Consider the following 57,671-nt stretch of genomic DNA (forward strand, 5'->3'; position numbering starts at 1 on the left):
GGGGGGCGGCCCCCCGCTTCTCTTTCCCAGGTTCTGACAATTTCCGCAATTTCTGGTGATTCGCTGTATACTTGGCGATCGCGTAAAAATTGGTAAATTGCCACTATCCCCTGTCCGGAAACCACCCTTTCTACAGACACCCGTTGAATATCATGTTTATCCAGTAGATATTTCAACAGCTGAAATTCTAGCTCATTGCGGGGGGCAAAATCCCCGTGTCCACCTTCTGAGGGAAACACCTGATAATAGTTCCCCTGTTTAATCAGAAACCCTTGTCCTAAACCAGTACCAGCACCAATAACAGCAATGGGTGCTTCTTGTTTGTGTTTCCCAACTTGCAAGGTTAGCAGGTCTTTTTTACTTAATCCGAAAATACCGTAACCCACAGCGGCAAAATCGTTAATTAAGCACATAGAATCAATGCCTAATTCTTGTTTTAACCGGGGGGTATCGAGAAACCAAGTTAAGTTAGTCAGCTTGGCTGTATTATCTACCACTGGTCCGGCGATCGCAAAACAAGCTTTTTGGGGTGTGGGGGTATGAAGCTCAAGGAGGAACTGCTGGACTAAGGGGACTAAATCGGGAAAATCTCCACTAGGGTAAGTTTTCTGTGCAATGGTATGTAAATTTACAGCCTCCACCAACCGCAAAATAGTTTTAGTGCCGCCAATATCTCCTGCTAGTAACAAAGTCATAGAATTGAGGATGGGAATTAATTAATTTGTCTGTGCAGTCAAAAATCCTCATTCAGGATTTGAGCAAATCGAACCACTTCCGATACTTTTTTGCTAACATTCATTAACAAATACACTCTTTAAGAGAGGGCGTATCAACTAATGCACGAAGGAAAATCCTCTATATCCATCAAGTGGGAAGTATCTCCTTTTAGTTCTAGCAACCATTCAGGTCCCTGGCGCAGGATTTTCACTAAGGAACATAAAGAAGCCGTGACTTCTGTTTTAGCAATGTCCCCTACTAACCCCATTGCAGCACCCTGTACAGATGCACTATGTCCTACCAGCAAGATATTTTCAGGATAGCATTCACTAGCCAACAATTGGGCAGTTTTTCCACAACGCTCTTGTACTTGTACCTCAGTTTCTGGATATTCAGCGCTGACAACTGGTGTATAATCAGAATCTATTCTGGGGAATAGTGCCTTTAACTCAGAAATTGAGTGTATTTCCGGTGCTTCTGTCATCCAGTGGGGATTTAACCACTCACTCAAACCTGTTTCTAGTTTAATCCCTAAATTTAAAACTTCTGCCACGGCGTTGGCTGTTTGTACAGTGCGCATAAATGGGGAAGCGAAAATATGAGTAATGGTTTCTGTTTGCAGACGTTGAGCTAACTGCTGAGTTTGTACTATACCATCTTCAGACAAAGGCGGGTCATAACGTCTGACTGCTGTGAGAAACCACTCAGGGTGAACGAAATCCAGACGGTTAGCGTGTCTGGCTATCCAAACTATTTGATTCATAAAACCATTTCATCGCCAGTTTCCTAGATCACCTAGCCCGTGAATTGTACCATGAAGCGGCGGTCAATCCAGTCTTTCCCACACCAGAAAACCCAGTGAGGGGATGAAGTCAAAGCGCCTCTAGTGGCGATCGCTCGTTTGTCCCCAGTCCCGATTAAACTTAAATATTCTGGCTGTGGTCTATAGACTTTCAAAGATTTACCTGATAATATTCTTTGTAAATTCTCAAACAATGGTTTACCCTGGCGTACCGCAAATACTCCAGCTTTAGGACAGGGATGATTTACCATCGTCGCAATATCCCCCGCAGCAAATACCTCTGGGTGAGTTTGACTTTGTAAGGTATCTCCTACTAAAATAAATCCTTGCTCATCTGTACCTAGTCCTGTCGTTCTTATCCATGGGGGTGCGGATGCTTGGGTTACCCAAAATACTTTTTGCGACTCTACCAATAACCCCGATACACATTTTACCTGCAACATTTCTGGTGTTTCCCCATTGCTGTGTTGGGGTGCAATTTCCGCCACGGTTTCCCCTAGATGTAAATTTATCCCCCGTTGAGTGACAATCTGCTGCAATTGACCTTGCACTGATTGGGGATAATTGGGTAACAGTTGCTCCTGACGCCCAAATAAATGAATTGTCAAACCCTGATTTTGTGATCTAATTCTCTGGAGGTGAGTTTGCATGGATAGTACTAACTCTACACCCCCCGCACCACAACCGACAACAGCTATACTTACGGGTTGCTCAGGGTTTTTAGCTACACGTTCTAATAGTCCATACCAATGTTCTAACAATTTTGGTACTGGTTTAGCAGCAATAGCATATTCTGCAGCACCTGGTACAGATATTGTAGCTGGGGTGCTGCCAATGTCAATAGATAGGATATCAAAGTTCACCGGTAGACCTGTAGCACAAATAACTGTGTGGTTTTTCAAGTCTAGTCCCACCGCTCTATCAATATATAACTGTGCGTGAGCAAGGTTAGTCAATTTTTCTAAGTTGATGTGACACTGTTTATAGGTATAAAATCCTGCAATATGACCAGGTAACATACCGGAGTAAGGTGTATTTACATCTGGGGTAATTAATGTTAACTTAACTCCTGGTAAAGGATGTTGGGCAACCTTTTTCAAAACGATAGCATGGCTGTGACCACCACCAATTAATACTAAGTGTTTCTTGGGCATTTTTCCCTACTCCAATCTTGAGACTTTACTCCCGGTTGGGGATATTGCGATCGCCTCTGATCACCTCTGATCACCTGGACAATATCCCCGACTTCCATAGTGGGTCAACCGTTAACAATCATAGTTGACGGTTGACTGGGAAGAGGTGTGACCATCAACAGCCATTAACCGGGGAATTTATTCCCCGTCTAATAGCAAAAGTCCACTAAAAGTGGACTGGTAGGTTACATATAATACTCTAAGCGATGATTGTTCACCTTATTTATCATGTTATATTTAACACCCATTCGGATTTATCCGACTTTAGCTTATGGCTAACGCCACGCTATCGCTATCAGACAGGGGTTTATAACCCCTGGCTCCCGGTTGTCGTAGCTCTTAAACCCTGACCCGTCACCCGTCAACGGTCATCTATATTAAGGTGCTAAACTGAGTTAAATCCCTGGTAGCATTAGAGGCGATCGCACCTTCAGTCCCGATTAATTGCGTTGCTGCTGGGTTGGTATCCATACCGTAAAAATTGAACCAATGGCTACAGTAGATTCCACTTCAATTCGACCGCGATGGAGTTCTACCAGTTGTTTAGTTAAGGCTAAACCGAGTCCTGTACCTTCGTAGCGCCGGCGATAGGGTGTATCTAATTGCTGAAATTTTTCAAACATCACTGGTAATTGTTCTTCAGGAATACCAATTCCAGTGTCTTCAATTTGAAAGACAGCCATATCATCTTCTACCCAGATCCGCAAGGTAACACTGCCACCTCCTGGGGTAAACTTAATCGCATTGGTTAATAAATTCCAGAGAATTTGTTCTACTCGCTGTACATCAGCAGTAAACAGATCCCGTTGGGGGTCGATTTGTAAATCCAGTTGAAGATTAACCTGTTGGTTATCAGCTTTTTCTAATAGTGACTCTAGGGAATTTTTGGCGGTATGGGTTAGGGAAAATTCCGTAATATTTAATACAGTTTTTCCCGCTTCAATTTGGGATAAATCCAGGATGTCATTAATTAGCTCTAATAAATGTTCTCCACTGTCATGGATGGTTTGCAGGTAATCTCGTTGACGTTGACTCAGTTCTCCGAGAGGCCAACGTAACAAAGTGGAAGACATCCCAATCACATAGGTTAAAGGCGTGAGTAATTCGTGACTGATGGTAGCCAGAAATTCGCTTCTGAGGCGACTAGCAGCTTCTGCAGCTAGTAAAGCCTCCCGTAGGGCTTTTGTCCGCTCAATTACTCGTTGTTCTAAACTTTGTTTTTCTTGGGTAAGGGTGCGGGTAGCTTTTTGTAAAGATTGCATCAACTCAGCTTGATGAATAGCAATGGCTAATTGTTCCGCTATGGAAGTGAGTAAACTTTGATCACTTTCGCTCCACTCCCGTGGGGTATGACATTGATGAGCAATCAATAGACCCCACAGATTTTGCTCAAATATAATTGGTGCTACCAACTTAGCCCTAACTTGGCATTTTCGTAATAAATTCAATAAACATTCTTCTGTGACATAAGTTTTTTCCACGTCGTCAATTACTAAGGTAAATCCTTGGCGATACTTTGCTAAACAGGTGGAGTTCTTAGACCAGCAGTCGTTTTCTTGATAAGACAACACCGATGAAATCGCACCTTCAGCCCTCTCCTCATAGACAATACAACCCCCCATCTCTCCTGGGGGTAGGTTTTCATCTATGGTTATGCCATGTAAGCTATCAGTTTTGACACTCAAACCCTGAAATTTATATATTACTAATCGATCCAGTGCCAGAAATTCCCGTACCATACCGATCGCCGTGGCCATAATCACTGGTAAATCTAAGCTTTTGCGAATCTGGGTGGTCACCTGATTTAACAGTCGCTCTTGCAAAATCTGTTTTTTTAAGGCATCTTCCACAGGCTGACAAGTATAAACTTGAGGAATGGCTACGCATCCCGGGCTATCAGCAGGGGTTAAAGGATCTATAATCTTCTGGGATGACCCTGTGCCGATATACTCTAATAACAACAGTGTAAATTTAGTTTGGGTCTGAGCATCATTAGGTCTGACAAGCTCTCGATAGCGTTCCAGATTTTGGTGTGTGTCAGAATTTCCCTCAAACAAGTCTCGTACCTGGGAGACAAATAAAGCGATCGCCTCAGAATTAAATGTCAAACTGCTATTGTATGCGGCGCAATTCCCCCCATCCCCCGGTGCTAAAGTTCCCACCAAAAGGGCGCTAAACTCCTGAGAAATCAACAGCGTAAACCTTTGATTGCGCCACTCTTGGGGTAAAGAAATCCTGACTAATACAGACTCAGTAAGTACCAGTGCAGCACTTCCGACGACTTGAGCCATCTGCTGTAACAATTCCCCCAGCTGATTATATACAACTAAAGGCAAGTTTCGAGAAAAACTCAAATCAGGAGAACTAAGCATTTTTAATGGTCTGGTAATAATTTACGTGGCGGAAGACAGTGTAAAATCTCTTGTAGAGTGCGTCAGATATGAAAAATCTGTTTATTGATGGCATTCATGCACTTCTTGGCATCCTATTAATATGTCATGTAATAACTTGCACGGGCGAAAACAGTGTTATATTCAACAGTTTAAGGGGGTAATACAAGATTATGCATCGTATCAGCGCCACACCGGGGGGATGGAATCAGTCCGCAGGGTTAGTTTTGATCGAACAATCTCCCGCTCCTTTTGTATTCATTACCGCCGCTGATACCGACATTCAAACCCTAGCAGTAGCAGTGACTCAATTACCACCAAACTTCCCAGCCATCAGGGTTGCTAGTCTGTTGCAGTTACAGCAAGAAATAACTATAGATTCCTATGCTGAGGAAGTTTTAGAATCTGCCCAAGTGATTATTTTGCGTCTGTTAGGAGGACGTTCTTATTGGGCATATGGTTTAGGAGTGGTGCAAGAAATTGTACAACGTCAAGGTACAACTCTGATTGTAATGCCTGGTGACGACGGTCTAGACCCAGAATTAATTTCCCAATCTACTTTGCCTTTAAGTGTTATTAATCAAGTATTACAATATTTCCGAGAAGGCGGAGTAGAAAATATTGTTAACGCTCTAAAATTTATCTGTGATACCTGTCTTCATACTTCTTTCCAAGCCTCACCACCAAAAGGAGTTCCCCGTGTTGGGTTATATAACTGGGGAATGGCGACTAGGAAATCAGCAATACCTAAAGTGGGCATTCTTTTCTACCGCGCTCATTATCTATCTGGTAATACTAAAGTAATTGATGCCTTGTGTACAGCCCTGGCAAAACGTAATTTACAACCTGTACCAGTGTTTGTTTCCTCATTGCGTGATCCTGATGTTCAAGGAGAATTAAGTGAGTTTTTCCAGCCTAAAGATACAGACCAAATAGGAGTACTACTAAATACTACGAGCTTTTCTCTGGCGCGGTTGGAAGCAGAAGCACCCCAGCTAGACCTTTGGCAAAAATTGAATGTCCCAGTCTTACAAGTTATCCTCAGTGGTGGTGGAGTGGAGCAGTGGGAATCACAATTACAAGGACTTTCCCCCCGGGATATAGCCATGAATGTGGCGCTACCAGAGGTAGATGGGCGGATTATTACCCGCGCGGTTTCTTTTAAAACCGTACAAAAGCGCCATCCTGACTTAGAAACAGATGTGATGGTTTATGAACCAGTGAGCGATCGCATTGAGTTTGTGTCCCAACTAGCAGCCAACTGGGTAAACCTGCGCTCCCAGCCTCCCCAAAAGCGCCGTATTGCCCTGATTTTGGCAAATTACCCCAATCGCAACGGCAGATTAGCTAATGGCGTAGGATTGGACACACCAGCCAGTTGTGTAGAAATAATTAAGGCTTTACAAAATGGGGGTTATGTGGTAGAGAATCCCCCCAGAAATGGAGATGAATTAATCGACATTCTGACTAGTGGGGTAACTAATGACCCAGAAGGTAGAGATTTTCGCCCTGTGCTGCAAAGTGTTGACCGTGACGATTATCAAAAGTATTTTGCTAGTTTACCCACAACTGTACAGCAAGAAATTACTCAAACATGGGGATGTCCTGACTCTTTCCCCATTCCAGGAATCCAACTGGGTAACATATTTGTAGGGATTCAACCACCACGGGGTTATGATATTGACCCCAGTTTGAATTATCATGCACCGGATTTAGTACCCACTCATGCTTATTTAGCCTTTTATTATTGGGTGAGGGAAATTTTCAGCGCGGATGCAGTGGTTCATGTGGGGAAACATGGCAATTTAGAATGGTTACCCGGTAAAAGTGTCGCCTTATCCAGTCATTGTTATCCCGAAGTAGCTTTCGGACCACTTCCCCATTTTTACCCCTTCATTGTCAATGACCCAGGGGAGGGTTCTCAAGCTAAACGTCGGGCCCAAGCGGTGATTTTAGACCACCTCACTCCCCCCATGACCAGAGCAGAACTTTATGGCGCACTACAACAGTTAGAAAACTTGGTAGATGAATATTATGAGGCGGAAAGTTTAGATCCTGGGCGCTTACCGTCAATTCGCGATCGCATTCGGGAATTAGTTATCCAAGAAAATCTCCACCAAGAGCTAGGTATTGCCATAGAAAGCGATATTTTAAAGTTTGAATCAGTAATTTTAAACTTCATCGGTGGCTATCTGTGTGAACTCAAAGAAGCGCAAATTCGCGACGGTTTACATATTTTCGGTCAATGTCCCCAAGGGCGACAACTGCGAGATTTAATAGTGGCGATCGCCCGTATCCCTAACCGTTACTCCCTAGGTATCACCCGTCACCTAGCCACAGAGTGGGGACTAGAGTTTGACCCCCTAACCACGGATTTTCACACTCAGTTATCAGAAATTGATCAGCAAATTTTACACAACATCACCCCAAAAACCTGTCGCACCGTCGGCGACGCAGTAGAAGTTCTGGAAATACACGCCGCCCAATTAGTAGAACAACTCCTGAATACTCTCCCCCGCTCATCCCCCCATCTTGACTGGATTAAAACTAAACTCATCCCCGCCTTAGAACAAACCAAAGACGAAATCACCAACTTACTCCAGGGACTCAATGGTAAGTATATCCCCAGCGCCCCCTCAGGCGCACCCACCCGGGGAAGACCAGAAGTTTTACCCACCGGGAGAAACTTTTATTCTGTGGATATTCGCGCCATTCCCACAGAAAGCGCTTGGGATGTGGGGAGAAAAGCCGCTGAAAATCTGATTGAATGTTACACCCAAGAAAACGGCGAGTATCCCCAAACCTTGGGTTTATCCTTGTGGGGTACTGCAACCATGCGCACCGGGGGCGATGATATCGCCGAAGCCCTAGCTTTAATGGGAGTGCGTCCTGTTTGGGACAGTGCGGCGCGGCGTGTAGTAGACTTTGAAATCTTACCCTTGAGCATTTTGGGTCGTCCCCGTGTTGATGTTACCTTGCGGATTTCGGGATTTTTTCGGGATGCTTTCCCCAATTTAATTGACTTATTCGAGCAAGCTGTAATCGCAGTGGCCGCACTCAATGAACCCCAAGACTTTAACCCCCTGGCGGCACGAGTCAGCCAAGATACTCAGTTTTGGATGCAACAAGGCTTAACAGTGGAATCAGCGAGAGTGCGATCGCAATACCGGGTTTTTGGTTCTCAACCCGGTGCCTATGGTGCCGGTCTCCAAGGGCTGATGACATCACAAAACTGGATAGATGAGCAAGACTTAGCCCGTGCTTATATAAACTGGAGTTGCTACGCTTACACCAGTGGTAGTTCCCCCGATAGTCAAGGGGAATTAGTGGGTATTTCGGCACCAGAAGCCTTTGAGCAACGCCTAACACAAATGCAAATTGTTTTACACAATCAAGATAACCGGGAACACGACTTACTCGACTCTGATGATTATTACCAATTTCAAGGCGGTTTAACAGCAGCCGTGCGATCGCTACAAGGAAACAACCCGCAAACCTACTTTGGTGATCATTCTCATCCCGCTCAACCAAAAGTGCGCACCCTCAAAGCCGAAATTGCCCGGGTGTATCGTTCCCGTGTAGTTAACCCCAAATGGATTTCCGGAATGATGCGCCATGGTTACAAAGGTGCCTTTGAAATGGCGGCGACGGTAGATTATTTATTTGCCTATGATGCCACAGCCCAATGTGTCGAAGACCATATGTATGAGGGTGTGACACAAGCATATTTACTAGACCCTATAGTTTGTGAATTTATCCAGGATAAAAATCCTTGGGCAATGCGTGATATTGCCGATAAATTATTAGAAGCGCACCAGCGAGGTTTATGGCAGGATGTAAACAGCAAGACATTAGATAAGTTGCGAAATCTCGTACATCAAGCAGAAGCAACCATCGAAGAAAAATAAATCAGGAGATATCACATGGACAATCTTGCATATTTATATTTAGCCAATACCTATGAAAACAGTGCATCCAGTGAATTAGCATCCTTGAGTGTCTTATTCAAGAAAGCATCTGCCCCCGACTGGAAACGCCTTTCTGGTGGAGCCTGGAAGCACTTGTTACCCTTAGCTGTGGCTATATCTATTCTTAGTTCTATCAGCAGTGCTTTCGCACTACAACGAGGTGATCAAGGTCCTTCGGTAGCCAACCTCCAAAGACAATTGCAACAAGCTGGCTTTTACCGAGAGCAGATCACACAAGTCTATGATTTTTCCACAGAAGATGCTGTACGGCGTTTTCAATCATCTCAAGGTTTAGTAGTTGATGGGGTTCTGGGAGTAGAGACACGGCAAAAATTAGAAACCTCGCTGAGAAAACCAGTAAATCCCCAACCCTCCACACCAACTATTACCAGCACCGTAGTACCCACCATCAACAGTCATGTAGAATCTATTCCCCCGCTGACCACTGCTAGTACACCGTTTGAGACAGTAAAAACCTCAACACCGCAACCACAAAAAGTTACAACTGCGAAAACTCCCACTCAACGCCGTCATCCCCAGTTGCTCCACAGAGGTGATCAAGGCGAAGATGTCAGGGTTTTACAAGAAAGGCTGCGAGTTGCAGGTTTCTATTCTGGTAAAGCCACCGGGGTCTTTGGTCCGGTTACTGAAGAAGCTGTCAAACAATTCCAAACAGCTTCTAAATTAGATGCTGATGGCATTGTTGGCCCGTCCACAATCAAAAAATTGCCCCCTGTGGGCGTTGGTGGCGCAACAACAACCCCTCCCACACCCAGACAAACAGCTAATCCAGACAATCTCAGAATGGGTAATCGGGGTCAAGCCGTCAGACTGCTTCAAGAACATTTGATCGCGGCCGGATATCTAACCGCAACACCAACCGGGTATTTTGGTTCCCAGACTGATGATGCTGTGCGTAGGTTTCAAGCCGCTAATCACTTAGCTGTCAGTGGAATTGCTGGACCGACTACTAGAGCTAAGTTATATAGCTTAATTAACACCGGCCGCCAGGGTGATTTCAGTGTCTTGGAAATTCAAAGGCGACTACAAGCACAGGGTTTCTATCGAGGTGATCTCAACGGCGTTATGTCCGATGAGACTAAACGCGCTCTTCAGCAAGCAAAAACATTTTACGGCATCAATGTAAGTAATCTCACTAGCGGAAAACTTTAGGCTCTATGGCTACAAAGGCATCAGAGACCGTTGGCACTGAGGACAGACTGCATGAATTGTCATTTGACAGTCTAGCAGGTGGAATCCCTCTTTTTGAGCCGTTTTTGCACCTATTTTTAAAATCGAGTCGTTTTTAAACTCGATAGTCGCGTTACATTTAACACAAATTAAATGGTGGTGATGATGGGGGGAGGGTTGGTTAATTTCATAATGCTTATGTCCTTCTCCCAGTTCTAGTTCCCGCAAAATCCCCATCCGTGCCATCAATTTCAACGTCCGATAGACTGTTGAAAGGCTGATTCCCTGACCCTCAGTCTCCAGTCGATGATAAAGATCCTCAGCGCTGAGATGTTCACCTTGGGGAAGTTCTTGGAAAATGTGTAAAATCGTCTCCCGTTGGGGTGTTAAACGCCAACCTCTATCATTTAGTTCTGCCTTGAGCGAAGAAGATGTGTAAACAGTCATATTAATTCTTTTCTCAACAAAGCCTATTAGTTGAGAATATAACAAATTCTGGGATTAAGCAATAAATATTTCTTCTTGCTAAATATTATAGTATTTCCCATGCTCGTGAGGTACAATTTTTTTAGTTTGAGGGAACACCGGAACACCGGAACAGGGAATTGGTGTATACTTCATGAGCCTGAAAAAGGCTATATCAATAAATTAGTGAAAAAAAACCCTGGTAAATCTATGGAACCTCCGCCACCCTAAGCCATGACTAGGAGAAAGCCAATGGTAGATTTGTTTGGTTGTGGAACCTAGGCGGTTCCAGATTTGAACCTAACTTAAGGACTCTAAATAATCCCGGATAAAGTTGCGTCGTTTCGGTTGGCGCAGCTTTTGCAAAGCTTTGGATTCTATTTGACGTACTCTTTCTCTAGATAAGTCCAGAGCGCGGCCAATTTCGGCTAGGGAGTAAGGATGACCATCCGCTAAACCAAACCGCATCAGTATTACATCACGTTCACGGCTAGTTAAATCTGCTAACAGAGTATGCAAGTCTCTTTGTAAAGATTCTCGCACTAACATTTCTTCGGGGGTAATCCCGTCGGTTTCCAATAATTCCCCTAATTCGGTGTCTTTATCTTTGCCTACCTTCGTCTCCATGGACACGGAACGTGGTACTTTAAGTAACACTTCCCTGACTTGGTTTGGTGTCATTTCTAACTCAATGGCTAGGTCTTCTAAGGTGGCTGTACGACCTTTTTCTTGAGAAATTTTCCGTTGTGCTTTTTTGATTTTGTTCAGCTTTTCTGTAATATGAACAGGTAAGCGAATTGTGCGGCTATAAGTGGCGATCGCCCGTGTAATTCCCTGACGAATCCACCAATAAGCATATGTACTAAAGCGATATCCCTTAGTGGGGTCAAATTTCTCGACCGCTCTTTCTAAGCCTAAAGTTCCCTCTTGGACTAAATCCAATAATTCTAAGCCCCGATTTTGATACTTTTTCGCCACGGACACTACCAAGCGCAAATTAGCCTTGATCATGTGTTCCTTAGCTTGGAGTCCTTGGGATTTGATTTGTTCTAGCTCTTCTACTGTTAACTCAGCAATTTCTGCCCAGCGGCGTTTGCCATTTGCTAAAGTAGGTTTGAGATCCAATAGATTCATCCCCGCACTACTAGCCCACCTTTCCAAAGATGGGCGGTGTCCTAGTTCAGATGTCAGACGCTCCTGAACCTCAATTAACTTGAGAAATGGCACAATCACTTGATCCCCTTGCTGTGCCGCATTAGTTAGTACAGTCCGCATCCGCAAGTAGCGTTGAACTTTTTGGGCTTCTGAAACTTCTTGATCCCGCCCCAGAAGCTGTACTCGCCCAATTTCCTGAAGATATAAACGTACTAGGTCTGTACTCCGACGGTTAGTACTCCCTTCCAAGTGAGCATGGTCTGTTGCTGCTACTTGCAACTCTTGGATATCATCAGCCGATAACTCATCATCAATAGTCAGTTCTGTATTCAAACTCTCGACAGACTTCTGAGTGTAGGAAGCCTCATCTGCATAAAAAGATATTGCTGGCATATGGCTAGTCTCAATGGCTCCAGGTAACAATAGATAATGGCGCAACTAATGAACTGGTGCTATTGCGTGATTCAACATGAACTAATCTGGTAGAGGTTTTAGTTAAGCTTCTGAGCCAGAAAACACACTGATATTTTTCACACTGTTACCGATGTATCGGTTGAGCGTTTCAATTGAACCAATAGCTATTCAAATCTATATCTAGGCTTTAAATAAACATGGAATATTTTAGTGAGGGTTTTAACACAGGATATTTATATGGCTGATGCCACAATACGCTATCAGGCTGATGTTGGTAACTTGTAAAACTTGTTTTACAAGTTGGTAACTTGTAAAACATATGTTTACCATCGCTATAGTGATATATACATCGGGGTGAAAGAATATCCTGACGATTTTATGATTTTTTTTTCTAGGGATTATTCAGGTTCACACTACTCGTAATACTTTGTCATCCTACGCAGGATTAACAGTTGTACTCTGGCTTAATATCTCGTAGCATTAGTTCCTCCAAAGCTTGTCGCGGTGTGACTTCACCTTGCAGCAAGGCATAAACTTGTTCGGTAATGGGGATAGCAATACTGTGCTCCTGGGCTCGTTTGATTAAGACTTGACAAGTATTCACACCTTCGGCTGTTCCTGGTAAATTTGCCAGAACTTCTACTAGTGTTTTACCCCCAGCCATCTGGTAACCAACTTGGTAATTACGACTGAGGGGACTGTTACAAGTCGCTAACAAATCTCCTAGACCTGATAAACCATAAAATGTTTCCGTCTTTGCACCCCAATTTTGGCCAATGCGAACCATTTCCGTCAGTCCACGGGTGACTAAGGCGGCTTTGGCGTTGGTTCCTAGATGCAAGCCATCACATACACCAGCAGCGATCGCCATAATATTTTTTAATGTTCCCCCTAGTTCCACACCGATGGGGTCAGGATTGGTATATACCCGGAAACAACTAGAAGAAAATACCTGTTGCACCAATTGAGCCGCTTTCTGGTTCTTGCTGGCCACTACTGTTGCTGCTGGTAGTGATTGGCGAATTTCCGCCGATAAATTTGGCCCCGACAAAACAACTACTGGATGGTCAGGGAATGCTCCTTGCCAAATTTGCGAGGGGGTACAGGTAGTTTGGGGATCTAGTCCTTTGGTAGCTGTGACAAAAATTGTTTTGGCTGACAGGGGGAGGAATTCCATTTGAGACACTATTTCACTCACCCCTGTCATGGAGATAGCCGACAAGATGATGTCAGCATTTTGTAAAACTGCTGATAAACTTACTTTTCCCCCACGTGACCAGATACGCACCTCATGGCCGTTGTCCGTGGCTAAGTTGGCTAAGGCCATAGCCCAAGCACCAGCACCCAGTATACCTATGGTAGTTTTTTGCACCACTTTTAACAATCATTGACAATTACTTAAAGACTCTGTACCGACCTGACGCGGGTAGCGTTGCATTAGTTCTCTGACTTGCTCTGCATGATATGAGCTTCTTGTCAAGGGTGAAGAAACAACTTGTAAAAATCCGATTTCCTCACCGAAGACCTGCCAAGCTGCAAATTGTTCTGGGCTGATAAAGTCATTAACTTGCAAGTGTTTTTGACTGGGTTGGAGATATTGCCCAATGGTCAAAATGTCACAATCTACACTGCGTAAATCTGCCATGACTTGGCGGACTTCCCCATCAGTTTCACCCAGACCCACCATAATCCCAGATTTGGTGTATACTTGAGGCGCTATTTGCCGCGATCGCCCCAATAATTCTAAACTCCGTCGGTAGTTTCCCTGGGGACGTACCCGGCGATATAACCGCTCTACGGTTTCTGTGTTGTGGTTGAGTACCTCTGGGGAGGCTTGTAAAATCACTTCTAAAGCCTTCCAATTACCGCACAAGTCAGGAATTAACACCTCAATTGTGGTTTGAGGTGAGAGTTCCCGCACCGCTTGAATACACAGCACAAACTGAGAAGCACCACCATCAGGTAAATCATCACGGTTGACCGAAGTAATCACCACATGATTTAGTTTCATCCGCTCCACAGCTGCTGCTAGTCGTCCTGGTTCTGTGGGGTCTAGAGGTTGGGGTTTTTTCTCAAAGTCAATATCACAGTAAGGACAGGCGCGGGTACAAGCCGGACCCATAATTAAAAATGTGGCTGTACCAGCTTGAAAGCACTCACCAATATTAGGACATGACGCTTCTTCACAAACTGTGTTAAGCGCTAAATCCCGCAAAATTTCTTTAACGTTACCAACGCGCTGCCATTGAGGCGCTTTTACTCGCAACCAGTCTGGTTTAACAGTCACAATCTGCCCTTATGAAGTTATACAAATCTCATCCTAGCAAACGGTAGCTTAATGAGTTAGGGTAAGATATTGATTATATATCAACAAAGTTGTACTATCATGATATAATCGTATCTTGTATGTCGTGGCGGGATGTAGCGCAGCTTGGTAGCGCACTTCGTTCGGGACGAAGGGGCCGCTGGTTCGAATCCAGTCATCCCGATGTACATTAACTTAATTTTATTTGTCCGCGTTGCCCAACTACCTAGTCATCAAGGTGTATTGGCGTTCAAAACTATGACAATCATAACTTTTATAGCCTTTTTCAGGCTCATGAAGTACACACCTATTCCCTGTTCCCTCTTCGGTGTGTTCCCTCAAACTAAAAAAAATTGTACCTCACGAGCATGGGAAATCCTATATTGATTTCTATTGCTTCAGTTAGGAAAAATCCCAAACGAAGTGCGCCTTTCACCCCACCTAAATTCGAGTAGATGACTTGAATCTGGCCGCCCTAAACCTGGAAATGCAGCAGCACCTATGAACTCCAGCACCCATGACCATGATTTTTATGCTTGGACACAAGAACAAGTAAACCTGTTAAAAACAGGACAACTTGATCAAGTCGATTGGCAAAATATTGTCGAAGAAATAGAAGACATAGGACGCTCAGAAAAACGACAAATAGAAAGTAGATTATAAATTTTAATTATACACCTTTTAAAATGGCAATTTCAGCCCAGCTTACGCTCTCGCAGTTGGCAATTAACCATTAAAGAGCAACGGCTGCGTTTAGAAAAACTCCTGGAAAAAAACCCTAGTCTTCAACCTCATCTCACTGCAGCCATAGAAGATGTTTATCCTCTAGCTACCATTAGCGCCGAAAGAGAAACGGGATTATCATCATTTCCCCAAACCTGTCCCTACAAACTCACAGAGATTTTATCCCCTGAATTTTTACCACAGTAAATTATAGAGATATCCCAGACTTCTCAGAGGATGCTTGTCAAGTATTAAACAGGTAATTTTTATCTTAGGGAACAGGGAACAGGGAATAGGGAACAGGGAATAGGGAACACACCGAAACAATAAAATCCAGTCCCCTTTCCCCTATAAAGGGAAAGGTGAGGGAGGGGTAAAACAATATTTGATACACTAATCATACCTTTTAAAACATCCTCTCACATTCATTTTATGCAGTAGCCATGAATCTGAATAGAAGTCGGGGATATGAGACTCAGGAAAGGGAGGATGATCTTTAAGTTTGACTTAAACCGAATCAGTAGAGGTGGTTTAAGTAGACCTAAAAAAGTTCTTTTATGGACTCTTGAGAAATACCCGCGTCTTCAGACAGGGGAAGCTTCATTGATTGTATAATATTGCCCGGAGTAATTTAATCACCACTGGAGAATCCACGATGAATCAGCGCCCAGAACCAGTCCAGTTTGATGTAGTCTTAGTTGGTACTGGTAATGCTCCCGAATTAGTAGCGGTGTTGGGGAGAATCCAGGGTCTGCTGAGGGATTATAGTAGTCCTGACCCCAAAACAAGGGTAAAAGCCATATCCCAAGCACTGCAGTATGGCGATGAGGGGGTTAATTTACTTCTCCAAGCTTTAAGCACAGATGAATCAGCAGATGTAAAAGATGCAGCCTATAATCTGCTAGTGTCTAAGTATGGAAAATTAATTGAGATTATTCAGGCTTTAAAAACTTATAAATCACGAAAATCAATATCTTCATGGCAGTTGCAGTATACCACTGCACATACAGATGCGGTTAACTCAGTAGCCTTCAGCCCCGATGGTCGCACCTTAGCCTCCGGCAGCGATGATCACACCATCAAACTGTGGGATGTGACCACCGGGCTGGAAATCGCCACCCTGACTGGACATTCAGATGTGGTTAGTTCAGTAGCCTTCAGCCCCGATGGTTGTACCTTAGCCTCTAGTAGTTATGATAACACCATCAAACTGTGGGATGTGACCACCGGGAGGGAAACCGCCTCCCTCACAGATGGGTTTGTTTCAGTAGCCTTCAGCCCCGATGGTCGCACCTTAGCTTCTGGTAGTTGGGATAATATCACACTGTGGGACATGGTAACCGGGAGGGAAATCGCCTCCCTCACAGATGGGTTTGGTTCAGTAGCCTTCAGCCCCGATGGTCGCACCTTAGCCTCTAGTAGTTATGATCACACCATCAAACTGTGGGATGTGGCCACCGGGAGGGAAATCGCCTCCCTCAATGGACATTCAGATGGGTTTGGTTCAGTAGCCTTCAGCCCCGATGGTCGCACCTTAGCCTCTAGTAGTTATGATCACACCATCAAACTGTGGGATGTGGTAACCCAGCGGCGAATCGCCTCCCTCATCGGACATGGAAATTACCTTAACTCAGTAGCCTTCAGCCCCGATGGTCGCACCTTAGCCTCTAGTAGTTATGATCACACCATCAAACTGTGGGATGTGGCCACCGGGGGGGAAATCGCCTCCCTCAATGGACATACAGATAACGTTAACTCAGTAGCCTTCAGCCCCGATGGTTGTACCTTAGCTTCCGGTGCAGATGATCAAACCATCAAACTGTGGGATGTGGTAACCCAGCGGCGAATCGCCTCCCTCAGCGGACATACAGATAAAGTTAACTCAGTAGCCTTCAGCCCCGATGGTCGCACCTTAGCTTCCGGTGGAGATGATCAAACCATCAAACTGTGGGATGTGTTAAGCCAGCGGCGAATCGCCTCCCTCATCGGACATTCAGATAACGTTAGTTCAGTAGCCTTCAGCCCCGATGGTGGCACCTTAGCCTCTGGGTGTTGGGAGACTATCAAACTGTGGGATGTCGCCACCAGGTTGGAAATCGCCTCCCTCACGGAGGGCGTTAGTTCAGTAGTATTTAGCCCCGATGGTCGCACCTTAGCCTCTGGTGGTTATGAAACCGTCAAACTGTGGGATGTATCCACCCTACGGGAAATAACCTCCCTCAAGGGACATTCAGATGACGTTAATTCAGTAGCATTTAGCCCCGATGGTCGCACCTTAGCCTCTGGTGGTTATGAAACCATCAAACTGTGGGATGTATCCACCCTAAGGGAAATCACTTCCCTCATCGGACATTCATATGGGGTTAACTCAGTAGCCTTCAGCCCCAGCAATGGTCACATTTTAGCCTCCTCGGGTAGTGAGGATGAAACCATCAAATTGTGGGATGCTGTCAACAGGGGGGAAATAGCCTCCATCACTCGAGGTTCAGTTGGCGTTGGTTCAGTAGCATTTAGCCCCGATGGTCGCACCTTAGCCTCTGGTGTGGATAACATCAAACTGTGGGATGTCGCCACCCTACAGGAAATCACCTCCCTCACGGGACATTCAAATTACGTTAATTCAGTAGCATTTAGCCCCGATAGTCGCACCTTAGCCTCTGGCGATCGGGATGGAAGCATCAAGATTTGGCAACGGCGTTAATAGAGATATCCCCGACTTCTCAGTGTCATTTTATGCAGTAGCCATAAATCTGAATAGAAGTCGGGGATATGAGAGTCAGGAGCGGTGATTAACCACCCATGACCTTACTGATAAGCATCCATAGGTAAACAAGCACAAACAAAATGGCGATCGCCAAAAGCCGAGTCAACCCTCCCCACACTAGGCCAGAACTTATATTCACGAGTCCAGGGACCAGGGTAAGCAGCTTGTTCACGGGAATAGCCATGATTCCAGAGTCCCGCAATCAAACTGTGAGCCGTATGGGGTGCATTTTTGAGCGGATTATCTTGCAGATCCATCTGGCCAGATTCAATAGCAGATATTTCTCCCCGGATAGCAATCAACGCCTCACAGAACCGATCTAACTCTGCGCGAGATTCGCTTTCTGTGGGTTCCACCATCATAGTACCCGCCACAGGCCAAGACACAGTAGGCGCATGGAAACCATAATCAATCAGCCGCTTGGCGATATCATCAACTTCGATCAGCGCCGACTTTTTCACCCCCCGTAAATCTAAAATACACTCATGGGCGACAAAATCATTTTTGCCCTTATACAGCACCGGATAGTAAGACTTTAAGCGGTGGGCGATATAATTAGCATTGAGAATTGCCACCTTAGTCGCCTGGGTCAAACCCTCAGACCCCATCATAGTAATGTACATCCAAGAGATAACTAAAATACTAGCACTACCCCAGGGCGCAGCAGCCACCGCCCCAATTTGAGCATCGCCAGAGGGTATAACCGGGTGTCCAGGGAGGAAAGGGACAAGATGTTGAGCCACACCAATCGGTCCCATACCAGGGCCACCGCCACCATGAGGAATACAGAAAGTTTTATGCAGATTTAAATGACAGACATCCGCCCCAATATCTCCAGGGCGACAAATACCCACTTGGGCATTCATATTCGCCCCATCCATATACACTTGTCCACCGTGATGGTGAATAATGGCGCAGATTTCCTGAATCCCTTCCTCAAACACACCATGAGTGGAAGGATAGGTGACCATTAAAGCCGCCAGTTGATCCCCGTATTTAACCGCCTTGGTTTGCAAATCATCCAGGTCAATATTACCCAAAGCATCACAAGCAACTGGGATCACCTTCATCCCACACATCACCGCACTGGCGGGATTAGTTCCGTGGGCGGACTCAGGAATTAAACAAATATTACGGTGTCCTTCCCCCCGACTGTGGTGATATTGACGAATTACCAAAAGTCCTGTATACTCACCCTGAGAACCGGCATTAGGTTGTAAAGAAATTCCCGCAAAACCTGTAATTTCCGCTAACCAGGTTTCCAGTTGCTGGAAGAGGATTTGATAACCCCGGGTTTGTGCAACCGGCGCGAAGGGATGAATCTTAGCGAACTCCTCCCAAGTAACGGGGATCATCTCTGCGGTAGCATTCAGTTTCATGGTACAGGAACCCAAGGGAATCATGGATGTAGTTAAAGATAAATCCTTGGTTTCTAGCTGATGCAGATAACGTAATAACTCAGTTTCGGAGTGATAGCGGTTAAACACCGGATGAGTTAGATAACTGCTGGTGCGCTCCAATAACAGATGAGAATAGGAATCAGAAGTTAAATCTTCTAGAGTAAAGGGTAAGTCATCGCTGAGAGCGAAAATCTGCCACAGATCAATTAAATCTTCTGGGGTAGTAGTTTCATCTAGGGAAATACCCACAGATGTAGGATCAAAAACCCGGAGATTAATCTTTCTGGCTTGACAAGCTTGCAGAATTGGTGTAAGTGATTGTGCGCCTAACTCTACGCGCAGGGTATCAAAGAAATATTCAGAACTAATCCTGTAACCCAGCCGCTTTAGTCCTGCAGCTAAAATCACAGTTAACTGGTGAATGCTACAGGCAATATTTTTAATACCATCTCCACCATGATATACAGCATACATACTGGCCATGACTGCCAATAACACCTGGGCAGTACAGATATTACTAGTTGCTTTTTCCCGCCGTATATGCTGTTCCCGGGTTTGTAAAGCCAGACGTAAAGCCCGCTGACCGTGAGCATCTTTTGACACTCCCACAATGCGCCCCGGAACCTGGCGCTTATACTGTTCTTTGGTAGCGAAGTATGCCGCATGGGGTCCCCCGAACCCCAGAGGAATACCAAAACGTTGAGTACTACCCACCGCAATATCAGCACCCAATTCTCCGGGTGGTGTCAATAAAGTTAAACTTAAAGGGTCTGCTGCTACCGTCACCAATGCACCCTGAGCATGGGCTTTTTCAATAAAAGCGCGGTAGTCGTAAATTGTGCCATCAGTAGCAGGATATTGCAGAATTGCCCCAAAAATCCCTTGGGTAAAATCTTGGCGATGATCACCGATAATGATTTCAATCCCCAAGGGTTGAGCACGAGTTTTCAACACCTCGATAGTTTGGGGATGACAGTTGTCAGAGACAAAATAAGCATGGGCTTGATTTTTGCACACCCCATAACTCAGACTCATGGCTTCAGCTGCTGCGGTCGCTTCATCCAGTAAGGAAGCGTTAGCAATTTCCAAACCTGTGAGGTCAATAATCATTGTCTGGAAATTGAGCAGGGCTTCCAGTCGTCCCTGGGCGATTTCTGGCTGATAGGGGGTGTAAGCTGTATACCAACCCGGATTTTCTAGAATATTGCGCTGAATCACCGGGGGGGTAATACAGTCATAATATCCAGTACCGATGTATGAACGCCACACCTGATTTTTAGCGGCAATTTGTTTTAATTTAGCCAGGGCGGTATATTCACCCTGTGCTGGTGGTAATTTGAGCTTTTTTTGTAGGCGAATACCGGGGGGTACTGTGTGATTAATCAGTGAATCCAGAGTTTCTAAACCCAATACCTCCAGCATTTCTTGGATTTCTTGGGAGTCGGGGCCAATGTGCCGTTCTGGGAAATTAGTTAACTTTGAACTGCTTTGACTAATTATTTCACTAATTATTTCACTAATTATGGGTTCATGGCTGGATTGGGGAATAGGTGGGTAACTTACCACAAGTTGAACTCCAAACGTAACTACTTCATATTTTGCAACAAATATTCAAATATGTAGGGACAAGTCCCTACATATCTCATCTACTCCCCTTCTACCAGGGCGCGGTACTCATCAGCGCTCAAAGCATCCAGTACCTCATCGGGATCATTAACACGCACTTTTAACAACCAGGCTTCGCCATAGGGGTCTTCTGCTACTTCTTCGGGAGACTCAAGTAAAATCTCATTGCGTTCTATGACTGTACCGGTAACTGGTGAATTGAGGTCTTCAACGGCTTTGACAGATTCAATGGTGCCAAAAGTTTCTCCCTTGGTTACTAGGTCACCAATGTCTGGTAATTCCAAAAAGACAACATCACCCATTTGGTCTATAGCAAATTCAGTAATACCAATGGTGCCAATTTCTCCATCTAGCCGCACGTATTCGTGAGTATCCTGGTATTTCAAATCCTGCGGATATTCAAAAGACATTTTAGTTTTTTCCTTCCATCTCAAAATAGTTAGCGCCCACAGTTCCCTCAGTTATGGTCGGTCATGATCGCGTTTCCTGATTATATGAGGTCTACCATAGTTACCTTTTCCCTGGTTTAGGGGTCGGGTATGGGTTACGCAAGCGGTAGCTATCGGTATACCTACTCAACCAAGAAATGCCATAACCATAATTTAAATTGAGTAACTCAAAACACATTATCAGTTAGTGAGACGATTTTGGGAGCGATAAAACGGACGTTTGACTACAACACCCCGGTAATTCTTACCACGTATATCTACTTCTAACTGTTCACCCACCTTTGTTAATTGAGTAGGAACATAGGCTAAGGCTATAGGATAGCCTAATGTGGGGGATAAAGTCCCGCTGGTAATCTCGCCCACAACCTCACCTGCTGATAGAATGGGGTAGCCATGGCGCGCAATATTCCGCCCTGACATTTGTAAGCCGATTAACCGCTTCTGCACTCCCTGGGCTTTTTGTTGTGCTAAAATTTCTCTACCGATGAAATCATCTTTACTGTCAAGGTGAACTAGCCATCCTAAACCCGCTTCTAGGGGGGTGGTGGTGTCGTCAATATCTTGACCATAAAGCGCCATCGCTGCTTCTAGTCTTAGGGTGTCTCTAGCACCTAGTCCGCAAGGGGTAACGCCGGTTTGATGCAGTCTTTGCCACAATTCTATACCCTCATCTGCATCTAGCATGACCTCAAAACCATCTTCCCCGGTGTAACCGGTGCGGGCGATAAATGCGGGTTTACCCAGTAGAGTTGTTTGGAGATGACCAAAGGGTTTAATAGGTTGTAGGTCTGCTTGTACTAAGCTCTGAAGATGTTTAACGGCCTCTGGTCCTTGGATGGCAATTAATACTTTTGACTGTGACAGGTCTTGAAATTCTACTTGATTTTGGTCCAGTTGCTGTAATAGCCATGCTTTATCTTTATCTGTCGTGGCTGCATTGACGATTAGTACAGCCTTTTGTGTGCCGGTGCTGTCCTCACCTTGATAGTATATAATAATGTCGTCAATAATTCCTCCCTGGGGATTGAGTAAGACTGTGTATTGTGCTTCACCTGGTTTTAGTCGGTTTAGGTCTGAGGGTACTAAGGGCTGAAGTTGGTTAATTAGGTGTTTACCTTGAAGGGTGAATTTACCCATGTGGGAGATATCGAACATCCCCGCAGTGGTTCTCACAGCTTCATGTTCCCCGCTAATACCAGTAAATTGTACAGGCATTTCCCAACCGCCAAAGCTGGTAAAACGGGCTTTGAGTTCTGCACCTAGTTGATATAACGGGGTTCGCCTTAAGGATGGGGTGATGTCTTGTTGATGAGCCACAGGTATTTATGCGATCGCAGGTCATTATATATCCTAGGGTAAGCTCTATAGTTACGGCTCAGGCTAGCCGGGGTTAATCACCGTCAGTAAGCTGTAATAGTGAATAATATAATTGTTGAGATTTGTTAACAAAAAAATGATTAAGTATTGGCAACTACTGGCTAGTTTGGTTTTAGTTACCTTTGTGTTTTTCTTCCCCGTCTCCGCTCAAGCTGCTAGTTCTTCTAGTATTACCCGTTCTGTGGGTGAGGAAGTAGGGGTAAAAGATTACTCTGGTCAAGATTTGGTGGGGACTGAGTTTACCAATGTGGTTTTAAAGAAGACTAATTTTAGTAATACGAATTTCCGCGGCGGTGTGTTCAATGGCTCTTTGTTAGAGGGGGTAAATCTCCATGGTGCAGATTTTAGCGATGGTATAGCCTATTTGACTAAGTTTAAAGGTGCTGATTTAACCGATGCTGTATTTACCAATGCGATGATGTTACGTTCTATCTTTGAGAATGTGGACATCACCGGGGCTGATTTTACCGATGCGATTTTAGATGGACCGGAAATTAAAAAACTGTGCGCTCAAGCTAGTGGGGTGAATCCTCAAACTGGTGTAGATACTCGCGAATCTCTTCAATGTAAGTAATAATACAGTATATTCCTTATAATTCAGGAATATAACTGAGAAGCCAGGGGTGAAAACCCCTGTTTAGATGTATTTAAGTTCATTAATTCCCTGGTGCTAATTTAGCAATACTTGCTTTGCTGCAACTTCCATCAGCTTTTCTCTGCTTTCTCTCCCTTGTTTTAATTTGGCTTCTAGGCGATCGCACAGGGACATCAGGCGATCGCACTTCTCTACAATCCTTTTTTGTTCTGCAAGGGGTGGGAGGGGTACAGGAAGTTTTAAAAGTTCTTTCTGTCGGATACCAGTCACAGTTACACCTGTGCCTACTATATTTTGAGTCATATAAAAATTATAAAAGTAGTTTTTATCAATTTCTTCTGGTAGTTGAATAGCTTTAAGGTCTTGATTGATAGCTACATCAATAGTATTAATTGCAATTTTTCCTAATGCCATCCGAGTGCAAATTATAATACTACCTTTCTTAATTAAATTAGTACTACTATTCTTTAGACCCAAGTCTGTAATTGAATCAATGGTAGTTTCAATATACTTACTTTTTAAATCTTTAACACTTGCCCAAGGAATATTACCATCCCAAAATTCTTGCTTTAATTTACTAGGAGTTCCACCTCCAGTTAAAGAAATAATTATATTGTCTAGGTAAGCCCAAACCCAATTTTTAGGTAAATCATAAGGAGGATTATTTACAGTTATAGAATTTTGATTGCTTTGCCTATTATGAATAATTAAAGATTTCTTTTGGCATATTTTCTTAATTAAATTAGCAGCAGGTTCATCATTTGGATCTTGTCTTACAAGCTTACCCATGACAGCCAATTGCAAAATCGCCTGACGTAGTTTAGGAATGGTTTCAGGGACACTGTAGAGTAAATCAAAATTATTACAAATGCGTTCCCAGTGGTGGCGGAAATCATCGGGATTTTGTGAGGAGAGGAGTTGAGCGATCGCACCTTCATTCATCCTCACAATACTATCTTGCTTTTGTTTGTGCTGTTTTTCGATTTCGTCGCACAGGGACATCAGGCGATCGCACTTCTCTACAATCCGTTTTTGTTCTGCAAGGGGTGGGAGGGGGAATGGATTTTGGGCTACGTAGTTATTAGGAACTCGCTTTTGACCTGCGGTTCCTGTCATAATGGGAATCGCATTTTTGATAAAGGATACAGACTTAAAATAAATCAAGACATATTCAGGATATGTGAGATTATTAATAGGTCTAAAAATATGCAATTCAGTTGTCCCTGCTCCAGCCTGATTTTTTAACCCTCGCATAACACAAGACTTACCATTCTGAAAACAGGGGGTAATCTTAGCAATAGCAACATCCCCTTCAGCAAAATGTGTAAATCCTTTTTTAACTTCCCCCCATTTTCTAGTCTCATACTTAAGTGGATTGCCATATTTTTGTGGTATTAGGTTCATTGGAATGAATGCTACATCCAAATCATCTGGTAAACCATTTCTTGGATTAATCAAGCCAATTGTTTCTAAATTAGTCCAGCACCAATTACCGGGCAAAATTTCTAAATCTAGCTCTTCTTCATTCGATAAATTTAAATCAGCTTTTTGTATTTTATTGCCATAACTTAATTGTTGCTTTTTACAAATTATTCTATCTAACAGAACTGAAGCAGGTTCATCATTTGGATCTTGTCTTACAAGCTTACCCATGACAGCCAATTGCAAAATCAACTCCCGCAACTTAGCTGTTGCATTTGGCGCATCAGTCAACAAATCAAAATTTGTAAAAAAAGTATCTACTTTCATTTAAACGGATTCACAATTTCTAATTTATTATCTACCAATAACCCATGGTGCATATCTTCAGAATAGAGAATACTTGCTCCCCCAGCTAAAGCACAAGCAACAATTAAACTATCCCAAAAAGAGAAATTATATCTACTCCTAAGATTAGAAGAGTTCACAAAAATATCACGATTAAATGTAATTATGTGATAACCCTGATAAAATGCCTCTATTAACTGTTTTATTTTTTGCTCAGTAAAGGAAGATTTTTTAATGAGATTAAGACATACTTCATTAATAACTTGTGTACTAATGATTACCCCTTCACCATTAACTAAACCACAAGCTATATGGCGTTTGTTAATGTATTCATGATTTGCCAGGGCATAAATCCAGATATTAGAATCTAGAAAATGTCCATTCTCATGAATTGCGCTCATAAATCTCCTCTCGTGTCAAAGGTGGCCATTCAAACTCAACCGGATGCTCCATCAGTTCAGCAATAATATCTACTGCTGCTGTTCTTCTAGCTTTTTTCATCACAATTACTTTTACAGACTCTCCATCTAGTTCTCCTTGATAAATTTCGGGAATTTGAATTACACCATCTTTGACAATACCTTGAAATTCTACTACTTCCATCTGCATAATCTCATCTCCAGAGATTTTAAGATATTTTGTTTCTATCTATTATTCTATAGTTTGATCAACTTGATCATTCAAAGCTGACATCAACTCAAATTTTAACTTACCGCGCACATCACCCAACTCAGCCATGAGTTTGTGATACTCTGCTAACATTTCATCTAAATCAGCCTGTGCTACATCAACTTGGTGGGGATTCTTAATATCTAGGTTGTAATTATTCGCCTTTAAATCAGTAATTGTAACTTTCCACGCAAATTCATTCTCCTCGCGGTTATCCCACCATTCCTGCTCTGGTGCAAACTCCTCAAAGCGAATCGGCTTAGTTTTAGAATATGACTTATACCCCACTGGGTAGGGGTGTTCATAATACCAGATAGTTTCTGTGGGTTCTCCTTTAGTGAAAAATAGCAGATTAGTCTTAATACCTGTGTAGGGATTAAATACCCCATTTGGTAACCGCACAATTGTATGTAGATTGCAATCTTGCAGCAGTTTTTCCTTAATGCGAGTTTTCACACCTTCCCCAAACAGGGTTCCATCGGGTAAAACTATTGCGCCTCTACCGCCTTCTTTGAGTAAATTAACAATCAGCACTAAAAATAAATCTGCTGTTTCCTTGGTGCGGAAGGTAGCGGGGAAATTATCCTCAATTCCATCTTCCTCCATCCCCCCAAAAGGCGGATTAGTAATAATGACATCTACCCGTTCTTGAGGACTGTAATCCCGCAATGGTCGCGCCAAAGTATTATCGTGTTCGGCTGCGGGTATATCAATACCATGTAAAATGAAATTAGTGATACACAGATTATAAGGTAAGGGCTTTTTCTCGGTTCCGCAAATTGTCTTTTGCAGAACTTGTGGGACATCAGCACTTTGGAAATGTTGGCGAATGTAATCAATAGTTGCTGTTAAAAAGCCACCTGTACCACAAGCGGGATCAAGGAAAATTTCCCCTAATTGTGGTTTGATTCTATCGACAATAAACTTAGTCACCGCACGGGGAGTATAATATTCTCCTGCATTTCCCGCACTTTGCAAATCTTGGAGAATCTTTTCATAAATTTCGCTGAACTGTTTTTTCTGCTCTTTTTTATTAAAGTCAATTTCATTAAGTTTGTTAATTACTTGGCGGATGAGAGTACCATTTTTCATATAATTGTAGGCATCTTCAAATACCTTACCAATCATTTGCCCACGGGGATCAGTGGTGGTAGTTCTCAGGTCTTTGAGAGTTTTAAATAAAGTATTATCGACAAAATCTAGTAAAGCATCTCCGGTAATTCCTTCTGCATCCGCAGCCCAGTTACGCCAGCGTAAACTTTGAGGAATAGGAGATTTATAATTATCCTCTAGGAGTTCGTATTCTTGTTCACGAGCATCAAAAACCTTGAGAAAAATCATCCAAACTAATTGACTGATGCGTTGTGCGTCACCATCAACGCCCGCATCTTTGCGCATAATATCTTGAATAGTTTTAATTGTAGTGCTGATGGGCATAATAAATTTTGTCTTTGTCCCGTTTGTCCTGGTGGGTTGCTCAATGTCTTAACCAGGATACTGGTAAACCCCACTACATAGCAAGGTCATAAATTTTCTGTTTTAATTCTTGCAAAATTTGTAAATAATTCTGCTTACCGCCAAAAATATTAATGATCTCTAAGGGAGTACCTAAATCACTGATGGGTTTAACTTTTAACACATCCAGAGTTTCAATATCTTCAACTCCCCGATCAGCGTACTTATCTAACAAAGCATTTAAAACCGTTCTGGCTTGTTCCCCATACCTGCTAAAGTAGTTACCCTTGCGGACATTGTTCGCCCTTTCCTTGCGTGTCAGTGGTGGTTGGTCAAAAACGACATGACAAATTAAATCTAAGGGGTCAAAATCCTGACCAATCTCTTTTTCTAAAGCTTCCCAAAGTACACCCAATTCTTGTAACTCCTGAATAATCGCCTGTTTCTGCTCACTAGAGCGCCATTTTTTTAAGAAAACATCTAATGAGGCGTACTCCTGAGTCACTGTTTTGCGAGTATAGTCTTTAATTGATTCTGTAATTAGCTTACCGTCTTTACCGTAGTATTGCTCCCGAATCAGAGTAACGTTAACTTCTTGATCTGCAACTACATACTTTTCTCGCTTCTGCTTGCGGCTAATTTCACCATCATCTATGATCACCTCATCATCCCCATGATCAGGGGGATTAATTGGGTCATCGGGTTTGGGTTGATAAATTTGTACAGGTTCACCATCAAAGTCAGGGTCAGCAAATAACTGGGTTGCTTTCTTAAAATCTATAATGGTGAAGAACATTTTACCGTAGTCTTCATCAATGCGAGTTCCCCGCCCAACTATCTGCTTAAATTTAGTCATAGACAGAATGCGCTGATCTAAAACAATCAACTTGCAAGTTTTAGCATCAACACCGGTGGTGAGTAACTCAGAGGTGGTAACAATGGTGGGATATTTACTTTCTGAGTTGATAAAATTATCTAATTCTGCCTTACCTTGAGCATCATCCCCAGTAATTCGCATAATGTAGCGACTATTCTTGGCGACTAAATCAGTATTTTCATTCACCAATGCTACCCGCATCCGTTCCGCGTGGTCTGTGGTTTCACAAAAAACGATAGTTTTGGCAAAGCGATCGCTGGATTTGAGATAATCAGAAATTATCCGTGCTACTAACTCAGTGCGCTTCTCTAACACCAGGGTTTTATCAAAATCTTGCTGATTAAATATCTGGTCGGGAATTTCTTTACCGTATTTATCCCGTTGTCCTGGTTTCGGTTTCCATCCACTCAAGTCTAGATCAAAATCAATGCGAATAACTTTATAAGGAGCTAAAAAGCCATCTTCAATCCCTTGTTTCAGGGAATAGGTAAAAACTGGCTCACCAAAATAATCAATATTAGAAACTTCCGCTGTTTCCCTGGGGGTAGCTGTCAAGCCAATCTGGGTAGCACTGCTAAAATAGGTTAAAATATCTCGCCATGCTGAATCCTCATTGGCGCTTCCCCGGTGGCACTCATCTATTATAATTAGGTCAAAAAAATCTGGAGAAAATTGGCGATAAATGTTTTTCGCCCCTTCATTTCCCGTCACTGCTTGATATAGGGAGAGATAAATTTCATAGGATTTATCTACCTGTCGCTGCTTAATTTTCGTCATTTTTGAGCCAAAGGGTTTAAAATCATTGACTCTAGTTTGATCAATTAAAATGTTGCGGTCTGCTAAAAACAGAATACGCTTTTTTGCTCCCGACTTCCACAACCGCCAGATAATTTGAAAAGCTGTAAAAGTTTTACCTGTACCCGTGGCCATCACTAACAAAATCCGGTTTTGTCCTTTGGCGATCGCCTCAATTGTGCGGTTAATAGCAATTTGTTGATAATAGCGGGGTTGTTTTTGCTCAGGACTGGGGTAGTAATCTTGGGAAATAATCCCCTGAATTTCCCAGTCAATCCCCTTCCAATTACAGTATTTTTGCCAAAGGTCTTCCGGTGTGGGGAACTGGTCAAGGGGAATTTCTCGCTCTCGCTGTCCCTCGGTCATAGTGCGATCGCACATCATAAAAGCGTCCCCATTAGCACTAAAGATGAATGGGACATCAATTAATTCACCAGTGGCGATCGCCTGTTGCATTCCGGCGCTCACACTGTGATTATTATCCTTAGCCTCAATCACAGCTAGTGGTACACCGGGTTTGTAATACAGCACATAATCCGCGCGTTTTTGTTTACCCCGAATAGCAAGCTTACCCTTAACAATCACCCTCCCCTTTGTCAGCGTTACTTCCTCTCGAATCTGAGTATTGATATTCCATCCCTGATTCACTAAAGCTGGTGTGATGTACTTTGTACAAATATCACGTTCACTTAAAGATTTCTTATCAATAGCTTCTGACATAAAAGGCCTGCTGAAACGTGAACAGAAAAATACACAACCTCAGTATACAAGATTGGGTATGTCACCTTGATGCAATATTTCAACCATTATTTCAACCACAACCGCTCACCCTCTCCTAATTAAAGGGAAGACTAGGGGAGACCAAGATTTGATTAACGGTAATGTTTACATCTGGTAGGGCGAGAATTGTTAAATTTTGACCCGCTGTGAATTTTCGCCTCAGCTGATAACCTGTATCTGTCGGTTGTTGATAAACTTCGACAATTTGTGAGTTAATATCTACTAACCAAACTTCCATGATCTTTGCTTGTGCATATAAGGGGATTTTCTCCTCTCGGTCATACATGACAGTAGAATCACTCACCTCAATTAATAAAAAAATATCCTCAGCTTGGGGGTGTGCGGTTTCATAAAAATCATCTCGGTGTTTGAGTAATGCCACATCTGGCTGAGGTTCTGAGTTATTATTTAATACAACGGGATTTTGAGCAGCAACTATTACCTGTTTCCCTAACAACTGCACCAACAAATTCACTAGTCGATTTACACAAGCTGCGTGTTTTGTCCCAATGGGCGACATCTCCAGAATTTCTCCCCGAATCAGTTCTACTCGGTCATTCTCTGTGAGAATTTCCGACTCAACCATTTTGTGATATTCCTCAACTGTAAATTTCCGTCTTAGCAATTGCACAGACATGATTACCTCTACTTTTTCGCCAGAAGACGATTAACAAAATAATATAACAAAATAATATAAATATGGAGCTAAGCGGATTCGAACCGCTGACCCCCTCAATGCCATTGAGATGCGCTACCAACTGCGCTATAGCCCCGAGTCATGCTTTATTATAATCCCTGAAGATTTGACTTTTGTCAAGCTGGATTTATGATTAATCTCTAATTCTTCAGGATTTTTTAAGACAATTGTAACAAATAGGTCATACAATGCCCCATGAGAAAATAAACAACTAACATAGCCGCCGCCGCCATGGCCACTAAGCCCCCAGCCAGCATTAAGGAAAACTCCTTATGCTGTACGGCTTTTTCCATTAGGTGCAAAGACCAGGCCACTAGTGCGATGTCAAATAATAAAATTACAACCAACATAACATTTCTTCATATTTATTCATACTTATACACCAATCTTAACACTATTTCAGAAAACTGGATTGAACTTGTGATAAATCTGGTTAAATTTCCCTAAAATTTTGAACCTTAAGATAACAACCTGACTGGTACCGAGCGATCGCGTAAATACTCCTTAATTTCCCCCACACTTAATTGGCCGTAATGTAGTAATGATGCGAGTAACGCCGCTTCCGCCTTCCCCTGAGTTAAGGCAGTGTAGATGTGTTCACAATTACCAGCGCCACCGGAAGCAATCACAGGAACTTGTACAGATTCCGCGATCGCCCGCGTCAGTGCTAAATCATAGCCAGCTTGAGTTCCGTCAGCATCCATACTCGTTACTAGTAATTCTCCTGCGCCGCGTTTTTCCACTTCCTGTGCCCAAAGTAAGGCATCTAAACCAGTATTTTCCCTACCACCGCGGACGTAGACATCCCAGCCCGGATTTTCCGGGGCAATTCTGCGCCTGGCATCAATAGCAACAACTATGCACTGATTACCAAAGCGATCGCTAGCCCGATTAATCAAGTCTGGATCACGTACCGCTGCCGAATTAATACTAACCTTATCCGCCCCGGCTCGTAACAAAGCTTTAACATTTTCTAAGGATTGAATCCCACCACCCACAGTCAAAGGAATAAACACCTGTTCAGCAGTGCGGTAAACCACATCAATAATTGTGTCCCGATCTTCATGAGTAGCGGTAATATCGAGAAACACTAACTCATCAGCACCAGCCTCATTGTAAACTTTAGCCAGTTCCACCGGATCCCCCGCGTCTTTGAGATCGACAAAGTTAACTCCTTTAACAACCCGTCCCGCCTTCACATCTAAGCAAGGTAAGATTCTTTTAGACAACATAATAAATTTTTCACTCCTGGCTAATCATCTGGAATTTAAATTCTAAATTGACCTGTGTAATTCTCAGCAAAAAAAATTTTTTTTGCTCTAGCCATGGTGGTTTAATCCTCAAACAGTCCTGAACTCAAGGTTGATAGCTGAATTATGGCGATAATCTCCTCGAAAAAACAGCCTCAAGAACCCAACGGGAAACCAAATCAGCCTACCCCGCGTCGCAGTGCATCTGACCAGAAGATTTTGCAACCGTCGGTAACAACTGACGAACAAAGTCACCCAGAAGAGAGTATCAGACCACAGCGATTTGCCGACTACATTGGACAGAAAGACTTAAAGGACGTGCTAGATATTGCCATCAAAGCAGCTAAATCAAGGGGTGAGGTGGTAGATCACTTACTGCTATATGGCCCTCCAGGATTGGGAAAAACAACAATGGCAGTAATTCTAGCATCGGAAATGGGAGTAAACTACAAAATTACCAGCGCCCCCGCCCTAGAACGTCCCAGAGACATTGTAGGCTTACTGGTCAACCTCAAACCTGGGGATGTCCTGTTTATTGATGAGATTCACCGCCTTTCCCGGATGACAGAAGAAATTCTCTATCCAGCCATGGAAGATTATCGCTTAGATATCACCGTTGGTAAAGGTTCTGGCGCTCGCATTAGAAGTATACCACTGAACAAATTTACCCTAGTGGGAGCCACAACCCGTGTAGGCGCTCTCACCTCACCCCTCCGCGATCGCTTTGGCTTAGTGCAGAAACTGCGGTTTTATGAAGTTGAGGAACTCAGCCAAATTATTTCCCGCAGCGCCGAGTTACTCAAAACCGCCATAGCAGCAGATGGTGCCACAGAAATTGCTCGCCGTTCCCGAGGTACCCCCCGGATTGCTAATAGATTACTTAAACGAGTCCGTGATTACGCCCAAGTCAGAATATCAGGTAAGATTACAGCAACCGTCGCCGCCGAAGCACTGGAACTATTTCAAGTAGACCCCTGCGGTTTAGATTGGACAGACCGCCGGATGTTGAGTGTGATCATTGAACAATTCAACGGCGGCCCAGTAGGATTAGAAACAATTGCCGCCGCTACCGGTGAAGATACCCAAACCATTGAAGAAGTTTATGAGCCTTACCTGATGCAAATTGGCTATTTAAGCCGCACTCCCAGGGGACGCACCGCCACCACCGCCGCCTACAAGCATTTGGGACTCAAGCCCCCTAATGAACAGTTATCTATGCTGTAATTGGGGGAAAATAAGGAAACTGAGAACTGGAAATTAAGGTAAATCTGGATGGTAAAATTAATTAGTATTTTGTTGAGTTTATTACTAGTATTCACCTGGAGTACACCAGCCATGGCAGTATCCCCAGGAGCTACTATTACTCAAGAACAGCTAGAACAAGGCAATCAACTAGCTAATAAAGCTTTAGCAGCTACAAATAAAGGTGATTTTGCCACTGCGGAAATTTACTGGACACAAATTATTGAGCAGTTTCCCACTAATGCAGGTGCATGGAGTAACCGGGGAAACTCCCGGGTCAGTCAAAATAAATTAGCAGCAGCACTCACAGATTACAACAAAGCTATAGAATTAGCCCCCGATGCAACTGACCCCTATTTAAACCGTGGTGCAGCCTTGGAAGGGTTGGGCAAATGGCAAGAGGCGATCGCCGATTATAATCATATATTAGAATTTGACCCTAATGATGCCATGGCATACAATAACCGCGGTAATGCCAAATCGGGTTTAGGACAATGGCAAGAGGCGATCGCCGACTATCAAAAATCCGTAGAAATAGCCCCTAACTTTGCATTTGCGCGGGCTAACTACGCCCTGGCCCTGTATGAAACCGGTCAAACCGACGCCGCCATCCACGAAATGAAAAACATAGTCCGCAAATATCCTAAATTTGCTGATATGCGCGCCGCCCTCACCGCCGCTTACTGGGTAAATGGTAACAAAGGGGAAGCCGAAAGTAACTGGGTAGCAGCCTATGGCCTGGATAATCGTTACAAAGATATGAACTGGGTGCAAAATATCCGCCGTTGGCCGCCTAGGATGGTAGCAGCTTTAGATAAATTTTTGCACCTTGAGTAATTACCATCGCACAACAGAAATTTTAGCTCCATGGGGGTGGTGCGATAGCATATGGCTTACACCACGCTACCCTATGGGGGTATTATGTCAAACTATACTCATCCGTACTGAGGAGTCACACCACACCCCCACGGTTTTAAACTGAACTATTCTCAGGTAATAGCTGATGTTGCTGACGCCGCCCCTTAATAACCATCTGTACCCCTCCTTTGGGGCCAAACAGTAAGCCTTTACGTATTGGTTGCACTGGCCGACTATCCGCTAATTGCATTTGCCAATTAGACACCACTGTGGCCAAAACCAATTTCATTTCAAACAGGGCAAAAGCCATACCCAAACAGCGGCGGTTACCACCGCCAAAGGGTAAATATTCAGAAGGTGAAAACTGCCTTTCTAAAAAACGCTCTGGCTTAAATGTGAAAGAATCAGGGTATAAATCTTCCCGATGATGGGTTAAATAAACACAGGGGATTAATAAAGTCCCAGGAGCAAACTGATATTCTCCAATTTGTAGCGGTGATTTGACTAATCTAGTCAAAGTATTTATAGCTACTGGGTAAATACGTAAAGTCTCCGAGCAAACAGCATTCAAATAAGGTAAGCGAAAAATAGCATTGGGTTCAGGGTGTTCTCCGAGAGTTTTTAACTCTTGCAATAATTTTTCCCTCACATGTGGCTGTTTGTGAATCCAGTATAAAGCCCACGTCAGTGATGTAGCGGTAGTTTCGTGACCCGCGATTAATAAAGTCATCAACTCATCACGTAACTCCAAATTCGTCATTGCCTCACCCGCTTCATCACGAGTAGCCATCATCAAAGATAAAATATCAGTCCGAGATGAATCAGGCTGTGCTTTGCGTTCTTGAATTTCCGCATAAATAAGTTGATCAATTTGCTGGCGTAAACTTAGAAACTCGCCCCAAGGACTCCACAGACCTAAATCCCGTCGCAGTGATGGAAACAGGAGTATCAATGCTCTCAACGCAGGTCTTTTGGGGTTGAGGATGGTAATTAACATCTGCTTGAGTTGTTCGTAACGTTCCCCTTGCGCCAAACCAAATACAGCCTTTAAAATCACTTGAAAGGAAATGGACTGCATGGATGAGAGGATAGAAATTGTTTCCCCCACTTGCCATTTATTACTCACTTCCTGAGTAATTTCACGAATTAACTGACCATAAGCTAACATACGTTCCCCATGAAAGGGGGGTGCTAACAGCTTGCGTTGTCGTTGGTGTGGCTTACCATCTAAGGCCAGTAATGATTGACTTCCTAATAAAGGCGCTTGAAAGCCAGTAGCGGCACCAGAGTCTAAATGTTTGGGGTCGGTACTAAAAATCTGCTGAATCCCTTGAGGGTGGCTTACGAATACTTGCGGCTTAAAAAGAGGGCCGATGCGGAGAGTGAAAATATCACCATAGGTTTTAGCGCAGTCTTCTAGATATTCCAAAGGGCTACTCAGCCATCGGTATGTCTGTAGCCAAGGGTGAGTTTGGGGGCCATCAGGTAGTTGAAGTGCAGACATTTTGATTATTTTCCCAATAATTGGAGCAAAAATTTGATCAGGTAGTCATTCATGCACCGATTTCTGGATTAATCTGAAAACAAGAATCTCATTCGAGATTCCTATTAATTCTACATTTTCAATTTTAAATTTCCCCGGTTTCCTGTAATTCTAGTATTTTGAGGGCAGTTAGTTGTTCGACGTTACTTAAAACTACCGCTGCACCTGCTGTTAGTAAAGTTTGAGTATAAGCATGACTATGGGCGGCTGTGTCTTGAACGTGGGGCGGTAAAATTCCTACACCAATCCAATTCCGGTGAGGATGAATTTCTCTAGCTTTGTTGACGGTATACATATCAGCTACAGTATCTCCCACATAGATAATTGTTAGATTATTAACTGGATTTCCTAACAGTTCCACGGTGGCAAACAGTCCTGTAGGGTCTGGTTTACCCGGTGCGTCTTCCATGGCAATTAACACTGGTGACTGTAAACCCAGACGTTTTTGTAAAACATAGGTAGCAGAACCACGGGTAGCACCACTAAAAAATCCCCAAGCAATTCCAGCGGTGGTGAGGTTTTCTAAATAACTCGGTTGTAATAATAAGGGTTCGTTACATATATACCCTGTCCAGTTCTCTGGGTCTGTACCGCGATAACGAGATTGGAAAAAGGCAACTATGGCATTGTAATGTAGTTGTAACTGCTGGCGAGTTTTCCCTTGGGATTCACAGTAGCGGTAAATAAATTCTTGGGAAGCTTCCCAATCATTATTCCATAGTCCTTCAGATTTGAGCTGATCTATGTCTTGGGGTGTGGGACGATAGGCGCTGTTGGTGAAATGCTCCACAGTATCCGCTAAAGCCCGACGGTAGGAGTTAGCAACATCCCTGACTACGCCGTCAATATCGAAAACAACAACAGTTTTTACTGAAGATTTTGCCATCATAGGAGATTTTCTATCTTATGAGGTTATGGTAGAGCAATTTGTGACCACTATTTAGTCAATAGGTGAGGTATTGCGTTAGAATAAGCGATCGCATAGCACATACATTGTAAGAATCCCCTGATATTCCCCGGAGGTGTGATTGACCCAATTTATTCTGAAAATTCTGTGGTTAGATGAAAACGTTGCCCTAGCAGTGGATCAAGTTGTAGGCAAAGGTACAAGTCCTTTGACTAAGTACTTTTTCTGGCCTCGCAATGATGCCTGGGAAGAGTTAAAAAAGGAATTAGAAGCTAAACACTGGATTAGTGATTTAGATCGCGTCGAATTGCTCAATAAAGCTACAGAAGTGATTAACTACTGGCAAGAGGAAGGCAGAAGACGACCGATGGCAGAAGCTCAATTGAAATTCCCTGAAGTTGCTTTTACAGGTAGCGCCTAAATATTACTTATGTTTTTAGATACAGTAAGTTGACTGCGGACAAGTACTATATAAATCACAAAAAGACTTGTGGGGTGGGTAGGAAAGCCCGCCCTTCTCAGCCCATAAAATTTGCTGTATCTTGAAATGAGCAGCGCCCCAGGCGCTGTTTTTACGATTGGGAATGCGTATGAGCAACGGATTTCTCACCCATAGGCACTTGCTAGCCACAATACAAAGCTTAAACAAAATATTATCTGTAATTTAGCTTGATCGACAAATAGAAAGACTACAATCAAAACGGACAAATTAGCACTGTAACAAAGGAGGATTACAAAGCTATGTCCGATTTAAACCGAGGAATTATGAAATTCAAGGGTGCCGATTCCCCCAGAGTAGTCACCATCTCTACTGTGCTACTGTTGGGTTCCATTGCCGCCTTAATTATATGGGCTTTACAAGCCGCCTATGCGCTAAACTAAGCCATTAGGAACTAAGATGGACACTGGCAACAACGGTTGATTCCGCAGCCACGTGTCCACCGACCAAGATAGATTAAAACGTCTTCGCTACCATAATGATTCAATCTTGGGGTGTCCTCGTTATTTTAATTGCTTGTCCCCTCTTGGGGTCTTTGCCAATTATTGCTTGGATTACCTATGCCCTGAAGGGTAGAAAATTATCACAAATTGGTACTAAAAACATCAGTGTTTCAGCCGCTTTTTATCACGGCGGCACATGGGTAGGAATCCTGGCGGTTATTTCAGAAGCCCTCAAAGGCATGGGGGCAGTTTTGCTGTGCCGTGTGTTTTTTCCCCCTGGATCCCCTTGGGAATTAATTGCTCTAATCGGCCTAGTCTTAGGGAGATATGGGGTGGGTAGAGGGGCTGGAACAACCAATGTTGTTTGGGGGATCCTGGTACATGATCCGCTGGTGGCAATATTTACAAGTTTATTGGCTATTATCAGTTTTATAGTTCTGCGATCTAGGCAATGGGTAAAATTCGGAGTTTTATTCCTGTTTCCTTGGTTGATGTTACTCCTGAATATTGAGGATATACCCAAAATAATGGCGGCTGTGACCCTAGCGGGAGTATTGGGGTGGATTTATACAAAAATTCCCGATGACCTGAATTTACCAGCACCGGAGACTGATGCAGAGTCACAAGCAGCTTTTGCATATTTACGCGGGAATCACCGGATTTTTTGTTTAGATGACGAGTTGGATGCAAATGTGGTGGGACACAAAGCCGCGACATTATCTGAAATTAATCGCTGGGGCTATCCAGTACCTAAAGGATGGGTAATTTCCCCGGTTGATGATCCGGAAAATTTGATGGCAATTATTCAGCCTTCTAATCTGTCTCCTTTGGTGGTGCGCTCCTCTGCTATCGGAGAAGACTCTGAACAAGCTTCTGCAGCCGGACAGTATACAACAATTTTGAATGTTACTACCACCGAGCAATTACGAGATGCGATCGCCCAAGTTCAAGCTTCTTACAATCATCCGTCTGCTGTACAATATCGTCGCGATCGCGGTTTACCAGATATGGCCATGGCTGTGCTGGTACAACAACAAATTCCCAGTGTGTATTCTGGTGTAGCTTTCAGTCGTGATCCCATTAGCCAACAGGGGGATGCAATTGTAATTGAGGCTTTACCAGGTAGTCCCACTCAAGTGGTTTCCGGTAAGGTGACACCAGAACAATATCGCGCCTTTGTGGTGGAAACAGAGAATGTTTCCTCTGTGCAAGTGGTGGGGGAAATGTCTCGGCGGGAAGTAGAAGTACCACAAGCGTTAATCAAACAAGTAGCATATTTAGTCCGCCAACTAGAAAAACAGTATCGCGGGTTACCCCAAGATATGGAGTGGACTTATGATGGTCAAAATCTCTGGGTTTTGCAGTCTCGACCTATTACTACTCTATTGCCGATCTGGACGAGGAAAATAGCCGCCGAGGTCATTCCTGGTGTGATTCATCCGTTAACTTGGTCGATTAATCGCCCCTTAACTTGCGGAGTTTGGGGAGATATTTTTACTGTGGTTTTGGGCGATCGCTCCTGGGGATTGGATTTTACAGACACTGCTACTCTCCACTATTCCCGGGCCTATTTTAATGCTTCCCTGCTAGGAGAGATTTTTTTACGGATGGGTCTACCACCAGAAAGTCTGGAATTTCTCACCAGGGGGGCGAAGATGAGCAAACCGCCCTTAAAGTCCACTTGGGATAATTTACCAGGGTTAATGCGGTTACTCACCCGAGAACTGAGCTTAGAAAAAGACTTTAAGCGGGATTATAGTAAAAAGTTTCTGCCTAGTTTGTCAGAATTAGCACATGAATTAATAGAAGAACTGACAGCAGCCCAGTTATTGGAGAGAATAGATTATATTCTGGAATTACTACGCACTGCAACTTATTACAGCATTTTAGTACCCTTGAGCGTGGCTTTAAGACAGGGGATTTTTCGCGTTAAAGACGGGGAAATTGATCACAGTATAGCTCCGGAGGTAGCAGCATTGCGATCGCTGACTGCTTTAGCGGCACAGGCGAAACAGCAATTACCTGACTCGAAACCGGATCAAGTCTTTGAAGAATTGGCGCAAACACCAGAAGGAGAGAAAATTCTCGATGAATTTAACCAATTGCTGGAAGATTACGGTTATTTGAGCGATGTGGGCACAAATATTGCTGTTCCTACCTGGAAAGAAAACCCCCAACCCATCAAGGACTTGTTTTTACAGTTATGGCAAAATGCAGCAGAGACAGACAAACCGGTGAAGTTGACAAAGCGCAAACGGGGGGTAGTACAGCGACGAGTAGATATTAAAGGACAAGTTACCGAAATTTATTCTCGTTTCTTAGCTGAATTGCGGTGGCGATTTTTAGCTTTAGAGCAAGCTTGCTTAAAATCCGGCTTAATCCAGCAAAGTGGGGATATCTTTTTTCTAGAGTTGAACGAAGTCCGGCGTTTAGTAGCAGGTGATGATATTGAACTGAGGGAAGATTTATCTGAGATAGTAGAATTTAGGCGATGGCAATTCCAGCAAGATACTGAATTTCATCAAATCCCCCTTTTAGTTTATGGTCATACACCACCCCATCCCCTTCCTCCCTCCCCACTGTACTCAGACCAAGTATTACAGGGTATCCCCGCTAGCCACGGTCAAGCGGAGGGTCGGATTAAGATAGTACGAGACTTGCAAGAATTACCAGAAGTAGACAGCCACACAATATTGGTAGTACCTTATACAGACTCAGGCTGGGCACCTTTGTTAGTTAGAGCAGGAGGCTTAATTTCAGAAGCGGGTGGAAGACTGTCTCACGGTGCTATCGTAGCTCGTGAATACGGTATTCCCGCCGTTATGGATGTTTATAATGCTACAGTGAGACTAAGAGATGGGCAACGGGTACGCATAGATGGGTCAAGAGGAATTATCGAATTGTCTAACAAGTTGAGATCAGATTGAAGGAGTGTGTTCTGGTTTCCAGTCAGCAGTTGAGTCCTCCGTGATCTGAGCTAATGCCAGAACCGCAAAATCTTGGTAAGCTGATGTCTAATATCTACAGCACTAAGATTGAGATGATTTAATCCCAACGCTGTATTTTCAGAGAACCAACTAGAAAATGGCTCTTAATCAATCCAGTCTCAAAGAGGATAGTGATGTCGGTGGGAATACGCTACAATTGGCAGAAAGCAGAGATTCAGGCGATATACAACCAGCCATTCCTAGAGCTGATTTATCAGGCTGCTAGCGTGCATCGTCAATATCATGACCCCAGAAAAATACAGGTTTGTAAGCTGATATCAATCAAAACTGGCGCTTGTCCCGAAGATTGTAGTTACTGCGCCCAGTCTTCCCGTTATAAAACTGAGGTAAAGCCCCAAGCACTGCTAGAAAAGGAAACAGTTGTTAACATTGCTCAACAAGCTAAAGCACAGGGTGTGAGTCGGGTTTGTATGGGTGCTGCTTGGCGGGAGGTGCGGGATAATTCGCAATTTGAAACAGTGCTGGACATGGTAAAAGAAGTCACGGATATGGGTCTAGAGGTGTGCTGTACTCTGGGAATGCTCAACACAGACCAGGCCAAACGCCTAGAAGCGGCCGGACTATATGCTTATAATCATAACTTGGATACTTCCCAGGAATATTACAATACTATTATTACCACGAGAACTTATGGCGATCGCCTCAATACAATTGACAATGTAAGACAAACAAACGTCACTGTTTGTTCTGGGGGTATCCTGGGTTTAGGTGAAACTGTCGAGGATCGCGTGGGGATGTTACAGACACTGGCGAATTTACAACCTCATCCCGAGTCAGTACCGATTAATATTCTGTCCCAAGTCCCGGGTACACCCCTAGAAAATCAGCCAGATGTCCCCATTTGGGAAGTGGTGCGCATGATTGCTACAGCCAGAATTATTATGGCAACTTCTGATGTGCGTCTGAGTGCTGGTAGGGCGAGACTTTCTCAAGTGGAACAAGCTTTATGTTTTATGGCTGGGGCTAATTCTATTTTTTCCAGCGATGATCATAAAATGCTCACAGTCACTACCCCCTGTCCAGATTACGACGCTGACAGACAAATGCTAAATTTGCTGGGGTTAGAAATGCGTCCCCCCCAGCAAAGACCCCAACAAGTGACAACTCCCGCAGTTGTGGGATAAACCCACCCCCAACCCCTCCCCCAAGGGAGGATGGGAGCGGCAAAAAATAGGGTAATTCTGGAAAACCCAGAATCACCCCAGTTTTACTGAAACTGCAACCAAAGTTAGTTAAGCAAAAGCAGCAGTTTTGACATCGTTGTTTGTCAAAATCGCCTGCAATTCCTCAGCATCTACTGTTTCTTTCTCCACCAGCATTTTGGCGATTTCATCCAGAATGTGGCGGTTGTTAACCAATACTTCCTTAGCACGCGTATAGGCTACATCAACGAGTTTACGCACTTCTTCGTCAATAGCAGCAGCAGTTTCTTCGGAGAAATCACGCTCTGACATGATATCTCTGCCTAAGAACATATTACCTTGCTGACGACCTAAAGCCACTGGACCGAGGCGATCGCTCATACCAAAGCGGGTAATCATCTGACGGGCCACACGGGCTACTTGTTGCAAGTCGTTAGAAGCACCTGTGGTAACTTCTTCATCACCAAAGATTAATTCTTCAGCCAGACGACCGCCTAAAGCTACCGCCATTTGATTTTCCAGATAAGCACGGCTGTACAACCCTGTATCCATGCGGTCTTCACTGGGAGTAAACCAAGTCAAACCACCAGCACGACCGCGGGGAATAATGCTGATTTTTTGTACTGGGTCATAATCGGGCATTAAAGCACCCACTAAAGCGTGACCAGCTTCGTGATATGCTACTAGGGTTTTGCGCTTTTCGCTCATTACCCTATCTTTTTTCTCAGGTCCAGCTAAGACGCGATCAATGGCATCATTGATTTCATCCATAGCAATTTCAGTTAAATTGCGCCGTGCTGCTAAAATTGCAGCTTCGTTGAGCAAGTTGGATAAATCCGCACCGGTAAACCCAGGAGTCCGACGGGCGATTTTATCCAGGTCTACATCCTTGGCTAAGGTCTTACCACGGGCGTGAACTTTAAGAATTTCGCTACGTCCTGAATAGTCGGGACGGTCTACAACCACCTGACGGTCAAAACGACCAGGACGCAACAGAGCAGCATCTAAGACATCAGGACGGTTGGTAGCGGCAATAATGATAATACCGGTATTGCCTTCAAAACCATCCATTTCGGTGAGTAACTGGTTGAGGGTTTGTTCCCGTTCATCGTTACCACCGCCTAAACCTGCACCCCGTTGACGACCTACCGCGTCAATTTCATCGATAAATACAATACAGGGGGCGTTGGTCTTAGCTTGCTCAAACAAATCGCGGACGCGGGAAGCACCCACACCTACGAACATTTCTACAAACTCAGAACCGGAGATAGAAAAGAAGGGTACACCAGCTTCACCAGCTACAGCACGAGCCAAGAGGGTTTTACCTGTACCAGGAGGACCTACTAACAATACACCTTTAGGAATTTTTGCCCCTACTGCGGTAAAGCGGTCGGCGTTTTTGAGAAAGTCTACTACTTCGTTTAATTCCAGTTTGGCTTGGTCAATACCGGCGACATCACCGAAGGTAACTTGAGTTTGGGGTTCCATTTGCACTCTGGCTTTGGATTTACCAAAGTTCATTGCTTGGTTACCAGGACCACTTTGAGCGCGGCGTAGTAAGAAGAATAAGCCAACCAGAAGTAATACAGGGAAGAATAAACTGCTCAGTGCCTTAAACCAAAATCCTTCATCAGTTTGGGGGAGAACAGAAATATCAACGCCCTTGTCACTCAAATTAGTGATTAAGTCAGGGTCATTGACTAAATTCACAATCTTTTTGTCACCGTCTCTGGAGGTAACAAGTGCTGTAGAGCGGTCTGCACTCAGACTGACTCTATCTACTCTGCCTTTGTCAACTTCTTGAATAAATTGACTGTATCGCCATGTTTCTCTGGTTTGAGGTTGTTTGTCAAAGAATGCTGTTCCTAAAGCGATGACAACTATAAAAAGCAGTGCATAAAGCCCCGCATTTCTCCATCTTTTATTCACTGAGGTCTATCCTCCTGTATTTTGTGTGAGTTAGCGTAGCTTCTCTAATATGAGAGGGCATTATTAAGAATTATGTTAACTTATCTTAAGGTATAACATAACATGACGGCTGTCATGTTAGAAAAGCTCTCTGATTTGTTCCAAACTAAAATGGTAAGGATTATATTGTAGAGACCCTATAGGCTGGTGAACCGTATGTATGGGGATAATTTCTACCACACTATTAGTGTAGGCGATCGCTTCAAATCCCCTGACTAATTCGGCATTCCAGGGCGACTCATGCACCATGGGCAGATGATTGAGCAATTGCGATCGCACAATTCCCGGTAATATTCCCTCTGTGAGTGGTGGTGTCCACCAACTACCATTTTGCCAGCCCCAAAGGTTACCTGTGGTAGTTTCAAGCCAATTACCTGCGCCATCGATGAAAATGGCCTCCTGAGAATTTAACTGTTGGGCGTGAGTCCTCGCTAACCAACCACTGAGGTAGTTACCAGTTTTATGAGCAGGAAGACTGCGATACAAGTTCGACATTGCCAAAGTTGTGGTAATACCGTGTTTTTGCTTGGTGATTAAATCTGGTGGTAATAACCTCCCGCTTATCCACTCCCTCCCATCTGCAAACAGGGTAATTCTGAGAATGGGGAAATTTTCCGCCAGAATTTCTGCACCTTGACGCACCAGATTCCAGCTTGGTTCTCGCCAACCAAAAGCTTGTACTGATAACAGTAGGCGACGGCAATGTGCCACCCAGTTAGTTAAACTACTATCGAGGCTTTGCTCATAAACCCGCACTGTTGTAAATACCGTAGCCCCATAAAGTAACCCCGGGTCGTGAATATCTAATTCTAGGGTTTGAGATTCTCTGAGTTTGCCATGGTACCAATAAATAAAACTAACCTCCCTGGGGGTTAAACCTACTACTTGAGATCATCCTAATAAATCAGCGCGGGGTTTAAAAGTTTCTATTTCCCGCAGTTTTTCATAAAGTTCCCGTTCTTCAGGTGTGATACTTTTAGGTGTAACAATTTGAATTTCTACTAATTGATCGCCACGTTTACCATTTTCCCCGGGGTAGCCTTTATTTGCTAACCGCAGTCTTTGACCACTCCTCACACCCGGAGGGATAGTCATTTTCACAGGGCCATCTAAAGTCGGTGCTTCTACTTGTCCTCCTAAAACCGCTTCACAGGGAGTGACTGGAACTTGGCAAAATATATTGAACCCTTCTAGTTTAAATAGCCCATGGGGCAATACTGTTATTTTCAAGTAGAGGTCACCACCACCAATACCTTGATTGCGTAACCGGATACTTTGACCTGTTACCATAGCTGGGGGCATATTTACTTCCAGCGATCGCCCATCTTCTAGGCGAATCCGTTCTTTGCCACCTTCATAAGCTTTTTCCAGTGGTAAAGTTAATCTAGCTTCAATATCTCGGCGGGGTGTGCGCGGTGGGCTTTTAGGAACCGTATACTCAACCCGACTTTTAGGAGAACGAAATGGATCGCTTTTGGTACTACTACTAACATTTCTGGTGTCTTGACGACCCCCTACACCAATGACTTGATTAATAAAACTCTCAAAATCGGAAAATTGTTCGGGATTTACATCTTCAGTGGTGCTGCGACCATTGGAGGAACCAGACCAGCTTTTAGATTTGGGTGCTTTGCTAGCAGTAAAACCTTTTTGTTTCCAGTAGCGGCTAAATTGGTCGTATTGCGATCGCCTGGCTGTATCAGAAAGGACTTCGTAAGCCTCACCGATATCTTTAAACTTTTCCTCTGCGGCTTTATTTCCCGGATTGAGATCCGGGTGATATTGTCTTGCTAACCGGCGATAAACCTTTTTAATTTCTTCACCGGAAGCATCCTTAGGTACTCCTAAAATTTCATAGTAATCGCGAAAATTCTGCAAATTTTGCATAGTTCAGTTATTTTACTTTTAATTGTAGTAATAGGGACTGATGACTGTTAAATATTGACTAATAACTACAACCAATCATCGTCATCATCATCCCAGTTATCCTGGTAACTTGGTCGAGAAGGCTTGCGAGAGGAACGCTGATCATAGTCTGGGTAGCGACTATCTTTGCTGTAACCCCTATCGTAGTCTCTGTTGTAATTTTTGCCATAGGAATCACGTTCGCGATATGTATCACGGGAAAAATTGGGTTCCCGTTCCTTATCACCGCCTGTAAAAATGTCACGAATCGTCCCAAACAAGTCTTCCTCTTCGTCCTCAGCATAATACTCCCGAACTTCTCGGTTTAGTTCATATAAAGCATCTTGTAAGTCAGCATAGGCTTGATCAATGCCGCGATCTTCATTTTCCTGGAGACTCTCACGCAGTTCCCGACAAATACTATCAATTCGCTGGCGGCGATTGCGGGCAAACTGCATACCAAATTCCAGTGCCACTTCTCTGAGTTGGCGTTCTGCCTGTAAAATCAAAGCCTCAGAACGAGTGCGTTTTTCTACTCTTTCTTTGCGTTCTCGGTCAACATCCGCGTATTTTTGAGCATCCTGAATCATGCGATTTACTTCTGATTCACTCAAAGTAGAAGCCCCTTGAATTGTGATACTTTGTTCTCGTCCGGTGGTTCTATCAAGGGCTGTCACCTGCAAAATACCGTTAGCATCAATATCAAAAGATACTTGAACCTGGGGAATTCCTCTTGGTGCTGGGGGGATGCCATAGAGCTTAAAACGTCCCAGTGATTTGTTATTTGATGCCATTTCCCTCTCACCCTGGACTACGTGAATTTCCACACTGTTTTGGTTATTTTCTGATGTAGAGAAAATATCAGAACGGCGCACTGGGATAGTAGTGTTACGGGGGATGAGTTTTTTCATCACACCGCCAATGGTTTCCAGTCCCAAAGATAATGGTGTCACATCCAAAAGCAGCACGTCTTTGAGTTCACCCGCCAGAATACCGGCTTGAATAGCAGCACCTATTGCCACCACCTCATCAGGATTAACATTTTCGTTAGGTTCTATCCCAATTAAGTCACGCACTAACTGCTTCACCATTGGTATGCGTGTAGAACCACCAACTAGTACCACTTCTTCAATATCTACCGGTGAGAGTCCAGAATCTTTGAGTGCGCGTTTAACTGGTGTACGTAAACGTCCCATCAAGTCCACACACAAACCCTCAAACTGAGAACGAGTCAGGCGAGTCTCTAGATGTTTAGGGCCGTCCTCCGTAGCAGTGATGAAGGGTAAGTTAATTTCGGTGACGCTGACAGCGGAAAGTTCAATTTTCGCCTTTTCTGCGGCTTCCATAAGGCGTTGTAAAGATTGCCGCTCGCGTCTTAAATCTACCCCTTCAGCCTCCAGAAATTTATCTGCTAACCAATCTACTATTTGTTTGTCAAAGTCATTACCACCTAGTTGAGTATCTCCACTGGTAGCTTTAACTTCAAAAATGCCATCACCAACTTCCAAAATTGAGACATCAAAAGTCCCACCACCCAAGTCAAAAACAAGGATAGTTTCAGTTGCACCCCGATCTAATCCATAAGCCAAAGATGCGGCTGTAGGTTCATTAAGAATCCGCAACACTTCTAAACCAGCAATTCTGCCAGCATCGCGGGTAGCCTGTCGTTGAGAATCATTAAAATAAGCGGGAACCGTAATTACCGCCCCTGTCACGGTTTCCCCCAAATAGCGACCAGCATCGTCTGCCAATTTTTTGATCACCATGGCGGAAATTTCTTCTGGGGCGAAATCCTTTTTCAGACGTGGACAGGGAATTGTCACATTACCTAATTCGTTTTTACGGATAGTATAAGGTACACGCTTAGATTCCTGGCTGAGTTCATTATACTGCCGCCCAATAAAGCGTTTAACCGCAAAAAATGTATTTTGGGGGTTGAGAACAGTTTGCCGTCTGGCCATTTGCCCAACAACCCTTTCGCCTTCTTTGCTGAAGCCGACAACAGAGGGGGTTGTGCGCATTCCTTCTGCATTGGCAATCACCACCGGCTTGCCACCCTCCATTACGGCGACTACTGAGTTGGTTGTACCCAAGTCGATGCCGACTACCTTGCCCATGGGTTACTCTTCTCCTAGTGTGTCTTGTACGTTTAATTTAATTATGCGGTACTACCTCTAGTTGTTGGATATTGGATGAAAACACCTCAATGGTATGATAGTCATTGTTAAGGTAAGAAGTAGAGGAGTTTAAGCTTGAGGAGCTAGTTGCAACACTAGGATAACATTGACAATGCTAAGTATGTCCAAGTAGCTGAAATCTTATCTTTGTCATCCCCTACCCCCCAAACCAGAGAGATTGAGGTTATCCATTGACAGGGCATTTTCAGGAATCCTCACGACTGATAAAACCCTCCACCACCAGGGGTTTCAATCACAAAAACATCTCCTGGCTGCATCTGCACTGTTGCTGTGCTGCCTAAATCCTCTTGTGTTCCATCTTGATGCTGTATCCAGTTGCGCCCCACCTGACCAGGTTCTCCCCCATTTAATCCAAAGGGAGGAACACGGCGATGTCCAGACAGAATATTAGCTGTCATTGCTTCAAGGAACTTGATCCGGCGAATCACGCCGTTACCACCTGAATATTTGCCTTTACCCCCGCTATTGGGACGTAAACAAAAGCTTTCTAACAAGACGGGATAACGAGTTTCTAAAATTTCTGGGTCTGTCAAGCGGGAGTTAGTCATGTGGGTTTGAACTGCATCAGTACCATCAAAGTTAGCCCCTGCGCCGGAACCACCGCAGATGGTTTCATAATATTGATAACGCTCATTACCGAAAGTAAAATTATTCATCGTTCCCTGAGAAGCAGCACTCACACCCAACGCACCATATAAAGCATCAACGATGTTTTGTGATGTCTCTACATTGCCTGCTACAATTGCGGCTGGGTAGCTGGGGTTGAGCATACAGCCTTCAGGAATGACAATTTCTAAAGGTTTCAGACACCCGGCATTCAGGGGGATACTATCATTAACTAGAGTGCGGAAGACGTATAAAACCGCTGCTTGAGTTACAGCCTTGGGGGCATTAAAATTACTGCTTAGTTGCCCAGATGTGCCGGTAAAATCAATTGTTGCACTGCGATTTTTTTTGTTTATTATCACTTTAACTTCGATTTTGGCCCCGCTATCTATTTCATAAATGAATGATCCATCTTTGAGGGCTTCAATTGCTCTTCTTACTGATTCATCGGCATTATTTTGAACAAATTTCATGTATGCTTGGACAGTTTCCAGTCCATATTGAGCAACCATTCTCTGTAATTCTTTGACTCCCCTTTCATTGGCTGCAATTTGTGCTTTAAAATCAGCTAGATTTTGTTGGGGATTACGAGCGGGATAAAGATGATTAGAGAGTAAATTTCTTACTTGGGTTTCTTGAAAAATTCCTTGTTCAACTAAAAGAAAATTATCAAATAAAATCCCTTCTTCTTCTACTGTTGTACTGTGGGAAGGCATGGAACCAGGAGTAATACCGCCAATATCGGCTTGGTGTCCGCGAGAAGCAACGTAGAACAGCGCATTGGTCAGGGTAGAGGGCAAAGTGTCATCTAAAAATACGGGGGTAATAGCTGTGACATCTGGGAGGTGTGTTCCACCGTTATAGGGGTTGTTGGATAGATAGACATTACCTGGTTGGATGGTGTCGCCTTTGTCATTGATTAAACTGCGGACGCTTTCACTCATTGACCCTAAATGTACGGGAATATGAGGAGCATTAGCGACTAATAATCCTGAAGAATCGAAAATAGCACAGGAGAAATCTAATCTTTCTTTAATGTTCACTGATGCCGCAGTATTTTGCAGCACAATCCCCATTTGTTCGGCGATGAATTGATAGAGATTTTTGAATATTTCTAAACGGACTGGATCTGGTTTATTTGTGGCGTACATTTTTAATTTATCTTCTTTGAGATTAAAGGTAAATTTACAGATGAATTTGATTTTTTAACTAAGATACACGTTGTAAAATTAAATGATTCCAATCATTTAATTTTGCTTGCCACTTAGGTTCAACCACAATTGTACTAATCTTTTCCACAATAATAGCCGGACCATTTATTAAATCTCCCACTTGTAAATCTTCACGGCGGTAGACTGGGGTATCATGCCATTTTTCCCCAGTGAATATCTTAACTATTTCCACCGATTCAGGGGGTGATTCTATAGGACGAGTACGACTAATTACAGGTTCTTCGGGAGTATCCATTTTCTGAATTACTTCTACGAAAATAGATTCTACAATCAAGGGCTTGTCGGGTTGAATGAAACCATAGCGAGATTTATGTTCATCTATAAATGCTGTGTGCATGACCATGACATCTGAATTGAAATCAATGCTTAAAGTAGAATTAGTCCCCTCATATTTCACATCCAGTTTTTGAATTACTGTTGCTTCAACGCTACTTTCATTTTGACTGAGTTCACTTCTTGCTTGGGTTTCTAATGACTCCCTCAACTGCATTAACTGAGGTATTAAGTCTTGATTTAAAGGCTGTTCTACTCCTGCTACTCTGGTGGCTCTCACATCAGCTAGTCCCATACCATAGGCGGAAAGAACACCAGCATAAGGATGCAGAAATATCTGTTTCATCCCTAAAGTATCCGCAATTAAACAGGCGACTTGTCCACCAGCACCACCAAAACAGCAAAGTACATATTGGGTGACATCATAACCTCGTTGTAGACTGATTTTTTTAATAGCATTAGCCATATTTTCCACAGCGATCGCCATAAATCCGGCTGCTACTTGTTCGGGTGTAAGGTAATTTCCTGTAACAGTGGTAATCTCTTGTGCTAATTGCTGGAATTTCTGGATGACAATATCTTTATCTAAAGGTAAATTGCCATCAGCACCAAAGACGGAGGGGAAATATTGAGGATGTATCTTACCTAACATGACATTTGCATCTGTCACCGTTAAAGGTCCACTCTGACGATAACAAGCCGGGCCGGGATTTGAGCCAGCGGATTTTGGTCCGACACGATAGCTAGAACCATCGAAGATGAGAATGGAACCACCACCAGCTGCAATAGTGTGAATTGATAATACGGGAACTCGCATTCGCACTCCCGCAATTTCAGAATCTAATTGGCGTTCATACTCCCCTTTAAAATGGGCGACATCTGTACTGGTTCCCCCCATATCAAAGGTAATTACTAGATTAAAACCTGCTCTTTTACTAGTTTGAACTGCACCGACAATACCGCCTGCAGGTCCACTTAAAATACTGTCTTTTCCCTGAAATTGTGCTGCTGCTACTAAGCCGCCGTCAGACTTCATAAACATTAATCTAACATTTGGTAATTGGCTGGCTACTTGGTTGACATAGCGGCGCAAAATTGGGGTTAAGTAGGCATCTACGACAGTTGTATCTCCTCGACTGACTAGTTTGATTAATGGGCTAACTTGGTGAGATACAGAAATTTGTGTAAAGCCAATTTCCTCGGCAATGGCTGCTACTTGTTGCTCATGCTGGGGATAGCGATCGCTGTGCATAAATACAATCGCACAACTGCGAATACCTGTATGATAAACTGCTTGTAAATCCTGTTGTAATTGTGTAATATTAACAGGTGTTAATTCGTTGCCATGAGCATCATAGCGTTCTTCTACCTCAATCACTTGTTCATAAAGCATCGTTGGTAAGATGATGTGACGGGCAAAAATATCAGGGCGGTTTTGGTAGCCAATACGCAGGGCATCTTTAAACCCTTTGGTAATCAGTAGGACTACTCGATCTCCTTGCCTTTCTAACAGTGCATTGGTGGCGACAGTTGTCCCCATTTTGACTACTTCTATGGCTGTATTGGGAATGGGTTCATGAGTTGAAAGACCCATAATATCCCGAATACCTTGGATAACTGCATCTTGATATTGTGTGGGATTCTCTGAAAGTAATTTGTAGACAATAACCCATTCTTGAGGTTTCAGAGGAACGATCAAAAAACGTTCTGTATGCCCTGAGAGCCGATCTATAATTGTCTGGCTATTAGTGACAGCAATAATATCTGTGAATGTACCACCGCGGTCAGCAAATACTTTTAACATTTATCAATTTACCCTATGGTATATAATCAGAAGATTTATAATATAGCCTTTTTCAGGCTCATGAAGTACACACCTATTCCCTATTCCCTATTCCCTGTTCCCTCAAACTAAAAAAATTGTACCTCACGAGCATGGGAAATGCTATAATCTATGTAAGAATTGATATATCTGGTAACTGGCGCAAGTATTGATTAATTTCTACAGATGCAGCAATTCCAGAAATCATGGCATCTTCAGTAAGATTACCACCACACCAATCACCACAACATACTAAAGGTAGGGGACTTTGGGCAGATAATACAGCATGTGGCCAGGGACGACTGGGAAAAGCGTAACGCCAGCGATGTACTTGCATCCAGTCTGGTGTTGCTAGCCAAGGAAGCCCCAAACTGTGGGCTGCGGTTTGCAACATCTCCTGTGCAACGGCTTGTAAATCTGGGGTTTCTAAATGTAGTTGGGCAAAATTAGCGCTACTTTGTAAGACAAATACAGGTTGTTGAGGATGGGGGCGTTTGCTGCTGTCTAAACCCATCCATCCCAAAACCGGCTCATCTGTAAATTTCCGCTCCTTCCAAGGTGGTAGTGGGGATGTAGGGGGATATCCTGCGATCGCACTAATACAAGGATAAAATTCTACAGAGGTCAAACTATCCAAAAATGCTTTACCCAAAATATGTTCGCCCAATGGGGACAAAAGTGCCAAAGCCTGGGGAGCGGGGATAGCGAGAACTATGGCTGTGGCTGTTAATTCGGCGCTAGATTCAAGAGTCAGACACCAAGTATTTGCGGAATGAGGGTGAATGGCTGTGACCCGCTGATTCAGTTGGATTTCTAAACCTTGGGCGAGAAACTTACCAATGGTACTCATTCCCGCGGGTGCAATATAACGGGGTTGAGGCTGATCTTGCCATAGCTCTAGGATATGGCGATCGCATAAAGATTGTACCAAATTTGCGAATAATTCACCTTGAGGCTGTAAATAACAAGCCCCATGGTCTGCCCAAGTTCCATGTAATCGACGGGTAGCGAGTCGTCCCCCGAAACCACGGGACTTTTCAAGGACTACAACCGAGTATCCAGCCTCAGTTAAACGTTGAGCGCATATTAAACCTGCCATTCCGGCACCAATTATGGCAATATCAGTCATAAATTCTTGACTCTGTAGGACTAGGGATGAGCAATGACCAACAATTGCTAATAGTAGAATAAACTACATAAAGGCTGCACAAAGAGAGGAAAAGAAATTGGATGAACTGAGGGCGGCGCTGGAGTTAGCGACACAAGAGGAATTGCAGGATTTAACGGCAATTTTGTTTAGTCGTAAATTTAATCCCCTAGATTATGTTCATACACCTGAACCCATTGAGGTACAAAGCCAAAGCCGCGAAGCTTGGCTAGACACATTAGAGAATCGGTTTCGGTTTTTAGCTGCGGATGGGATCACAGTATTACGGGGGCGTACAAGTCAGGTAACTTACCGTCAAGCATTAATTCAGGTCTGTAAATATTTGAAAATTCCCTATTCTAGAGAATTGACGACTGTTGATTTAGAGGCGGAGTTATTTTTACATCTATTAGGACAGGTGTGGAAAAAACTGCCGGAAAATGAGAAACAAAAATTAAATCAGCAGGTGCAACGTCAACTGTGCCAGTCAAAAATCCAACAACCCCTACCACTTTTATTACAGCGCGACCCATTGGGATTACTGGTTAAAGGTGGTAGCGCCTTGGCTGTTACTTCTATTCTGCAGCCATTGGTATTGCAACAGATAGCGCGCCAATTTGCCATCCACTTTGCTAAATATCAAGTAGCTAAACAGACGGCGATCGCCGGTTCTCAAGCAGCAACTAGCCAATTTAAAGGCTATGTAGCTCTACAAATGGCGCGGCGGGGTATGACTATGAATGCGGCTCGTTATGGGGCAGTGCGTAGTGTTTTTAGCTTCATTGGCCCAGTGATGTGGACTTGGTTTTTTGCAGATTTAGGATGGAGAGCGATCTCTACTAACTATGGTCGGATCATCCCCACCATATTTGCTCTGGCACAAATTCGTCTCACTCGTGCTGAATGTTGGGAGCCAGCTTGAAGTTAGCTTTTTATCATCCCCACACTAGTTTACAAACCCCTTGGAATGTGACTCAAATTGGACTGCTGATTTTTCCCTTGAGTCCTTTGGTGGGCGGTGTCAGTATACTTTTGGCAGCATTAAGAACTTGCCAATTAGAATACCGCAGTGTAATCAAAAGTCCCCTTAACTGGGGATTTGGGCTTTTAAGTGTATTACTGATTATTAGTTGTAGCTTTGCCGATGATAAAACACAAGCTTTTCTGGGCTTATTTAATTTATTACCATTCTTCCTAGTTTTTGCTGGACTCAGCACCCTGATTCAGACAACTGTTCAATTGCGGCAAATAGCGATGATTTTCGTGATTGGTTCAGTTCCAGTGGTGATAATGGGCTTTGGGCAGATGTTTTGGGGTTGGAGTTTCCAGTTACAGGTTTTGTGGATTTTATTAGATTTAGGTCTGTCTGCGGGAGGAGTTCCACCAGGGCGTATGTCCTCTATTTTCATGCACGCCAATCTTTTGGCTGCTTATTTAGCGATCGCCTTCACCTTGGGATTAGGGTTATTGTTAAAACAATGGCCATTAAAATCCAAAATAACCACAATTTTTTTAACGCTGTTGGTAATTACCAGCTTTGCTGCTCTGATTTTAACTGACTCACGTAATGGATGGGCGATCGCGATCGTTGCCTGTTTAGCTTATGCACTTTACCAAAGCTGCTATCTAATTATTGCCAGTTTTGCCAGTGTAATTACTGGCGTCCTGTTAGCAGCTTTCGCCCCCTCACCAGTTGCAGAAACCTTTCGCCGCTTTGTTCCGACTTACTTTTGGGCGCGGTTAAATGATCAAATGTATCCAGATAGACCAGTGGCTTTAATGCGAACTACTCAATGGGAGTTTGCTTGGTCTTTAACTCAGCAAAAGCCTTGGACAGGTTGGGGTTTACGCAGTTTTAGCGACCTCTACAAAGCACAGATGCAAATTGATTTAGGTCATCCTCACAATTTATTTTTGATGCTATCTGCTGAAACTGGTTTACCGATCGCACTGTTATTTTTTGGCTGTCTGGCTTGGATATGGTTTGCAGGTGTGCAATTGTTGCAGAAACCCAACTATTTAGACAAAAAAGATAAATTGATATTTTTCAGTTATATTGTTGTAATTTTACAATGGTTGATATTCAACACCGTAGATGTAACTTTATTTGATTTTAGGCTAAATACAATTTCGTGGTTATTTTTCTCTGCACTTTGGGGAGTTGTATATAGTAGTTCTCGTTTGCATAGGTACGGTGAATAATTCATTGACCACAGATGAAGATATATCATCTATACACGGAATCGGGAAAGTTGCTTTTATAGCCAGATTTTTCCAAATTCGATGATATGCTTGATAAAAGCTATGTTGGTGGATGGAAGTTCTGGTGCGTGGGATGGGGGGTCAGGTGTGCGATCGCGCCTAAGAAATAGTCCAAGAATTACGTAAAAGCCAGTAAATAAACTTGACTCACATTGTTTACAAAATATGGTGCTAAGTCATAATTATTGAGTGCAACTAATCGGTAAAATGGATGTGTCCGTCATCAAGTAAAATACGCCTAAGTAGCTGATCTGTGTATGCTGACAACTTCTGACTTTCTTCAGTACGGCCAATGGTCGGGTATTGCCACCATAGCATTCGCCGCCCTGACATTGCTGGCTTTTATTGTCAAGTGGGGTATCCGCTTTCGACTGGTGGGTACAACTGGCTTTATGTTGGTGCTGACTGCGGGTTTATTTTCTCTGTCTTTGGTGCCTTTGAGTCGCACTGTGATTCCAGGGGCGGTAAAATATACTTTAGTTTATGATAATGCTTCTACAGAAACGGTGATTGCTACATCACCTCAAATTTCAGCCGAACAATTAGAAGCAACTTTGTTGCAAGCGGCTAGTAATCTGTATTCCTATGGTCGTCTGGGGACAAGGGGAGATAATCAACTGACTATTCGCGCTCGTACTGTGATTCATCCTGAACCAGGGGTTTCTGTACCTCTTTACTTAGGTCAGATCAAGCGGACATTAGCTAGTCGCGAAGATGGGAATATGGAGCTACAAATTTATTGGGAAAAATTCGCTCAATTACCCGATGCTGCTTCTTAGTGCTGAATTAGTTCCAACTTTTTCTTGGGTCACGGGGTAGAAAATGGTTGATTTTGGTGAAGTTTCATCTTTACTCGGCGCTCTCCCCGTTGATTTTTTGTTCTCCCGGGTAAAATTCTTTGTCAACAAAATAACATATTTTTTTTGTATTATACTATACAGTATTGATGCTTTTTAGATTAGGATATATAATTGTTAATTCTGGGTCTTCAAAAATTTGGTAGTTCAGAGTTGGAGCCGCATGGGCGTGATTAGAGCCAATGGAAACGAAAATTTCTGGACATAAGTCTAAAATTTGATTAAGAATTATCAACGTTTTGGCACACTAGATTTATATGCCCAGTCAATCTTTTACAAAAAACTTGTCTACTCAAACTTCTAACTCATTATTGACATTGACAGTTGCTCCCGGAAAGGTAATGCGTGGTTGTGGGGTTTTACAATCAACACCAGCAGAAATTTCCCGCCTGGGAACTCGTCCCTTATTAGTGGCGGGTAATTCTACTGTGACTATGGCTCAAAAGAGTCTACAACCAATTTTAGCCCAGGAAAATTTAGTCACAGCCGTAAAGAGTTATGGTGTAGATTGCTGTGAAGCTAGTTTACAAGCTTTAAGGACAGCAGCCCAGGAACACCAAGCTGATGTGATTATTGGTTTTGGGGGCGGTAAAGCTTTGGATGCAGCTAAGTTAGTCGCCTATCAGTTGCGGTTACCAGTAGTGACAATTCCTACATCTGCGGCTACCTGCGCGGCTTGGACTGCTCTTTCTAATGTCTATTCGGAAACCGGGGCTTTCCTCTATGATGTGGCTCTGTCTGGCTGTCCTGATTTATTAATACTTGACTATGATTTAATTCAAACAGCACCACAACATACATTAGTGGCAGGAATTGGGGATGCGATCGCTAAATGGTATGAAGCATCAGTCAGCAGTGGCAATTCTCAACAAACTTTAATTATTGCCGCAGTGCAACAAGCGCGAGTTTTACGAGATATACTATTGCAAAAGTCAGCTACCGCCCTCAAAGAACCAGGTGGTGAGGTTTGGCAAGAAGTGGTAGATGCTACAGTTTTACTGGCTGGGGTAATTGGGGGGCTAGGAGGGGCGCAGTGTCGCACGGTGGCGGCTCATGCGGTACATAATGGGTTAACTCACATCCCTGGACACGGTAGTATACATGGTGAAAAAGTTGCCTACGGTATTTTGGTGCAACTGCGTTTAGAAGAAATGTTGCAAAGTAATCAACTAGCAGCATCGGCACGGCAACAGTTGTTAAAGTTCTATGCAGACATTGGACTGCCGCGAAATTTGGATGATTTAGGTTTAGGCAAAATTACATTAAAAGAATTACAAACAGCTGGGGAAATTGCCTTAGCGCCCCAGTCTGACATCCATCGACTACCGTTTAAAGTTGTGACAGAAGAGTTGATGGCTGCAATGGTTTCTACCACCGCACCAACGGATAGTAGAGAGGTGATTAATCGTGTCTCCACCAGGGGAATGAATGAAGAGGTTTTACAATGAGCTTGAATTGGATTACCCCCGCAGAACGCATACAACAGCTACCGCCTTACGTATTTGCTCGTTTAGACGAATTGAAGGCTAAAGCGCGCGAACAAGGACTTGATTTAATTGATTTGGGTATGGGAAACCCAGATGGTGCCACACCACAGCCAGTGGTGGAAGCAGCAATGGCGGCGTTACAAAATCCCGCCAACCACGGTTATCCGCCTTTTGAAGGTACTGCTAGTTTCCGCAGTGCTATCACTAATTGGTACAATCGCCGCTATAATGTGGTTCTAGATCCGGATAGTGAGGCTTTACCTTTACTGGGTTCTAAGGAAGGATTAGCCCATCTAGCGATCGCTTATATTAATCCTGGTGATTTAATTCTGGTTCCTTCTCCCGCCTATCCCGCCCATTTTCGCGGTCCACTAATTGCTGGGGGGAAAATTCATAGTTTAATTCTCAAACCAGAGAATAACTGGTTAATTGATTTAGCTGCTATTCC

43 protein-coding genes, 2 tRNA genes and 1 pseudogene (1 of these 46 running past the window's edge) are annotated in these 57,671 nt (G+C 43.6%); 17 read left to right on the plus strand and 29 right to left on the minus strand.

What is annotated here, in order from left to right; genetic code table 11:
* The 4 genes from glk to PN457_RS00205 form a co-directional block, all read right to left on the minus strand.
* Nucleotides 1–695, minus strand: a 695-nt coding sequence (gene glk / locus PN457_RS00190) for a glucokinase (RefSeq protein ID WP_271730512.1), incomplete at its 3' end; no start/stop codon positions are given.
* A 134-nt stretch (nucleotides 696–829) separates the two neighbouring features.
* Entirely contained in the window at nucleotides 830–1,480 is a 651-nt protein-coding gene (locus PN457_RS00195) for a histidine phosphatase family protein (RefSeq protein WP_271730513.1), read from the minus strand.
* 32 nt (nucleotides 1,481–1,512) lie between these two features.
* Complete coding sequence (locus PN457_RS00200) at nucleotides 1,513–2,673, minus strand: FAD-dependent oxidoreductase (RefSeq protein ID WP_271730515.1); 1,161 nt, start codon at nucleotides 2,671–2,673, stop codon at nucleotides 1,513–1,515.
* A 479-nt stretch (nucleotides 2,674–3,152) separates the two neighbouring features.
* Nucleotides 3,153–5,084 carry a GAF domain-containing sensor histidine kinase gene (locus tag PN457_RS00205; RefSeq protein WP_271730516.1) on the minus strand — a complete coding sequence of 644 codons (1,932 nt, stop codon included), beginning with the start codon at nucleotides 5,082–5,084 and terminating at the stop codon, nucleotides 3,153–3,155.
* 191 nt (nucleotides 5,085–5,275) lie between these two features.
* Here PN457_RS00205 and cobN point away from each other — a divergent pair, with 191 nt between their 5' ends.
* A complete protein-coding gene (gene cobN / locus PN457_RS00210; RefSeq protein WP_271730517.1) occupies nucleotides 5,276–9,010 on the plus strand; it encodes a cobaltochelatase subunit CobN in 3,735 nt (1,244 codons plus the stop codon).
* A gap of 15 nt (nucleotides 9,011–9,025) precedes the next feature.
* Complete coding sequence (locus PN457_RS00215; RefSeq protein ID WP_271730519.1) at nucleotides 9,026–10,243, plus strand: peptidoglycan-binding domain-containing protein; 1,218 nt, start codon at nucleotides 9,026–9,028, stop codon at nucleotides 10,241–10,243.
* 9 nt (nucleotides 10,244–10,252) lie between these two features.
* Here PN457_RS00215 and PN457_RS00220 read toward each other — a convergent pair whose 3' ends face one another.
* The 4 genes from PN457_RS00220 to lipA form a co-directional block, all read right to left on the minus strand.
* Nucleotides 10,253–10,708, minus strand: coding sequence for a transcriptional repressor (locus PN457_RS00220; RefSeq protein WP_271730521.1), 456 nt, complete (start codon nucleotides 10,706–10,708; stop codon nucleotides 10,253–10,255).
* Between the two features lie 318 nt (nucleotides 10,709–11,026).
* Nucleotides 11,027–12,274, minus strand: coding sequence for an RNA polymerase sigma factor SigC (gene sigC / locus PN457_RS00225; RefSeq protein WP_271730523.1), 1,248 nt, complete (start codon nucleotides 12,272–12,274; stop codon nucleotides 11,027–11,029).
* 466 nt (nucleotides 12,275–12,740) lie between these two features.
* Nucleotides 12,741–13,667 carry an NAD(P)H-dependent glycerol-3-phosphate dehydrogenase gene (locus PN457_RS00230; protein WP_271730587.1) on the minus strand — a complete coding sequence of 309 codons (927 nt, stop codon included), beginning with the start codon at nucleotides 13,665–13,667 and terminating at the stop codon, nucleotides 12,741–12,743.
* Nucleotides 13,668–13,679: 12 nt separating this feature from the next.
* The gene (gene lipA / locus PN457_RS00235) at nucleotides 13,680–14,582 is read right to left on the minus strand and encodes a lipoyl synthase (protein ID WP_271730525.1); all 903 of its coding nucleotides are present in this window, start codon (nucleotides 14,580–14,582) and stop codon (nucleotides 13,680–13,682) included.
* 128 nt (nucleotides 14,583–14,710) lie between these two features.
* Between lipA and PN457_RS00240 the strand changes: the two genes are divergently transcribed.
* The 3 genes and pseudogenes from PN457_RS00240 (at nucleotide 14,711) to PN457_RS00250 (ending at nucleotide 18,024) form a co-directional block, all read left to right on the plus strand.
* Nucleotides 14,711–14,784, plus strand: a tRNA-Pro gene (locus PN457_RS00240).
* 317 nt (nucleotides 14,785–15,101) lie between these two features.
* Nucleotides 15,102–15,530, plus strand: a pseudogene (locus PN457_RS00245) (DUF29 domain-containing protein).
* 448 nt (nucleotides 15,531–15,978) lie between these two features.
* On the plus strand, nucleotides 15,979–18,024 hold the full coding sequence (locus tag PN457_RS00250; RefSeq protein WP_271730527.1) for a WD40 repeat domain-containing protein: 2,046 nt from the start codon (nucleotides 15,979–15,981) through the stop codon (nucleotides 18,022–18,024).
* A gap of 104 nt (nucleotides 18,025–18,128) precedes the next feature.
* Here the strand turns inward: PN457_RS00250 and gcvP are convergent, their stop codons facing one another.
* The 3 genes from gcvP to gcvT all read right to left on the minus strand — a co-directional run bounded on the left by gcvP (nucleotide 18,129) and on the right by gcvT (nucleotide 22,879).
* Nucleotides 18,129–21,053, minus strand: a complete 2,925-nt coding sequence (gene gcvP / locus PN457_RS00255; protein WP_417006582.1) for an aminomethyl-transferring glycine dehydrogenase — start codon at nucleotides 21,051–21,053, stop codon at nucleotides 18,129–18,131.
* Between the two features lie 80 nt (nucleotides 21,054–21,133).
* Complete coding sequence (gene gcvH / locus PN457_RS00260; protein ID WP_271730529.1) at nucleotides 21,134–21,523, minus strand: glycine cleavage system protein GcvH; 390 nt, start codon at nucleotides 21,521–21,523, stop codon at nucleotides 21,134–21,136.
* 219 nt (nucleotides 21,524–21,742) lie between these two features.
* Nucleotides 21,743–22,879 carry a glycine cleavage system aminomethyltransferase GcvT gene (gene gcvT / locus PN457_RS00265; RefSeq protein WP_271730531.1) on the minus strand — a complete coding sequence of 379 codons (1,137 nt, stop codon included), beginning with the start codon at nucleotides 22,877–22,879 and terminating at the stop codon, nucleotides 21,743–21,745.
* Between the two features lie 139 nt (nucleotides 22,880–23,018).
* On the opposite strand from gcvT, the gene PN457_RS00270 reads away from it, so the two are divergent.
* Complete coding sequence (locus PN457_RS00270; protein WP_271730591.1) at nucleotides 23,019–23,513, plus strand: pentapeptide repeat-containing protein; 495 nt, start codon at nucleotides 23,019–23,021, stop codon at nucleotides 23,511–23,513.
* 96 nt (nucleotides 23,514–23,609) lie between these two features.
* Here PN457_RS00270 and PN457_RS00275 read toward each other — a convergent pair whose 3' ends face one another.
* The 9 genes from PN457_RS00275 to hisF all read right to left on the minus strand — a co-directional run bounded on the left by PN457_RS00275 (nucleotide 23,610) and on the right by hisF (nucleotide 31,806).
* On the minus strand, nucleotides 23,610–25,283 hold the full coding sequence (locus tag PN457_RS00275; RefSeq protein ID WP_271730533.1) for a restriction endonuclease subunit S: 1,674 nt from the start codon (nucleotides 25,281–25,283) through the stop codon (nucleotides 23,610–23,612).
* A complete protein-coding gene (locus PN457_RS00280; protein ID WP_271730534.1) occupies nucleotides 25,280–25,702 on the minus strand; it encodes a PIN domain-containing protein in 423 nt (140 codons plus the stop codon). The genes PN457_RS00275 and PN457_RS00280 overlap by 4 nt, the downstream gene beginning before the upstream one ends.
* Entirely contained in the window at nucleotides 25,686–25,910 is a 225-nt protein-coding gene (locus PN457_RS00285) for a hypothetical protein (protein WP_271730536.1), read from the minus strand. The genes PN457_RS00280 and PN457_RS00285 overlap by 17 nt, the downstream gene beginning before the upstream one ends.
* 42 nt (nucleotides 25,911–25,952) lie before the next feature.
* Complete coding sequence (locus PN457_RS00290) at nucleotides 25,953–27,407, minus strand: type I restriction-modification system subunit M (RefSeq protein WP_271730538.1); 1,455 nt, start codon at nucleotides 27,405–27,407, stop codon at nucleotides 25,953–25,955.
* Nucleotides 27,408–27,480: 73 nt separating this feature from the next.
* Entirely contained in the window at nucleotides 27,481–29,817 is a 2,337-nt protein-coding gene (gene hsdR / locus PN457_RS00295; RefSeq protein ID WP_271730540.1) for an EcoAI/FtnUII family type I restriction enzme subunit R, read from the minus strand.
* Between the two features lie 115 nt (nucleotides 29,818–29,932).
* Nucleotides 29,933–30,514: a Uma2 family endonuclease gene (locus tag PN457_RS00300; protein WP_271730542.1), complete on the minus strand. Its 582-nt coding sequence runs from the start codon at nucleotides 30,512–30,514 to the stop codon at nucleotides 29,933–29,935.
* Between the two features lie 63 nt (nucleotides 30,515–30,577).
* Nucleotides 30,578–30,650: transfer RNA gene (locus PN457_RS00305), tRNA-Ala, on the minus strand.
* An 82-nt stretch (nucleotides 30,651–30,732) separates the two neighbouring features.
* Nucleotides 30,733–30,924, minus strand: coding sequence for a hypothetical protein (locus PN457_RS00310; RefSeq protein ID WP_200988426.1), 192 nt, complete (start codon nucleotides 30,922–30,924; stop codon nucleotides 30,733–30,735).
* A gap of 108 nt (nucleotides 30,925–31,032) precedes the next feature.
* Complete coding sequence (gene hisF / locus PN457_RS00315) at nucleotides 31,033–31,806, minus strand: imidazole glycerol phosphate synthase subunit HisF (RefSeq protein WP_271730543.1); 774 nt, start codon at nucleotides 31,804–31,806, stop codon at nucleotides 31,033–31,035.
* Between the two features lie 144 nt (nucleotides 31,807–31,950).
* On the opposite strand from hisF, the gene ruvB reads away from it, so the two are divergent.
* Both ruvB and PN457_RS00325 read left to right on the plus strand, forming a co-directional pair.
* A complete protein-coding gene (gene ruvB / locus PN457_RS00320; protein ID WP_271730544.1) occupies nucleotides 31,951–33,048 on the plus strand; it encodes a Holliday junction branch migration DNA helicase RuvB in 1,098 nt (365 codons plus the stop codon).
* 48 nt (nucleotides 33,049–33,096) lie between these two features.
* Entirely contained in the window at nucleotides 33,097–33,903 is an 807-nt protein-coding gene (locus tag PN457_RS00325) for a tetratricopeptide repeat protein (protein ID WP_271730545.1), read from the plus strand.
* A gap of 136 nt (nucleotides 33,904–34,039) precedes the next feature.
* Here PN457_RS00325 and PN457_RS00330 read toward each other — a convergent pair whose 3' ends face one another.
* On the minus strand, nucleotides 34,040–35,428 hold the full coding sequence (locus PN457_RS00330; RefSeq protein WP_271730546.1) for a cytochrome P450: 1,389 nt from the start codon (nucleotides 35,426–35,428) through the stop codon (nucleotides 34,040–34,042).
* A 124-nt stretch (nucleotides 35,429–35,552) separates the two neighbouring features.
* Complete coding sequence (locus tag PN457_RS00335) at nucleotides 35,553–36,356, minus strand: TIGR01548 family HAD-type hydrolase (protein ID WP_271730548.1); 804 nt, start codon at nucleotides 36,354–36,356, stop codon at nucleotides 35,553–35,555.
* Nucleotides 36,357–36,495: 139 nt separating this feature from the next.
* Between PN457_RS00335 and PN457_RS00340 the strand changes: the two genes are divergently transcribed.
* From PN457_RS00340 to bioB, 4 genes are all read left to right on the plus strand, one after another.
* On the plus strand, nucleotides 36,496–36,795 hold the full coding sequence (locus tag PN457_RS00340) for a 30S ribosomal protein PSRP-3 (protein ID WP_200988431.1): 300 nt from the start codon (nucleotides 36,496–36,498) through the stop codon (nucleotides 36,793–36,795).
* A gap of 320 nt (nucleotides 36,796–37,115) precedes the next feature.
* Nucleotides 37,116–37,256, plus strand: coding sequence for a hypothetical protein (locus tag PN457_RS00345; protein WP_271730551.1), 141 nt, complete (start codon nucleotides 37,116–37,118; stop codon nucleotides 37,254–37,256).
* A gap of 95 nt (nucleotides 37,257–37,351) precedes the next feature.
* A complete protein-coding gene (locus tag PN457_RS00350; RefSeq protein ID WP_271730553.1) occupies nucleotides 37,352–40,243 on the plus strand; it encodes a glycerol-3-phosphate acyltransferase in 2,892 nt (963 codons plus the stop codon).
* A gap of 194 nt (nucleotides 40,244–40,437) precedes the next feature.
* Nucleotides 40,438–41,448, plus strand: coding sequence for a biotin synthase BioB (bioB, locus tag PN457_RS00355; RefSeq protein ID WP_271730556.1), 1,011 nt, complete (start codon nucleotides 40,438–40,440; stop codon nucleotides 41,446–41,448).
* A 108-nt stretch (nucleotides 41,449–41,556) separates the two neighbouring features.
* On the opposite strand, the gene ftsH3 is transcribed toward bioB, so the two are convergent.
* The 7 genes from ftsH3 to PN457_RS00390 form a co-directional block, all read right to left on the minus strand.
* Nucleotides 41,557–43,395, minus strand: coding sequence for an ATP-dependent zinc metalloprotease FtsH3 (gene ftsH3 / locus PN457_RS00360; protein WP_271730558.1), 1,839 nt, complete (start codon nucleotides 43,393–43,395; stop codon nucleotides 41,557–41,559).
* A gap of 117 nt (nucleotides 43,396–43,512) precedes the next feature.
* A complete protein-coding gene (locus tag PN457_RS00365; protein WP_271730592.1) occupies nucleotides 43,513–44,286 on the minus strand; it encodes an aminotransferase class IV in 774 nt (257 codons plus the stop codon).
* Between the two features lie 39 nt (nucleotides 44,287–44,325).
* Nucleotides 44,326–45,321, minus strand: a complete 996-nt coding sequence (locus tag PN457_RS00370; protein ID WP_271730560.1) for a J domain-containing protein — start codon at nucleotides 45,319–45,321, stop codon at nucleotides 44,326–44,328.
* Nucleotides 45,322–45,386: 65 nt separating this feature from the next.
* Complete coding sequence (dnaK, locus tag PN457_RS00375) at nucleotides 45,387–47,456, minus strand: molecular chaperone DnaK (RefSeq protein WP_271730561.1); 2,070 nt, start codon at nucleotides 47,454–47,456, stop codon at nucleotides 45,387–45,389.
* Nucleotides 47,457–47,731: 275 nt separating this feature from the next.
* The gene (locus PN457_RS00380; RefSeq protein WP_271730562.1) at nucleotides 47,732–49,294 is read right to left on the minus strand and encodes a hydantoinase B/oxoprolinase family protein; all 1,563 of its coding nucleotides are present in this window, start codon (nucleotides 49,292–49,294) and stop codon (nucleotides 47,732–47,734) included.
* Nucleotides 49,295–49,352: 58 nt separating this feature from the next.
* Entirely contained in the window at nucleotides 49,353–51,452 is a 2,100-nt protein-coding gene (locus PN457_RS00385) for a hydantoinase/oxoprolinase family protein (protein WP_271730563.1), read from the minus strand.
* Nucleotides 51,453–51,600: 148 nt separating this feature from the next.
* A complete protein-coding gene (locus PN457_RS00390) occupies nucleotides 51,601–52,599 on the minus strand; it encodes an NAD(P)/FAD-dependent oxidoreductase (RefSeq protein ID WP_271730565.1) in 999 nt (332 codons plus the stop codon).
* A 97-nt stretch (nucleotides 52,600–52,696) separates the two neighbouring features.
* Here PN457_RS00390 and PN457_RS00395 point away from each other — a divergent pair, with 97 nt between their 5' ends.
* From PN457_RS00395 to PN457_RS00415, 5 genes are all read left to right on the plus strand, one after another.
* Nucleotides 52,697–53,539: a YaaW family protein gene (locus tag PN457_RS00395; RefSeq protein ID WP_271730567.1), complete on the plus strand. Its 843-nt coding sequence runs from the start codon at nucleotides 52,697–52,699 to the stop codon at nucleotides 53,537–53,539.
* Nucleotides 53,521–54,819 carry an O-antigen ligase family protein gene (locus tag PN457_RS00400; protein WP_271730569.1) on the plus strand — a complete coding sequence of 433 codons (1,299 nt, stop codon included), beginning with the start codon at nucleotides 53,521–53,523 and terminating at the stop codon, nucleotides 54,817–54,819. The genes PN457_RS00395 and PN457_RS00400 overlap by 19 nt, the downstream gene beginning before the upstream one ends.
* 317 nt (nucleotides 54,820–55,136) lie before the next feature.
* Nucleotides 55,137–55,658, plus strand: a complete 522-nt coding sequence (locus tag PN457_RS00405; RefSeq protein ID WP_271730571.1) for a Ycf51 family protein — start codon at nucleotides 55,137–55,139, stop codon at nucleotides 55,656–55,658.
* Between the two features lie 335 nt (nucleotides 55,659–55,993).
* Nucleotides 55,994–57,184 (plus strand): iron-containing alcohol dehydrogenase family protein, encoded by a 1,191-nt coding sequence (locus PN457_RS00410; RefSeq protein ID WP_271730572.1) that lies wholly within the window; start codon nucleotides 55,994–55,996, stop codon nucleotides 57,182–57,184.
* Nucleotides 57,181–57,671, plus strand: the 5' end (the start) of a protein-coding gene (locus PN457_RS00415; protein ID WP_271730573.1) for an aspartate aminotransferase. The gene runs 721 nt beyond the window's last position; only the first 491 of its 1,212 coding nucleotides appear in the window; its start codon is at nucleotides 57,181–57,183; the stop codon falls past the right edge of the window. Before PN457_RS00410 ends, PN457_RS00415 begins: the two co-directional genes overlap by 4 nt.

It is taken from the genome of Anabaenopsis arnoldii (assembly GCF_028331025.1).
In the GTDB taxonomy this organism is placed as follows: Bacteria; Cyanobacteriota; Cyanobacteriia; order Cyanobacteriales; family Nostocaceae; genus Anabaenopsis; species Anabaenopsis arnoldii.

What these genes read in the sequence shown, in the direction of transcription:
- PN457_RS00220 (WP_271730521.1), bottom strand. Translation starts at nt 10,708, where the DNA reads ATGACTGTTTACACATCTTCTTCGCTCAAGGCAGAACTAAATGATAGA.
- PN457_RS00385 (WP_271730563.1), bottom strand. Translation starts at nt 51,452, where the DNA reads ATGTTAAAAGTATTTGCTGACCGCGGTGGTACATTCACAGATATTATT.
- PN457_RS00195 (WP_271730513.1), bottom strand. Translation starts at nt 1,480, where the DNA reads ATGAATCAAATAGTTTGGATAGCCAGACACGCTAACCGTCTGGATTTC.
- PN457_RS00250 (WP_271730527.1), top strand. Translation starts at nt 15,979, where the DNA reads ATGAATCAGCGCCCAGAACCAGTCCAGTTTGATGTAGTCTTAGTTGGT.
- ruvB (WP_271730544.1), top strand. Translation starts at nt 31,951, where the DNA reads ATGGCGATAATCTCCTCGAAAAAACAGCCTCAAGAACCCAACGGGAAA.
- PN457_RS00275 (WP_271730533.1), bottom strand. Translation starts at nt 25,283, where the DNA reads ATGAAAGTAGATACTTTTTTTACAAATTTTGATTTGTTGACTGATGCG.
- PN457_RS00330 (WP_271730546.1), bottom strand. Translation starts at nt 35,428, where the DNA reads ATGTCTGCACTTCAACTACCTGATGGCCCCCAAACTCACCCTTGGCTA.
- PN457_RS00280 (WP_271730534.1), bottom strand. Translation starts at nt 25,702, where the DNA reads ATGAGCGCAATTCATGAGAATGGACATTTTCTAGATTCTAATATCTGG.
- PN457_RS00350 (WP_271730553.1), top strand. Translation starts at nt 37,352, where the DNA reads ATGATTCAATCTTGGGGTGTCCTCGTTATTTTAATTGCTTGTCCCCTC.
- PN457_RS00285 (WP_271730536.1), bottom strand. Translation starts at nt 25,910, where the DNA reads ATGCAGATGGAAGTAGTAGAATTTCAAGGTATTGTCAAAGATGGTGTA.
- PN457_RS00380 (WP_271730562.1), bottom strand. Translation starts at nt 49,294, where the DNA reads ATGTACGCCACAAATAAACCAGATCCAGTCCGTTTAGAAATATTCAAA.
- PN457_RS00370 (WP_271730560.1), bottom strand. Translation starts at nt 45,321, where the DNA reads ATGCAAAATTTGCAGAATTTTCGCGATTACTATGAAATTTTAGGAGTA.
- PN457_RS00200 (WP_271730515.1), bottom strand. Translation starts at nt 2,673, where the DNA reads ATGCCCAAGAAACACTTAGTATTAATTGGTGGTGGTCACAGCCATGCT.
- PN457_RS00215 (WP_271730519.1), top strand. Translation starts at nt 9,026, where the DNA reads ATGGACAATCTTGCATATTTATATTTAGCCAATACCTATGAAAACAGT.
- PN457_RS00400 (WP_271730569.1), top strand. Translation starts at nt 53,521, where the DNA reads ATGTTGGGAGCCAGCTTGAAGTTAGCTTTTTATCATCCCCACACTAGT.
- PN457_RS00205 (WP_271730516.1), bottom strand. Translation starts at nt 5,084, where the DNA reads ATGCTTAGTTCTCCTGATTTGAGTTTTTCTCGAAACTTGCCTTTAGTT.
- dnaK (WP_271730561.1), bottom strand. Translation starts at nt 47,456, where the DNA reads ATGGGCAAGGTAGTCGGCATCGACTTGGGTACAACCAACTCAGTAGTC.
- PN457_RS00335 (WP_271730548.1), bottom strand. Translation starts at nt 36,356, where the DNA reads ATGATGGCAAAATCTTCAGTAAAAACTGTTGTTGTTTTCGATATTGAC.
- PN457_RS00405 (WP_271730571.1), top strand. Translation starts at nt 55,137, where the DNA reads ATGCTGACAACTTCTGACTTTCTTCAGTACGGCCAATGGTCGGGTATT.
- hsdR (WP_271730540.1), bottom strand. Translation starts at nt 29,817, where the DNA reads ATGTCAGAAGCTATTGATAAGAAATCTTTAAGTGAACGTGATATTTGT.
- PN457_RS00390 (WP_271730565.1), bottom strand. Translation starts at nt 52,599, where the DNA reads ATGACTGATATTGCCATAATTGGTGCCGGAATGGCAGGTTTAATATGC.
- gcvH (WP_271730529.1), bottom strand. Translation starts at nt 21,523, where the DNA reads ATGTCTTTTGAATATCCGCAGGATTTGAAATACCAGGATACTCACGAA.
- bioB (WP_271730556.1), top strand. Translation starts at nt 40,438, where the DNA reads ATGTCGGTGGGAATACGCTACAATTGGCAGAAAGCAGAGATTCAGGCG.
- PN457_RS00410 (WP_271730572.1), top strand. Translation starts at nt 55,994, where the DNA reads ATGCCCAGTCAATCTTTTACAAAAAACTTGTCTACTCAAACTTCTAAC.
- PN457_RS00290 (WP_271730538.1), bottom strand. Translation starts at nt 27,407, where the DNA reads ATGCCCATCAGCACTACAATTAAAACTATTCAAGATATTATGCGCAAA.
- hisF (WP_271730543.1), bottom strand. Translation starts at nt 31,806, where the DNA reads ATGTTGTCTAAAAGAATCTTACCTTGCTTAGATGTGAAGGCGGGACGG.
- PN457_RS00345 (WP_271730551.1), top strand. Translation starts at nt 37,116, where the DNA reads ATGTCCGATTTAAACCGAGGAATTATGAAATTCAAGGGTGCCGATTCC.
- PN457_RS00325 (WP_271730545.1), top strand. Translation starts at nt 33,097, where the DNA reads ATGGTAAAATTAATTAGTATTTTGTTGAGTTTATTACTAGTATTCACC.
- cobN (WP_271730517.1), top strand. Translation starts at nt 5,276, where the DNA reads ATGCATCGTATCAGCGCCACACCGGGGGGATGGAATCAGTCCGCAGGG.
- PN457_RS00300 (WP_271730542.1), bottom strand. Translation starts at nt 30,514, where the DNA reads ATGTCTGTGCAATTGCTAAGACGGAAATTTACAGTTGAGGAATATCAC.
- sigC (WP_271730523.1), bottom strand. Translation starts at nt 12,274, where the DNA reads ATGCCAGCAATATCTTTTTATGCAGATGAGGCTTCCTACACTCAGAAG.
- PN457_RS00310 (WP_200988426.1), bottom strand. Translation starts at nt 30,924, where the DNA reads ATGTTGGTTGTAATTTTATTATTTGACATCGCACTAGTGGCCTGGTCT.